Source organism: Halococcus sp. IIIV-5B (assembly GCF_003602035.1).
Classification (GTDB): Archaea; Halobacteriota; Halobacteria; order Halobacteriales; family Halococcaceae; genus Halococcus; species Halococcus salsus.
Genome location: NZ_QZWE01000010.1, coordinates 1 through 56,718 on the forward strand (window position 1 = coordinate 1; position 56,718 = coordinate 56,718).

The following is a 56,718-nucleotide window of genomic DNA, read 5'->3' on the forward strand; positions in this document are numbered from 1 at the left end:
CCCTCCCCCCGTTTTCACTGACTTCGACTTCTAGCTATCACTAGTAGAAGAGTAAGCAAAAATTGCTCATACCAACAAATTTATTACGATACTAATTTCTAAGGATTCGGATTATTCACCCGATTCAGTGTTTTCGATGACATGTAACGCTCAGACTGCGATGAGAGAGCAATAGCATCCTTCACCTCACCATATTTCAGTGAAAACGAGGGGTGGGGGACTCAGGTTGCGATAGACAAAGGGTGTACTTTCTGAGAACCAGTTCATTCGATAATTGTTAATGGATATCGTCGGACCACGACTCAACCTGCTGATTCAACCACTGCACCGTCTCGGTAAGAGGTCGACCATAGTAGCGATACTCATATCCTCCGTTTTCTTGCTTTCGCGACTGTCGGGCAGCGAGATTCGCATCACGAAGATTCGAGAGCCGTTTGTTGATATTGCTCTGGTCCTTCTCGGCTCTTTCAGCGAGCTCAAGTGTTGTTGCATATGGTATATCCAGCAGCGCGAGATAGACCTCCAAATCAGCGCCCTTGACGCCGAAAAACAGGCATAGCATTTCGCGCAGGTCGGGCCCTGAGTCGTCTATCACCTCCTCATACTCTGCGAGACGTAGAGCGGCGTCTCCGGCCTCGTCCTCCTGCTGATCGCGGTCGGGAACGGGACCAAAACACCCACCGGGCAGCTCCATATGTATTGATGGATGCATGAGGCGGCTTAGTTTTAACCTCCTACACCCCCGGCCTCGTCGATGAGACACCCTGCGTTATCGTTTACTCATGCGCATCGGTAGGCCGTCCTGGGTCTTCGTGGTGATCTCCGGTTCGATCGCAATATCGGTATCATCACCGGCCCAATCGAAGCGGTACTGCTGGCCAATTGTCGCGAGCACGAGCACTGCCTCTAAGCTCGCGAACTCCCGCCCGATACACGTTCGTCGCCCACCTCCGAACGGGATGTACGCGAATTCAGCCAGTTCCTCCTCCTCGAAATTGTCGGTCCATCGATCGGGCCGGAAGGATTTCGGGTCGTCGTAGTAGCGCTCGTCGCGATGAGCGGAGATGACCGAGATATGAACCTGCTCGTCGGCGGGTATCTGATACCCGTCAACATCGACGGGTCGGGTCGTCTGCCGGGGAATCGTGTGAACCGGCGGATACAGCCGTAGCGTCTCCTTCACGATTCGGTTGGTGAGCTCTAGATCATCCACGTCCTCGGCCGTAGGTGGGCGACCGTCGAGCACGTCGTCGAGTTCATCCTGAAACTCGCGGCGAATATCGGGGTTGATCGCGAGCTCGAACCATGCGAAACTGAGCGCTGCGGCGGTCGTTTCGTACCCAGCGAAGATCATGGTGAGCATCTGGTCCTCGACCTCGTCTTGGCTCAAATGGGCGTCTCCGGTGGCTTGCTGGGCTTGCTGTAACAACTCGATCAGTCCGGCGGGGCGACCGTCGTCGACCTCATTTCCAGTTTGCTTGCTCCCATATTTCTGCTCGGCGAGCAATCGCCTGACTTCCGTTCTGAGGCGGTCGGATGAGTCGTAGAACTGTTTGCGAGCCCATGTCGGTACCCAATGGGGCAAGAGCCAGGACGTCGGCACGAACCACTTATTGAGCCCGTCTGAGGCTTCTCGAAGTTCCTCACCCTCTCCCGGTAAAAGCTCGCGTCCAAACAAGGTCGCGAACAGGATTTCGAGGGTTAGGTCCTGCATCTCGGCCTCTATATCTCGGGTTTCGCCGTCCTTCCAGGTGTCGAGCCGGCGCTGGGTTGCCTCGACCATGTAGGGAGCGTAGCCCTTGATCCGTTCCCGGTGGAACATCGGCTGCATGACTCCGCGTTGTCGGCTCCACTGGTCACCTTCTGTCGAGAGCAGTCCGTTCCCGAACACTCGCTCAAAATCATCGGTCTTCGCAAACGCATCGATCTCTGTAACGAGAGCGCGTCTGAAATGGTCCGGTCGGGTGAGAGCGTAGACGTCGCGACCGGGTAGCTCCATCACGTAGACGTCACCCACCTCTGCTGTCGAATTCTCTACGAAATCGAACGGGCTGGTAGCGAATTGGGGGGCGTGGCCCACAAGTGGGTAGCCACTAGGAGCTGGTGGTGCGGGGGGTGTATCCGACATATACCACTCACGGGACACCAACCTGATAAAGCCATCTTCCTCCACCCAACCTGACGATATTTCTAACAATTGCCTATAACGTCAAAATTGGCAGACGGCAGTCTAATAATGAGGTATAAAATAGTTATCTAACTATTACAACTCGGCCGTTCCGCTAAAGTAGGTTGAAAACATTGCTACCAAAGTACGGATGCGGACACCCTGAAATCAAGAACAAAGCATCTTCATGAGACAAGTCACGAACCCACTCACCGGGGAACAATTCGACGTTCAGAACGGGATCAATACTCTTGTCGACAGTGACCGGCTCGACGTCCTCGTTGCAGCGAACGAACTGAGGCAACCGACCACGCCTCAGCAGATAGCAAATCATATCGACAAAACTCGCCAGAGCGTTTCAGACCATCTCCAAACCCTGCGGAAGCATGGGCTAATCACTCGCCACGAATCAGGCATCGAACGCACCGCTGGTGGTGTGCTACTTGCCGAATACGCCGATGAGTGTCTTGAAAATCTCTCTCGCGATCAGCTCTCATATCTCACCCGTTCGAATAACGGAGTCAACCACCGAATGAGCACGTTGGCTACAATTTGTGAAGGGGAATATCGAACAAGCGACCTCTCTGACGCTATCTCAACGACCCCCTCTCGGTCGACTGTCGGCCGTATTACGGAGAACTTCATCGAATTCGGTTGGTCGACCGAAGATGCCTCTGTTCATCGCCCCACTCCGAAGGCAAAAGAGGTCTTACTCGCCTATGATGAGCTCGCGAACGCCGTCGAGCAGATCGTGGCGAAAGCTAACTGGCTCCAGCGTCTCCCTCCGAAGGACGCTGCCGGACTACCCGTTCCTGCCCTCAAAAACGCGAGCGTGGTCGCTTCTGACTCGAACCGACCTGATCGAGTTCTCTGGAACGCTCTCAAATTATGCGACGTCAACATATCCCAGTTCCGATGTGTTTCCTCGATCTACAACCCGGTTCTGTTCGAGGTCTACAAACAAGTACTCGAATCCGGGGTTGACTCCGAATCTGTCCTCGATTGGTCTACCTATCAAGAAATCGAGGAAAAAGAGGAGGTTGATTACGCAGCTGACGCATCTCAATATGAGAATTACGAGCCCCGGTATCTCGACTTCGTTCACACTCTCGGTGTCGGGCTATACGATGATCGCAAGGCAGCAGTTGGAGCTTACAACGAACTGGGCGACGGCCAGCATATCGCGATGATCATAACTTCAGATGATGAGCTCGTGACTTGGGCGACGACGCTCTATGAAGAATATTGGGACTTAGCGATCCACGCTCTCGACGATCCGGAAAAACAATCGTCGTCGAGAAACTCCGGCTCTAACTGACTTCTTTGCTCTGTAGCTTCAACCTCGAAACCCCACTGTAGGGTGCGTCTGTAGCCCCTGCTCCGACCCAGCATTGAAAATTTGAAAATTACACTTTCCACACATATTACCACCGTCACCGGAGTTGGGAATAACCCGATTACTGGCAAATAGAGTCACGACAGAGGCCTATGAAGACGCAAACAGCCATCGTATCGTTTCTGGCTGTCCTTGCGGATAGCGGGAACGGAGGGGAGGAACTGGGGAGATCCTTCGAACCCGCTCGCCTCACGGCCTCTGGCATGACCTATCATGAACCAGAGCAAATCAGGGTACGCAGGAAGAGATTGTAAAACCTCGTCGTGTCGGCAGCTCACCCACCAAACCGGTGATTCAGCACACGGTATCCCTCGCGAACGGGGTGGACAATGAGCTCGGCGACAGCGCCTCCCTCAGAACCGCTCGCGAGGTACGACGACCATCAAAATCGCGACCACCTTGAAGCCGTCTTCAAGGAAAAAGGAAATATCGCCCACACCGCTGTCCACTTCGACATTTCCGAAACCACGGCCCGGCGGTGGCTCATCCGCTTCGACCTCTACGACCCCGAAACTCAGGGTGTGGGACAGACGGCACTCATGCTCGAAAGCATGAGCCTCGAAGACGCTGGCCTCTGACTGTTAGAACGGAAGTTTCCTCGCTGTAGTCTGACTGACGAACGTGACCACTATCGTCGCTGGCTTTTCGCCTCTCGAACCTCTGAGCCCTCGCGTAGCAAATCAGGACAATCGGGGCACACCCGAACTGTATCCATCTCAGTCGGGGCGAAAACCCGAACGTACTGCTGAGTAACGAACGCGCCACAATTTTCGCAATTCGGCATAATTTCATCCCTCACGCCTTCTACTTGAGAGTAGTGGCCTCACCCCCTCGACTCAAGTTCTGCTTCCCGGTGCTCTCCATGAGTCTTACCTAACAAAAAGACGACTCTCCGATTAGTCGTTTGGTAAGATAGCACGATCTCGTGGCGCTGTGCGGTGCTCGTTGCCTCCGAAACCAGCAACCCTTTCCGAAACATATCAACTGGCCACCACCTTTATTGATATAGGGATTGAAAGAAATATTGGCGTGTGACCGACTCTTGTGTGATTCCAGGCGACGGACACACCCCTTACTCCCGCGAACCGTTTCGTTGTTTGATAACTGACTGAGAGAATCCGTCTTCCCCACTCCAGCCGCGCTTAGGTCTGGAAAATCTTACCTAACATCTAATCTCGCTTTTGTTCTGATGTTAGGTAAGATTGTGTAGCCTCGCGGCGCTGCACGGGGTGAGGACACTTGGAGTTCAATTGACTATCCCGCTGCGAGACCTACTGTTCGACCGAGACGTGTTGTTTTTCCCACTGGCGACGAGCATCGATCTCCCGATCGCCTCGCTGAGTGAGAGCATAGGAGTTGGTTCGGTCGTCGATCTCACCCTTCGCTAAGAGCCCCTTGTCAACGAGCGTATTCAGATTAGGATAAAGCCGCCCGTGGTTGATCTCACCCGAATAGTCTTCCTCTAGTTCACTCTTGATCGCAAGCCCGTGAGGTGGTACGGAATCATCGTCGAGGCCGGCGGTGACGTACAACAGGTCCCGCTGGAAGCCTGTGAGGTCTTCCATCATAAGCGTCTGATAGGTCGGAATACTGGCTAATAAATAATTCGACCTCCACCCCCTCTAAGGGTTGTTGACCCCGGTTGTTAAGATAGTAACCATGAAACCATTGTCTAATGAAACGTTCCTCGCGAGCCGCGTTCCTCGGCGGAATGCTCGCCCTGATAGCCATCTGCGGAGCACTTGCGATCGCTTCTGGTGGGGTCGGTGCTCAGACCAGTTCTGGAAACAATAGCACTCCGGGTGGGATTCAGCAGGCTCACGAGAAAGCGCAGTTCGCCTTTGAAACGCCTGCCTATATCTCTGATAATCTCCCGTTTGGGACGGCGAACGTGCGGAACGTCGGCGTATCGACTGTCCGACTCTACTGGAATACAAGCAACCGCTCACAACGGCTCTCCATGCAAGCGTATCCGAGCCAGAACGCCACGCTGTTCCGAGGAAACAGCGGCATCTTAGACACCGAGAACGTCACTATCAATGGCCAGCTTGGGGACTATAGCGAACCCCAAACCCCGAATGGAACCGGGACGGTGACATTCGTGAGCGAGAGCAACGTCACGTATCTGGTGACCGGCACCTACGACCGTTCGACGCTGCTCCGGGTTGCTCGCTCGATCGGCCAGGAACGGAATAGTTCGGCGGCCTCAACGAGCGCCAACGTCACGAACACGACAGCACTCGAAAACACCCTCACGATCGAGAGCACGGGCGATGAACGGGTCTACTATAACGCGACAGCAAGCGAGAAGCTGCACCCTGCTGGCGGCGCTGATCTCGCTCAGAGTAATGCCTCCTCGCCAGACGTCGTAACCGACAGCACGGCCTCGGGCTCGACGGCGAAGCGCGGCGTCGACAACTACACTTTCGCGGGGAATCTCACCGCGCTCGATCTCCGAGGTGGACCGGCGAAAGTCCTCGTGAACGGCGAACAGGTCGACCCGGATTCGTTCGCGACCGCAACACCGACTGCTACATCAACACCGACCAGGACCTCGACGAGTGCAACGACCACGGTGACGGCCTCGACCACTCCCGAGAACTCGTCGATAGACCGGACACCGGTTGGGACGATCACCGAAGCTCAAACGGTAGCTGAGTCTGAAAACGGGAGTAGCGGAGGATCGAGTGGGTTCGGTCCCGGCTTCGGTATCCTCCCGGCGATGCTCGCTTTGGTAGCAATCGTTCTCGCGGTGGCTCGCCGGCGTTAGAGGTCGCGCGGCTGCACTGTCTTTCGGTCGTTCCCGTCAGCGCGACGAGCGGCGTCAGCGAGCAGGTCGGCAACCTCCTCGTCGAGTGCGTCGTAGAAATCCGCCGAGACGTTCATCTCCCCGAGTTCCTCCTTCACGGCCGACTGAACGATGTAATCTGACATCGCCAAGAAAACTCCTGCCGGGTACTTATATCCCACCGATAAAAAGCGCTGAAACGCCGATTGGTGGCCGATAGAGGCGAGTTATCTAGTCGGGTTCGACCTCATCTCTCCTACTCCTATTCTTCGATCAGTGGAGAGAGGGACTGAACTTTCACCGACTCGAGAAGCTGGCCACTATCACCCCCCTCCGTTCGAAGGTAAGCCTGATTCTCTGGTAGCTCACGGAGGTCTCTTTGAGTCACGTCCTTACTGTGCCGACCGACCAATCCTGCGGCCGTAGCCTCACTGACAGCGAATGTGAGGTGAGTGAGACACTGGCCAGTGACGACCTCCGGGTGAGCGAAATCAGTGGGAGAGCGGGCGGCGGCGACCGTCGACATATTGCTGTGTCGACTGAGCGATAGGAATTCTGCGATCCACCGATTCGTGGTTTCTAACCGGTCAAAATCAGCTGCTAAGAGATAATATGGGGCCGGATCCGAATCATCCGAAGCAAGCGCACGCTGTGTAACCCGGTATGCGGCGAGCGTGGCGGCGGTCGCGACGGATGCCTGTGAGAGTCCCGTTTCGTCATTATCGCTCGTGATCAGGATAATCTTACCCTGCTCGACTGCGTTCTCGACCGAAAACGTCGGGTCTGTAGCCGAAACTGCACGGCGTCTTCCATCATCTTCGACCCAATGCTGAAAGCGACCAAGTAGTGGCTCAACATCTCTGGTATCGAGATCGGGTGCTCCCTTCGTCGCATATTCCTTGATCCATTGGGCCCGTTCGTCGGAAAGGAAACTTGCCTCCTCTAATTCCCCTGTTGCTTCTACCAATGCTGCATAAATGTCCGCGAGAGTCACGTTGCGGCCGGTTTCCGCCAACCCACGAGCGATGTTTCGTACTGTTCGGCCCATCTTCGGTCCCCAATATTCCTGCCCTCCGGCAGTGAGAAGCGTCTCTACGTCGTCAGCAACTTCTTCAGCGGCGATCGCGAAGCGATGGGACTCCTCCTCTTTCCCTACGCCAAATCGGGAGTCCGTTGCACCCGTCTCTGAGAACGGTTTGATCTGAAGTTCAAGAGCGTTGAAGCTCTCAGAATCAGGGTCACTAAGGTTGACCTCGATTACATCGTCCTCACGATTACAACTGCGAGCAATCTCGCGGTACGAGCTCTCGCCTGTCTGGCTACCATCCTTCGGATCGTAGACGATCGCTCCGTAGCCGCGTGAGACGATCTGTTGAAACTGGCTCTGTAGTGCTGCGTTCCTCTCGCTCCGCTTTTCGCCTGTAATGAGGACATTCCGGCGATAGACGTCTGGATCAATACCGATTGCGGATTGCTTGCCCGACCCAGCAAAACCCACCCAATAGGCCGAACCGGGGGATTGGGTTCTCAACAGAGCACGCTGCTTTTCTTCGAATGGAGCACGCTCGGGGTCGAGGTCGACGCTTGAGAAATTGAATTGCGGGAGGTCCGTGGGAAATTCGCTCTCACGGTCGACGATTCGCTCCAAGACCGCCGCCCGAACCCGTTGATTGGCGTATTCTTTCCCTATCGTAATGCGACCGCGCTCGTCAGCTTCGTATGGTTCAATGCTGGCATCTCCGTCGAGTTCTATCTTCATCGGCATATGAAAATCCACAGACATACCATATAAAAACATCCGCCTCACCCCCATCCTATCCCATTTCTCCGGCGGTTTATATACTTCCGTTCTGCGTCTGACTGGTCGCGTTCATAGTGCTATTCGTTTCGTTGACGTAATCCAGAAGCTCATGGCCTGTCGCGACGATTTGCTGGAGGTTGTGAACCATGACGTCCACGAGTGCTTGTCCTGGTGCGTGACCACCGGGCGGGACGAACGCTATCCCACCGAACGAAAGCAGGAGGATTAGAATAGCACCTGGGACTCCCGCGAGAGCGGTTATGATGAGCGTGAGTGGAGTGATTTCGACGGTGAATCCTATCCAGTTCGCTAGCAAGAGAATGATGATTCCGCCGATTGCGTTCCCAACCAGCATCCGAATCGATCCGAGGATCTGGCTGGCAAACACTACCGCCACAACCGCGAGAACGATGAGCCCGATCGTGAAGACGTCGACCATATTTCCGTATGCTTCAATTGTATGAAAAACGCTATGGACACACCCCAACGAACTTACAATAACCTGTTGGCTCTATCACTGAACAGAAAGCGGACGATTCTCTAAATCTCGACGTCGCTGAGATCGACATCCACGCCTCGCTCATCGAGAATGAGCTTCGTGATCGCCTCGGGGTTGGCTGCGGCGAGTCGAACCATCGCCGTATTTGCCTCATAGGCTTTCAGCTTCCGAATGTTGTGCTCCTGCGTCAGCACGCGCTTCACCTCGAAATCGACCGAATCCTGGAACTCGTTAAGGTACTCCTCGGGAACGTGGATCGGGTGTTGCGGCGGTTGATTGTAGGGAACGTCCGGGGGGCTGTCGTCCTCGCTAGCGCTGCTGTCTGCTGATTGGCTTTCGCTCATGGTGGTGGTGTTGGACTCGGTAGTGGTTGGCGTCTCGTCGGGCGGTTCGGGTTCCGGTTCTTCCTCTGTTTCCGGTTCTTCGTCGTTCTCGTTCGCTCCATCGAATCGGCTCATTAGAACTGGACACCTCCTTGCTCGACGATTCTGGCGAGCTCGTCGAAATGCTCGATCTGGTCGTCCTCCGCGTCGTATTCTGCAAGCGGCACCCCCTCTTTCCATGCTCGCTTGATCGCGACTCGCTCACGCAGCCCTCCGTGTTGAAGTCGTGTTCCTTCGCTTTCGAGCACGTCTTTCCGAATAAACGAGGGAAGCTTGTCGTGGAAGTGTTCGTTTAGCTCCTCTATCACGCGCTTCACCTCGTTGTCGGACCCACAGCGATTCACAACAAGGGCGAGGATCTGCACGTCGCGATGTTGGCTCGCGTCGGCAATCTGACCCTCCATCAACCCCTGGAGGCCCCGTAGGCTCTCCTCTGCGGGTTCAACGGGGATGATCATGTTCTGCGTAGCCCAAATCGCGGCGTCCATGAACAGCGAATCCGACGATGCCTCGGTATCGATCAGAATGTAGTCGTATCGCTCTCCCAGCAGCGGCTCGACGATCTTATCCTCAAGATAGCGGAACGCCTGCCGGTCCTGATCGAGAAGGTTCTGTCTCGATCCGAGGTCGATATTCGACGGCATAACGTCGAACCACTCTGTCTCCACGATCACGTCGTCGAGTCCGACGTCCTCGAATTCCCCTTCGGCGAGCAGCTGGCCGAAGTGCGGGTCTTCATTGTAGGAGTCTTTCAGGCCGATCCCTTCGGTGAGATTCCCCGCTGGGTCGGTATCGAGCACGAGAACACGGTGTCCGCGTGCAGCGAGCCGGTCAGCGACGTTGATCGTGATGACCGTCTTCCCGACACCGCCCTTGTTATTCGCGACGGTCACCGCGCGTGGTTCAACTGCTGTTCCCCCATCCGTGACGAGAGCTCGTGATTGCTCGCGATCGCAGTACGTGGTTTGTGCCATAGGTTTGTAGATCGAACAGCGAGAGACGGCCTGTAGGGCTGTCCTCTCCTGCTCTCTACAATCCACATCCCACGCATCTCATATAAAGTTTAGGTACTCTACACAGTACGACGACTACGAGTCATAGAGCGACTGAAAACAGTCTACAGTGCTAAAACAGTTCAAACTATTCAGTGCCTATGGTGACTCTACTACCTAAACTAACTACCACCATCCGATCCCACAGATAACAGGGCTCAGAAACCACTCGAAGAATACACGATCGCCCGATTCAGAGCGCGACTCGGCTACTCTGCCGACTCCTACTCTGCTCTCAGAACAGAATCACGACCGAGAAATCCCGATCGAGTGGACTGGCCGCGTAAAGAGATAGTAGAAGAACAGGACGATCAGGACCACGCCGAACCCACCCACCCATATCGGAATGTTCGGGGCGATGCTCAGGGCGGCGATGAAGAACCCGAAGAATCCCGTGAGTGCCCGCATGAGTCGCCCTCGGAGCGTGTAGAGCTCCGCACCGCAACCTCGGCAGACACGAGCCTTCGGATCGAGAGGGGCGCGACAGGCTCGACAGACGTAATTCCCATCTCCGGTTTTCGCAAACCGTTCCTTCCGGCTCTTTGTCAAGAACCGGAGGAGTATCAGATCGCCGAGTTTCATTGTCATCCTTGTCTCTCCCGTTGGTACTTTTGTGTTGTTCTGGTTATCTAACCAGTCTCGTTTGTGCTTACTGCTTCTCTATTATCGTCAGCATTCTCAAACCACTGCCTGAGCTCGTCGCGCGACGGGAACACGAATTCCTTGAATTCCGCCGTTTGGGACGGGGTATCTGGAAACTCGTCACGGCGAGCAGTTACGAAAATGTGCGGCTCATCGATCGGGATCTGTTCTTCTGTGGGCGGGCACAGACCTGTCTCCCCCGTCCGACCGGGACAATTCCGACGGCAGGTTGTTCCGAGCTCCCAGCCCGAATCAGGATGGAAACCCGGTAGCTCCGGCCATATCTCACCTTCCGACGCATAGGATTGGATGAGCTCGGTGAGCGATTGTTCCGGTGGTGAATCGCCATTGAGCGAGGCCATTAGGCACCACCTCGACTCCCAAGGTCGGCGAGAATTCGGTCGGCACGACCCGTCGAAACGCCCTCGATCTCGAGCAAGTCCTCGCGAGCGATCCCTTCCAGGTCCTCGGGTGAACTGTAGCCTCGGTCGCGAAGGCGCTGCGCGACCGCCTCGCCGATCCCCTCGACGTCGACGAGCTCGCTACGGCGAGCGTTGCCACCGGGAATCTCGCGAACAGCGGGCGTCTTGAATCCGAGCATCCCCTCGCCTGCGTAGACCGTGATCTGCGGACGCTCGGAGCGCTCCATCTCCTCCAATTCATCGAGCGATATTTCGAGCGCATCAAGGATTTCAGCCGGGAAGCCGACCGAAAACGCCTCTCCTTCCTCGGCGGCGTTGGTTTTCGAGTAGATGGAATACTCGGGGTCGTGAACACCGGCGCTGCGTTCGTAGCCGACGGCCGGGATCAACCCGCCGAGATCGGCGGCTGCCTCGGGATGGTAACTCACCGAACGCGGATCGTCGGGAGACGCGAGCCCGGCCTCTCGAATCGCTCGCGTTGCTGTAAGCGTCACCATCCGACTCTGCCCGTCGTTGGTCACCTTTACCCTGGGGCGCGCGGTCTGCACCGCCTCCAGCTGGATAGACTCGCGACTCTCGTCGACGACGCGATCGGAGTCCTTCGGTAGCGCTGCGACAGGCACCTCGACCGTCTCGGCCGGAGCGATGGCGATCATCCGGTCCCCTGCGAATACGTCGAACAGTGGAAGCTCGTCGACGATCTCCGCGCCCTCCTCGGCGTCGACGTCCAAGCTCTCGGTGAGGTGATCGATCACTGCGTGGGGGATCGGGACCTCCAACCAGGACTCGTCCTCGCTCCCGACGACTGTCCTCGTGTTGCGGTCTTTGGGTGCGTCCTCGCCCGCTGCGGCTCCAAGTGCGGGGATGACGCCCAACTCCTCTAGTTCGTATGGTTTGAACTGTAGGGTAGCGCCCTTCCCGAGTCCGGCCGCTCGGATAGGGAGCGTGACATTGATCCGGTAGTCGTTCCCCCGCTCTCTGTAGCGGATTCTAGTCGTCTGGATATGTCGAATCGGCAGTGGCTCTTGCTGGTCCGTACTCATGGGTTCTTGTGGGTCGCGTTCTGCTTGTGCCATAGGTTGTCTCCGGGCTGCTGCCCGTGTTTCGACTATACAGCCAATAAAACTTAAGCTTTTGGTCTACGACTCGGCAGCTAGAATCGGAGCAGGTTGTAACGTTACTGCGTGGTCATAGAGCCGTCAGTGAGGTCTTCGACGAGGAAATCCTGACCGCACTCCGGGCACGAAAACTCCACCTCGAAGGTGAGGTTGCCGTCCATCCGGCGTATCGTTGCTCCTCCCTCGATCGATTCGGGGAGTGGATCGCGTCGTCGCACTCGACCCGATTCATTCTGTCCGAACATCGCGCCACAGTTGGGGCACGGGTCGTCGAGTTCAACGGGCGTCACGCGGTCGATCGTGGTGTTCGTATCCTCCCTTTCGTCAGTCGTGGAGTCGTCGTTTCGGGTCATAGGTTGTCTCCGGGGCGCTCCCCTGTACCACTACTAAACAGCCACAAGCAAATAAAACCACGGCTTAGAGATAGCTGGGCACCAATCGAACCAGCTCTTTTCGCGAATTTCTCTATACCAAATATATCTTTTCAGCGTCGATTCACTGCTGGATGGCAAACCGACTGAGACTCGACTGGCCGGAGAGCTCACCGGGGAATTGCTCATCACCCGCGACGTGTTTTCGGGCGAACTCCCGAGCGGTGGTGAGCGCGATCTCGAGGCCGCACTCGTCGGGCGTCTCGGCGATCACCTTTTTCTCGCTGCCGTGGGCGTGCTGCCAGGGGGCGACCCGCACATCCGAATTCCCGCTGCCGATCCACGTCCTGACTTCTAGGTAGGGGCACGAATCGACTGTGAGCTCGGGGAATCGGATACCACAGAGACGGTCGACGTCGGGTGCATCCACCTGCTGATACAGGATGATCGTCTCCCGACTGCCGATGCTGTAGCGGATGAGCTCGTATCCAGCGGGCGGCTGGAATCCTGTCTCGTTGATTCGCGGATGGGACCATTCGCTTCCGTGGCCTTCCATCCAGGCGATCGCGTCGTCGAATGCCATCCCAACGGCCTCCTTCCGCCGGTCGCGGTGATCGTCGTCGCTCTCAAAGCGATACTCGGCGATCTTCTCGCGGCCCCCAACTCCCGCCACTCGGTCGTCGGTGACGGTCGCGTACCCGGTCCCTACGCCGCCGAACAATCGGACGGCGAGCGGGCGTCCGTCATCATCCCGCCGCCAACAGTGGCCGTTCGTGGTATCATCCGGGTCATGCGTCCATCCGTTGACCTCGGCCGGTGGCTCTCGATCGTCGGGGAGAGGCGGCTTCGCGGGCATCTACCTCACCTCCTCGACGTGGATCGTGACGTCGCCCGTCTCATAGTCGGCCTCGACGAGTTCGACGTGATAGTTGGGGGAGTGGATCGCCGCCTCATAGGCGCACTGGCGAATATAGCCGTCGTAAGTCCACTGCGGCGGCCCGCGCTTGTGGGCGAGCAACCGCCCACGAACGATCTGGAGGTCCCAATATGGGACGGTTTTGAAGGGTAGGTGCTCCCCAGGGGTGATCGGGCCAGCGCCCCCGGCGGCGACCTCATACGGCTCATTGCTCCCAAACTGCCGTGCGGACGCAACGATCTCGCTGATCTCGTGCTGGCGATCGCCCGGAAGTGCACCCTCGGAATACCGCCGATCGGCGTGCTCCTCCGAGAACAGCACGTCCTCGTATGTCTCCGTACCGACGATCGCCTCGCCGCCTTCACGAGCGGCCTCCCGTTTGTACTCTGCCGCATCGCGCGCTGTTGCTATGACCATGCTCAATCCCTCCGGGCTCACTCCGTTTTTCGCGGCCCGAGGGTGAACCGCGCGACGTCGCCGTTGCGACTCTCGCGGTCCTTGATGACGATCCCCCGTTCTTCCAGCGATCGGGTGCTCACCTCGAACCTGTCGGCGTCCTCCTCGTCAACCTCGACATAGACCCGATGGGTGGTGAGCATCGCTTCGTCGGTTCCGGCCGCGTTCGACGTACAGTAGGAGTCGTGACTGGCCTTGACGTGAGTCGTCATGCTCGACGCGCGCAGCGCGTCAGCGACCTCCTCGACCGCCTCGTATGGACGTCGGTCGGCGGCTTTCGATTCCTGGCTACCGTCAGTCGTGGGGCCGTCGTTTCGTGCCATAGGTTGTCTCCGGGGCGCTTCCCCGTACCTCTACTAAACAGCCACAAGTGGATAAAGGATTCGGATTTTGGTTTCTGTGTTGGTGATCGGCTCCCGCTCTCGACCGGTGCCGCCACCGAGTCTTACCAAACATTAGAACGGGTTGCCGACAGAGTGTTTGGTAAGGTAAGCCGCTTAACCGAACGTGCCGAAGCCCGCGTTTTGAAGAATATCGTCGTCGCAACCGGGTGAGAATTCGAATTCCAGCATCCGGGCGGTCGCCTCGGCGAACCCACCGCGAACCGTCGTCGAGTCGGTGCCGGTCGGCATGGGAACCCGGTGCTGCTGCCAGGATTTATCCGGGATTTTGCCGTTGCCGATCGCGTTCTCGGGCGTCGAAATATCGAGGCTGTCGAGAAGCGGGTTCTCGGGGTCGTCTTCGACGGACTCGCGAATCGCACTGATGAGCTCCGGCGTGGTCCCGACACCGAGGCCATGCACCTCGACGTCGTACCCGGCGAGCTCGCGAAAGTCACGAATGTACTTCACTTGCCGCTCGCCGCTCATTCCGTTCATCCCTCCGAGTGCGAAGTGATCTACTTCGGGAAGGCAATCGAGACACCCCGGCTCGAACGGGGGCGCGATCGGCACGATCACCTCCGAATCGCACTTGTGGCGCTTGTATTTGGTGATGAACCACTCGTAAGCGTCGGTCGCCTGCACACCCTTACCGGCGGGGTCCTGCTCGGGCGGCCAATCCTTTCCGACCACATACTCAGCGTCGAGTTTGTGAGCCGCATCGAGCACGTCGTTGACGGCGTAGTATGAGTCACTGATCACCGAATCAACCATCACGGTGTCGGCGCTCTCGGCGACTCCCGGCCGGGCTTCGTTCGCCGCGACGAGTCGGTGCGGCCACGAATACCGGGGATTGATCCCGGCCACATAGACGTCGACGGGACACGCCTCGTGTAGCTGCTCGCGTGCCTCGATCTCGCGAGCGTAGCGAGCGGGGACCTCGATCGTCTCGCTGCTCTCCTCCTGGTCGGTCGCGATCTCTTGCGAGCTCGCACGCTCGGAGGTGGATTCTGAAAGTGCCATAGGTTTGCTTCGGGGTACCCTTCCGGGGCACCTCCGCATTTCTACTAAACAGCTATAGACAGATAAATGTCTCGGTCCTGACTCCGGTCTATTCGCGGCTCGGATGAGCGAGGAACGCGGTTCCGAGGGTTAGAACCGGGCCATTCCGAAGAACAGCCACACAGACCCGTGTTTGCCTTTCAGGTTGTTCTGCTCTCGGTATTTCTGCGCGGCTTGCGTCCCGCTGAGGCTGATCGCCCCGGCGGACTCTAGTTTGTCATCAACCCGGTCGTCGTGGTCAGCCATGAGCTTTCTCGCGTACTTCTCCTTATCGCGGTTCTTGTGCTCATCGGCGGGAATGACCCTATAGCCGTGCTTTTCGGCGACCGTTCCGGTGTACCCTTCCTGACCATGCAGCCGTTCGGCCTCCGCGACAGCCGCGTTAAACGCCTCGTCGACGTCGCTCCCGAACGCTTTGGTGTAGAACGAAACGGCACCCATCTCACACCACCTCCTCGACGCGGATCGTGACGTTGCCCGTCTCATAGTCGGCCTCGACGAATTCGACGTCGTACTCGTCGGACTTGGTTGCCGCGCGGTAGGTCCATTCGAGGCCGTATCCGTCGTTTTCGTACGAGGGCTCTCCGTAGCTATCCGATTCGATCTTGCCTCGAACCACCTTCGAGTCGTAAAACACGACCGAGAGGTACGGAGCGCTACCCGTCTCGATCGTGGCTTCCGTGCTCTGCGGCACCGCCACTCGTCGGGAGTCGTCGGCAACGAATTCTTTCGCCTTCTCGACCGCCCCCTCGATCACTCGCGTTCGGTTGCCCGTGCGAGCGTCGACGGGGACCACTCGCTCGGCGTGTTCCTCCGAGAACAGCACGTCCTCGTAAGTCTTCGTCCCGAGGATCGCGTCGACTTGGAGCGGCGCGTCTTTCATCGGATTGTCTTCGGCCGTTTCGTCGGTCGTGGGGTCGTCGTTTCGTGCCATAGGTTTTCTCCGGGATTCCCGTACCGGGGCTCCCTGCATTTCTACTAAACAGCTATAGACAGATAAAAACTTTGGAATGGTTAGCCGAGAAGCCGATTCATCGCCAGCGACACAACGATGAGGGCCGCCGTTCCGACGGCCCAGCGCACCGTATAGTCCGGCACATAGCCATCAATCAATCCGATTGACAGACGTGCTAAGAAGGGGATCTACTCCATCTCATCGCGGGGATCGACGTCGGGACCGAGGTCGGCACAATCCCAACAAAGCGGTTGCTCGGCGACCGAGTAGCGGTCTGTCTCGCCACCACACCGGCGACACTCGCTCATTCGTTTTCCCTCCGAGCGAGCCAGAGAGAGGGCCCACATCGGCATTCGGTGTATTCCTCGACGACGAGCCCGCCATCGAGCGGGGAATCATCCCTCAGCTTCGGGAGATACGACCCGACGACTGACGCCGAAAGGTTGCCGTCCTCGTCTGTTAGATCGGAGGCGCGTAAGTACCGATAGGCATTGCCGTGCGGGTCGTCGCTCATGAAGCGCCTGAGCGCGTTCTCGACGCGCTCGCGGTTGCTCTCGGTCTGGTCCGGGCTCATGGTCTGCTCGCCTCCTCGCGCCGCTCTCGGTCGGCTGTACGTAGCTCATCGAGACACGGCCCACAGATACGACCATTCTCGGGAACCACGTTGCCGCACTGCTCGTAACGGATACACGCTCCATCTGGCGCTGCCTCGCTCCCGCCGAACGTTGCGAGGTCCGACTGGTCCGCGCTCATGGGCTACCTCGTCTCCTGGTCGTCGACGTCACCACCCTGATCACGGTCGACGGTCACCGAACGTCTTTCGGCGAGTTCGAACGCGAGCATCCGGTCGCCGGCCCATACGGTCAACTCGGGCGGGTCCTCAGGGTCGATCGCGTCGACGTCGGGGAACTCATGGATGGCCTCAAGCGCTTCGCGGGGGATCACGAGCCGGAGTGTCCCTTGATTCGCACCTTCGCGACGGATGTTCCTCGCGAGCGGTTCGCGACGGCCGTCGATCGACTCCTCGCTCCCAAGCGCGGGGAGCACCCCGAGTTCGTCGACCTCGCTGGGCATGAACCGGAACGACCCGCCACTCTCGAGGCCAGCCGCTCGAATCGCCGGCGTGATCGATACCCGGAACGAGCTCGACGACTGCGACTCGTGTTGTCTGAGTGTTGCTGTCTGTACTTCTCGAATCGCGACGTCGCTCTCGTCTTCGGTCATGGGTTCCTGGGGTGCGTGTGCCATAGGTTTCTCCTGATAGCGGCTTTGAGGCGTCGAAACCACCGAACCTGTAGGCCCGCGCGCTGAGTTGAACAGCGCCGGCGATCGTCCGATTGCCGGCCACCACGGCACGGGTTGAACTGCAACGGTCGTGAACGGCGACCGGGGACTCGCTATTCGCTCTCGAACTCCCGAAGCTCGATCGACGTCCATCCATCGCGCATACACCGATAGGCGTCACCGTCGAGGATCACGACGTCACCGACCGACAGGCTCCGCTCCTGGGCCTCGACGAACGCTCGCGACTCCCGACCAACATCACGATTCCACCGTCTCCAGAGGTCCGACAGGTCGAGCACGTCGCCTTCACCGACGAAACGGAAATGCTCGATCAGGTCGCTCACCGAGAGCGTGGTATCTGTCGCGTCGTCTCGGAGTTCGCGAACACGATCGGGGGCGCCATCACCGAGATAGTAGATCCTGGCGGGTCGCCGGGCCTCCTCGACGTCGCCGAGTGCGTCCCGGTGTATGTCCTGGATCTCCTCCTCGTCGTCGCCGTACTCCGATGGTGGCACCGGGTCGTCGACGCGGTCGACCCGACCGTGACCGGGCACGTCGCTCGTATCGCCGGGTGTCTGTTTCATCGGTCGGCCTCCGTGCCGGCGTTGATGATCGCGACCCACCGGGCTCGCCCGGTCGCCTGCTCGTCCTGAATCGCGAAGCGCTGGGTCGCCAGGACCTCGCGCAGCGCTGCGGGTGCCTTGGGATTCCCCGGTTGGCCGACGATCAGCAGTTGATCGCGACCCGCGTCGTAGTCCGGTGTAAGCTCCGGGTGCTCGGCCTCGACGTACTCGCTGAGGTCGCGAACCGTGGTCGGACGGCGATCGGTGACGCTCATCGGCTCCCACCGTCCGCTGCGGCCGCTTTCTCGGCTTCGGCGCGTTCGTCGAGCACTCGCGAGAGGACGTCGTATTTCGCGGCTGTGTGCGCGACCTCCGCGAGGTAGGCGTCTCCGCGCTCGAATTCGTCCGGGTCTATCTCTCCGAGTGCCTTCTCGCCCTCGACAGTGAGCGCGATGATCGCCGCGTTCCGCTGCGGGCTTTCGACGTCACCGATCTCCTCGTGCTTGCCAACGGCCTCGTCACACTCTTTTTCGAGGTCGTACTCGGCTATCTGCGTCACACTGCCGATCGTCGCGTTCTCGACCGTCTCATGGCACTCATGGAGCATTTCGAGATACACATCGAGGTCGAACCCGTGAGCGATCATCGACTCTCACCGTCCTCTGTGGCCGTGAGACGGCTCTCGGGGAACGTGTAGGTCTGGAGGTCGGCGGCGTCAAGGTCGCCGCTCGCGACCTGCTGGGCGACGTCCTCGGCGTTGTCGACCGACGCGGTGTAGGTCGCTTCGATGACTCGGTCGTCGGCGGGGTGCTCGGGGTTGTGCTCGGCGACCGTCTGCTTGGTCGCGAGCACGCCGTAGTCCTCGGCGGGAATCTCGTGGACGTCGACCACGATAACCTCCTCGTCGCGGTCGCTGTCGATCCGCCGCTCGCCGATCTTGACTGTTTCGCCAGCGTCGTCGTGAAGCGCGACCGAGAGCGCTGCGACGACCGCGCTCGTGGTGGGGTTGTCCGGCACAGCACCCGTCGGATGCTGCTCGTCGTACGCCGTCAAGAACGTCTCAAGCCCCACTCTCGCGGCCTCCTTCTGGTCGTCATCGAGGCCCGCGACAGGGCCACAGTCGACGAGTTCCTGGGGGTCGATACCTCCGTCGTGCCGGCGGTTGCCGCCGGTGTGCTGCCCGGTTGCCATAGGTTTCCTCCGGGGGCACTCCCCCGACATAGCTACTTTGTAGCTATACAAACTTAATGGTTACGAACGAGAGATAACGGAACAGCCAATAGAAGACCGCTTACAGCGGTTTTCGGGCGTTGCTCGACAGTTCTGATGATGCTGAGTACTAATCGCCGTTCATAGACCTTGATTTCGCCGTCTCCGTGGTAATTGTAGATTGTGAAATTCTTCACCCCCTGTCAGCAACCACTAGGATACTGACAGGGGGAGGTAGATTTTTCCTATAGATTGGGCGAAGCCTCGCTCCCCTCTTTCACAGATTTGAGTAATGGCATCCCAGGAAGTCGAAAGTTACCTGCGAATGGGAGGGAATGAATCTGTATCCAGACGTGATGCGAATATCTGCAGTTGTAATTCGAACGGCCAATATCATCGATGATTATCTGTTGTTCTGGGTACTCTTAGCAGTCGGTACTGGACTTGCTGTTCCATCCCTACAGAGATTATCGTTTCTCTCAACACCGATCCTCGCCCTCATGATCGGTGCTGTGTCTCTTACACTCTCGCCGGAGAAAATTCGAGCAGTTCGCGGGCGGGCAGCCGGACTAATTCTCATTGTTCAGTCAGGAATGCCGTTCTTTGCATTCGGGATTGCATCTCTGCTCCACCTCCCTCCAGCCCTGACTATTGGGTTCGTGATCCTCGGGGCAGTGACCCCAGAATTAGTGACGCCTACGATGACCGAACTGAGCGGCGGAGATACCGCCCTCTCGACGGTCGTGCTTCTTCTCGTCGGGTTCGGTACACTGGTTTTCGTTCCCGGTATCGTCACACTGCTCTTCGGCAACTCAGCAGGAGTCGATCCACTTCCCATCGCCAAGCAACTCCTCCTCGCCGTAGTTATTCCGATGAGTCTAGCGCTTGTCGCTCGACACCGCTGGTCTACTCGGATCAAACAATACGATGACCTTTACCCATCAGTTTCGGGACTCATGGTAATTCTCATTATCGGAATCGTGACTGCAGGGAACGCTACAGTCATCCGTTCAGGCGGGTCTGTGCTCGTGATCGTCCTGAGTGGAGCTCTCGTTCTCAATTTTGGTGGGTACACTGTGGGATGGATTTCAAGCCGATCACTCGACCGAAACGAGCGAATCGCAGCAACACTTTCAGTCGGGATGCGTGACTTCGCGGTTGCAGCTGCCTTGCTCGTCGGTGCCGGATTCCCACCGGCCGCAACGCTTCCACCAGTGCTTTTTGGGGTCGTCGAGATGACGACGAGTGCCGCTCTCGCTCGGTGGTTCCGCAGAACCGAGTGAATCTTTCCAGCTCGTCTTGATGAGGACTCAGCTTCGTGGTTACTACGTCGTGAGGGGCGTTTCGCATATAGTGGCTGTTAAGAACCGACGCTGAAGATGAGTTGACACCGACTGAGAGACAAACCGACATCGGAGTCCAGTATGCAAAATCTGGATGGGCTTTAGAACCCGCGACCAATCCACACGCAGCGGCAACAAGTCGATTCGATACGCTAAGTTATCGTCCGAACGCGAAATTCGCACAAACAGCCGTTCAGAACAGGAACATCACTGCTCCTAACGCCACTGTACTCACGGCGAGGAGATGGACGAGCACCACGAGAATCGGGGTCGCACCCGTTGAACGGAGGTCTTCGAGGCGGATGTCAAATCCAATCCCAGCGAACGCCAGCAAGAAGAGGATATCCGAACTCCTCCCGATGAGGTCGACCTGTGCTCCCGAGAGAATGCCGATGTTTGCGATCACGATCACTAGGACGAATCCGATAATAAACTTCGGGAACTGGCTCCAAATGTACCGGAAGTGGTTACTGTCGTGCTGACTCGTCGTCTCGCTGTTGCGAGCGTAGTAGATCGCATAGCCGACAGCGACCAGCCCGATGAACGCGTTTCTCACGAGTTTTGTGATCGTCGCCCACTGTCCTGCTGCCGGAGAATACGAGAAGCCGACCGCTGTGACCGGCCCGGTACTGAACATACTGAGGCCAGCCCAGATGCCGAACTGTTTCGCCGGGAGCTGCAGTATGTGACCGGCGATCGGGAACGTCACCAACGTGAGTGCGTCGAATAACAGGACTGTAGAGGCGGCGTAGGCGATCTGTTCGTCGGTGACTTCGATGCTCTCGGCAGTGGCGACCACCGCTGACACGCCACAGACGCTCGAACCGGCGGCGACGAGCGAAGACGTTCCACTCTCGACACCGAAGACGTGGCGGGCGAGCAGTTCCGTGAACAACACGCCGAGGACGACCGTCGCGAGCGCAAGCGCGAACACCACTGGACCGGCATCGATGACTTGCCCGATCGAGAGGTTCACCCCCAGAAGCACGATACCCGTTTCGAGGAGGAGCGTGCCGAGACCGACCCCGCTCGCCGCCCAGTCCGGCAAGCCATAGACGTTCGCGATCACGACGCTCAGCGCGATCGCGACCAGGAGGACGTTCAGTTGGGGTGCGACGGCTGAAATTCCCTGTGCGACGCCAGCAATTATGACTAGCAGAAGGACTCCAGGGGCGAACTCCCGAGCACTATCGATGAATTCCGACACGGGTCAGAGTCCCCCGACGACGAAAACGCACACGATGACAACTAATCCCAGCAGGGTCGCTCGCCACCCGCCGTCCAAGCGAAGCCACCACGCGACGAACCATGAGTGATTACCCTCCGTGTCGTTGGAAGTGGATGCCGTACTCATCGTCCTCCCTCACGCGATTTCGTCGTACTTTCGTCCCGATTCAGTTGTATAGCGTCCGTGTGTTCCATCGTATTTCAAGCGTGGGATGGGAAGGAGATAGGAGTCCGTTTGGCGCACGACAACTCCTCCTGCGAACGATCCTGAGCAACCGCGATTGGCTAAACAGCAGATTCATTCGTCGTGCGCTGAATCCAGCACTGAGGGATGCGAGAGTTCACCTTCGCTATCGAGTACGATTCGGGCACCGACCCGATCACCGATGTCTTCATCGAGTATCCCGAAACGGTCGCGCGTTCGCTCGACGGGTACGTGACCACCGACCAGTTCTGGCGGATCGAGCGGATTTCAGGGCCTGCAGGAGCACTCGATGCGCTCGAAGCGGTGCGATTCGACGATTCGCGATGTGGTGAGTCGATCACCGAACTCGACTGTGAGGCACGTCGCTATCACGACCGCCTCAAACGAACCGATAACGAGCTCGTTCTCTACACCTATCTCGAAGATATCCGTGCGTGCGAATCAGTCCATACGATCGCCGGAAAGCACCTCGATCCAGGCGTCGTATTTGAAACCCGTCGCCGAGAGGACCGCCACGAGTGGCGCATCCTGATGCGGTCGGATGGAAACATCGGTGTGTTCTACGATGAGGTTGGGGCACGCCTGCGCGATGGACTGAGCTTTCGGATAGGGTCGTTGCGCGACGCCGAGGGCTGGCAACAGGACCTCTTGGCGTCGGTCGCGATACCCGCCGAACAGCGCGCCGCGCTTCGAGCGGCATTCGATCGTGGCTACTACGAAACGCCGCGCGATGCCACACTCGACGAGATCGCCGATGGACTCGATATTCCTCGGTCGACGCTCTCCTATCGTCTTCGTCAGGCCGAGACTCGATTGGTCCGCCAATATTTCACTGAATCATCGATGAGTGAGTGATCACCAGTTGAACTGCCGACCTCGATCCAGTGTGTCCTGCTTTCGCTTGGTGTTCGACAACAAGGCATTGATGGGTTTGCCGGACGAATGGGACATATGATAGCCGACAGCACGTCGGAGGTTCTCGTCTCGGCGGATTGGGTAGAGGACCATCTCGAAGAGATCCAACGCGACGATCCATCCCTTCGGGTGATCGAGGTAGATATCGAGCCGAGCAATTACGACGACGGCCATATCCCCGGTGCGAGTTCGCTCGATTGGAAGCGCGACTTGCAGGATACAGTTACGTTCGACGTTCCAACCATAGCCGATTTCGAGGCACTGCTGGGCGAGGCCGGTGTGACTGCCGACTCGACGATAGTTCTGTACGGGGATATGATGAACTGGTTTGCGGCCCACGCCTACTGGTTGCTTACGTACTACCGTCACGCCGACGTCCGTCTCCTCGATGGCGGACGAGACTACTGGGTGAGTGAGGACTACCCGCTCACCGACGAGGTGCCATCGTTTACCGAACAGTCTTACTCGGTCTCAAGCGACCCCGATGGTTCGATCCGCGCCGACCACGAGGACGTGGTCGTGGCGATGGACGAGGAAATCCCGATGATCGACGTGCGGACGCCCGAAGAATATCGGGGAGAAATCATCGCACCACCTGGCTGGAACGAGGGTGTCCAGCGCGGCGGGCACATTCCAGGGGCGACCAACATCCCGTGGAGCAACGTGGTCGAAGCCGACGGCCGGTTCAAATCGCTTGAGGACCTCCGCGAGCTTTTCGCTGCTGAAGGGATCGAACGGGAAGGAAGCGAGACGGACGTGATCACCTACTGTCGGATCGGCGAGCGGTCGGCGTTGATGTGGACGGTACTCCACGAACTTCTCGGCTACGAACGCGTACGCAACTACTACGGATCGTGGGTCGAGTGGGGAAACACCGTCGGTGCGCCCATCGAGAGTGCACAACGTGCCGACGTCAAACGAAATCACTGAGGTCGGTCCGTAGCAAATATTCGGATACGGATCGGGAACGTTGCTCAGTCACATTACGATTCGTTTTCGAGATGGACCGTCACACCGTACGGTTGGTATGCATTACTCGCATAGCCGCGCTTGTTCCAGGGGAATTCGTCGTCTTCGATCCCACGAAGCCCCGCCTCGGGTGCCGAGATCGTTGCTGGTTGACGACGCCCTCGTTCGCTAGTCGCACGCGAGACGATCAGATGGTCACCTGATTCGGACGATGGGTACCAGAGATATCGGAATCGACGCCACGCATACCGACCGAGTGCAGGTTCGAAGAGGTCTGCATCCGCCCACGTCTCGCCTCCGTCAGTCGACACCTCAACACACTCGACAGGGTCATCACCGGCCCAGGTCATCCCCGTGATTTCGATAGGTTCGGCAGGGTCCCTTACCGCATTCTCCGCTGGAGCGGTAATCAATGACGTGACCAGCTGGTCGTAGAGATACGCGTTGTCGATCGCTTCCGAGGTCAGTTGTTCGTGTGTCTCCGTCGTTTCGAGGGACGTGTGGGCCGTCGGGACGTCGTCCTGCTCTGGAATGATCCGATAGCGGAACTGCTGCCAGCGCGTGTAATCCGGTCCCCCGTTCTCGCCGTTCCACTCTTCCCCGGCGATCATCGAATCCATCGTGTGAATCCTGGATACCCACTTGACGCAGTTGTTGCCGAACCAGCCCGGCACGAGTAATCGAACGGGAAAACCATGGTCGTCGCTCAGTGGTGCACCGTTCATCTCGTAGGCCAGCAAGCAGTCATCAAGCATTTTCGCCATCGGGATCGACCGACAGAAGACATCGCCGTCTTCGGGTGCTTCGCCACCCATTACTGCAACCCATCCAGCGTCGGTATCGACGCCATGGGCTTCGAGCACTTCGCCCACGGGCGTCCCGGTCCAAACCGCCGTCGCGACCGCCCCCGTCGTCCATTGGTGGCCGCCGGCATCCGGCTCGAAAAACGTGCGTCCGTTCCCCGAACACTGCATCGTGTGTGGGATCGATTCGGTTGCGTAGTCCTCCCGCAGTTCGTCTGTCGAAAGCTCGGCCGTCTCAGTTACCATCCCGGTGAGTGAGACGGTCCAGTCGCTTTCATCAAGCCGTGGTGTGGGATGATGGTTTCGAACGTAGTGGTCTTCTTTCGGCGTCAGCAGTCGTTGCAGATCACTCCGAGACGCGATCTCGGCGTTTTCCGGATCCGATGAGAGGACTTGTAGTCCAGGATATCTCTCGACAAACGATTGCGGTTCTGTTCTGGAGAAGTTCTCACTCCCGGTCATGGGATGGTTCCTCTCCATACAATATGGCTGTCGTCTGAACACAGACTGTCGGTGACAACTCGGGGAGGTCTGAGAGCGGTATCTCTGACGGCTTTACTTATCAGACCAGTCTTGACCATATCAGTACTCCGAGCATGTGAGGCATGAGCACTCGCTTAGCGTACGACAAATTAGTATATAGGAAGCGTCCAGTTCGGCTGCACCCCCTGTCAGTAGCCACATGGTTACTGACAGTCTGTCAGTAACCCCTCTCGTTCAATAGAGATGGGCCCCGTCAGCAAGAATATAATCCGATTACACCGAGGCACGACCTCATCAGTAATCTAGTGCGTTGCTACCAGCTGTTAGGGCGCAGCGGCAGCTGTATCATCCGAGCGATGATGGAACGGCATGGTGATAACGAGTTCATCATACGGAAACACAGGGCGTTTCGAGCCGTCCTCTTCGCTGAATTGAATCACACCCATCGCTTCAAGACGAGTCAGCTCCTCGTAGACGTTTTTCACGTCACGCTCAACGAACCGGGCTGTCTCACGGATACTTCCAGGCTCGGCGTCAGTAATAGTGCGTAACAATTCGAGCGTCCGCTCGTTGAACGTTCGAGCTAGCTGGCTCTCGCTGGGGAAGGTAACGCTATCGGGCTGGTTGACTGGCTCGTTACGACCAAGCGATTCGAGAGCATTACGACCCTCCTGATAGCCGCTCTCGCCCTCATCGCGAACCGTGATTAGCAGCACGTTCTCGTCGTTGCTGTGATTGTTAGTGGGAGTCATGCTGATCGACCTCCGTTCTCGGATGGCTCAAACCTCGGTTTCGGTATCTCACTCCAGAACCGCTCGTAAAGCTCGACCATTCCCGGAAACTGGATGGTTCCTGTGGGCTGGTCGGTAGTGTGGAGTTCGTGGCCTTTGGTATCCTCGTGGGAATTGTCGTAGCGTCGAATGGTTCCGTCCTCCAGCGTTTTCGGTGGATTCGGAACCAGTGCGCCGTAGTGGAGCGTGTACCGCCAACTGGATGGATACGCTGCATCCTCTGTCCGACGAACCGACACTCGAACGAGGGTATCATCTTCGTACACGTCCGTTCGCGAGTACCCATCCAGATTGGTCGGGGTGAGTGCCATCCTCTACTGTTGGTTGCATAACCAACGCAATAAGGCTGTTGGCTCTACAACCAACAGCCAACAAAGAATGAAACGTTATTTGCTTTCCACAGCGCTAATGATGCTGCTTGCGGCCTTATTGATACGTTTCAGGTGGTCGCGAATCTCCTCGGCGTCGTCGTTCTCCCACGCGGCGAGGTAGAAGCCCGACCCACTGACGTCGAGGCCAAAGTACCGTCCGACCACGTAAACGACCGCCTCGGCTTCGAGCTCGCGCTCTTGCTGGTCGGTCCCGGCGCGGTCCTGGTGGAGCACCGCATGAGCATACTCGTGGGTGAGCGTTCCGGCAACGGCGGCGTTCTCGCCCTCTTTCACCTCGATCGTCCGATCGGCGTGATTGCACACCCCCTCGGCGCTGCCGTTGGTCCACTCGTCGGCGTCGACGATCGCAACGTCGTTCACGAGGTCGTCGCCGGCGTCGAGCAGGTCCGATAGCAGTTCATCGGCCTCACCCTCCGCCTCACTCGGGAGCGTCGGCAGCGGCTCGCCCTCGGTCTGTGAGACGTCGAACACCGACGCGGTGCGGAAGGTGACGATCCCCTCGCTCCACTCCTCGGGGTCGGTGTCGTCGTACTCACACCCGGCGCTCTCGTGGTAACTCGGCGAGTTGCCACACTCGGGGCACTGCTTCGCGATCACAGGCCGCCAGATGTATATCGCGCTCTCACCCGACTGGACCTGTCGATCGAATTCGTCTTGCCACGTCCGATACCCGGCGACTCGGGTCGCGTTCGGGCACTGCATCTGGATCAGCAGTGTGTTCCGCATTGAGTAGTCGTGAAACGCGCTCTGAGCGTCGAGAAAGCGCTTGAACGTCTCGCTCTCGCTTGCCGATTGAACCTCGTCGATCAGGTCCTCGACGAACTCCTCGGTCGACTCGCGCATTTTGTCTTCTCGACTATCCTTCTCGCCGAAATCTCGACCGTCCGTTTGGGTTTGGGTCGTTGCCATAGGTTTTCTCCGGGGCGCTCCCCGTACTTCTACTAAACAGCTACAGACTGATAAAGCCTCCGTTCGACAGTATTATATGCTACTATACTGTGGCTACTACTACTATATGGTAGCACTATCCTTCGGGGATGACTATGAGCTCCCCGACAGATGTCCATACTGCAACCAGAAATTGGGTATGAATGGGTCTACAGCAACGTTCCGGGTGGGAAATGGCACATCTGAGTTTGGCGAGTACAGCCAAATCGAATGTGTATCCTGCGAAAAAATCGTCAAGCGAAACTACGGTGAAGAGGATGTTGCTCAACAAGATGACCCTTTAATTGATCCGGATCCTTGGGTGTATCGGGCTGAAGTACTCCGCAATGAATCATCTTTGAAGCGGCGGGAAGCGCAGGTGAGGTCGTTGAAAGAAGAAGGGCTATCACACGGAGATATAGCGGAGAAACTGGGAATAAGTGAGAGCACTGTCGGAGAATACTCCCGCCGAATTACTCGCCGTATCAATGAATCTGCAAGAACCATTGAGGAGATCGGACAGGTGATCGACCCAGTTCGACTCATAGAAGGTCAATTCGACGGATGGGTCATCTACCTTGGTTCGGAAGTGAAATGTCCCGTATGTAGAACTGACCTCTCTGTTGGTGATGAAGCTGTAGTCATGGCTGAACGAGTTAGCGATCAATGGGAAACTGTCGAAATATTCTGCAATGGCTGTCCAAGAGAGGAGTATGTAGCTGCACCTTATGGACCAGAGCAACCTGTGACAGAGATCTTCAAGACAGGGCAAGGACAAACAACCTTCTGCTTGGTGGAAGGCGAGTTGGAAGCTCGTGGTCCAAGACTGAAAGAGAACGGATTCGCACTTGAACGAGAGGAGTCACTCACACTCAGTTCTCCACACGTCCTCGAGGTCTGGAACTGAAATATCGCCAATAGTCAGATTCCTCTCTCAGGAATGGTATCCGAAGACCTACCCGACGAGCTCACCCTGTAGCTCCGCCCGTCGCTCCTCGCGGCGCTCTCGCGGCGGCTTGCCACCGCCGACGGGCGGCTCATCGGGCGACGATAGAAGGAACCACCCGCTCGCAACCTCCTCAAGCGCCAGCCATAGCCTATCGTCGAGGTTCTTCCCGCCGATAAGCGTAATGTGGTCGTCGAGGAACACGCCGGGCGAATCCTCGTCGATCGGGCCTGCTCCACACTCACAGCCGGCGGTGAACCCCGCACCGCCACCCTTGTAGATCGTGACCTCCTCGCTCGGCACTTGATGGGTCCGACCATGCCCACAAGTGTAGCTCCCGATCACCGCGCGCGTTCCCGGTAGCGTCGTCTGACCCGACATACTCAGGACCCCTCCGATTCGTCTCCGAACCCTGCGAGGTTCGACTGCTCGGGGCCGCTCTCATCCGACGCTTCCGCCGTACCGCTCTCGGAGTGATCGACCGTCTCGACCCGCGTCTCGGGCTCGCTCTCGCCGACGTCGCGGGTGCTCTCGCGCGACTTTTCGACCTCGATCTGCTCGGTGAGCCACCCGATCTGCTCGCCGATCCCGCTCGTATCGTCGAACGGATACACCACCTCAAAGCCGTACTCCTCAGCGAGCGCGTCGAGTCCGTCGCGGAGAGGCGCGAGATACGCCTGTCCGGCGAGCATGATCACCCGATCGAGCGGGTCCCAGTTCTCCCGCTCGGCGTGGTTCGTGGCGGCCTGCTCAAGCCCGGCGAGCACGTCGTCGGCCCACTTGTCGAGCGTCGCATATCTCGCGTTCTCGACTGCCTCGACGTCGAGCGGATAGTCGTCGATCGTCACGTCGTAGGGCGGGATGATCGACTTCGGCTATAGGGACCCGTAGAGTGCCGAAAGCACGGACCACGAATCGCCGACTAGCTCGGCGTACTCCCGCTTTTTCTGGAAGTAGCTGGACGTGTAGAGGTTGTAGGCGTACGCCTCTGAGTCCTGCTTTTTCGCGCCGTATCCGACGTAGACCCTCGTGCTCCCGGTAACGTCACCCATCGCTCTCGGCCTCCGACCGCCGGGATTTGGCAAACTGAACGGCGTTGCTGGCGTCGGCCAGCGTCTCCGTGTGGCTCACGACCCCGTACCGGGAATCCCGATTGAGGGTGTCGAGTTCGCCGAGCTCGTGGGCGGCGACGTCGAGCGCGATCGTCTCAGCGTTCTCGATCACGTCCTCGGGAACCGGCTCAAGGGTCCCGTTCGTGATATGGGATCGAACGTGGTCAAGACGGTGGTTGGCCGTCTCCCCGTTCATGCTCTCGAATACGACTGCTCGATCGGCCTCCGACCCGCTCTCGGCGGGGGCCTCCACCACCCGAACGAACGCGCCCGCGTTCCGGTTGCGAAACCAGCGCCCCTCATGGGTGAGCGCCGCGAGTTCCGCCTCGCTCATGTTCTGGTAGTTCTCGCGCCATGCGTCCATCGCCTCGCTCGCGGTCACGGTGTCGCTCTGGTTGCGTGCCATAGGTTTGCTCCGGGGCGCATCCCCGAACTTCTACTAAACAGCTACATACAGATAAAACCTTTGATAGCGAACGGTGAGACGGATACCAACCCGGCGCTGACACCGAATCTTACCAAACACTAGAGTCGGGATCGCGTTCTGATGTTTGGTAAGAGAGTTCGGCCGTCGCGACTGTCGCGAATCTCCTCACTACAACCGGCCTGAACGGTCGAACCAGTCGCTCTCGAAGGTGGGAATGGCCCCCGAATTGGGTTAAACCCCGAAGAAAACCTATGGCAAGGATTTCTGTTGGGGGCCACTTTCCTCTAATCCGGGTAGCAGGGAAAAGGGTTCGGGGATCGTTCGGGTTCCTTCCGTCGATCATGCGACAGCGAAACAAGCCGATTAGTGATCTGCTCTCGGTGAGCTCGTGAGCGCTGACTGAGCGATCGCTCACCAAGTGGGTATCTGCCCACCGGATAAGCACTCACCCGAGCGGTGAGCGGCCGCCTATCGGATGGGATTCACTCGCCGAGTGATTCCAGCATCCCAGCGACCGTATCCAGTTCCTCTTTTAGCGACTCGCGGAGGTCGTCAAGGTGGTCGGCGTACTCATCCATCTCCTCGCCCGGCGCGGGGCACCCGTTGTTGCTGATTTCGAGGGCGACACGTCGGCGGTGCTTACAGTTCGGTGCATCGCGGTATTCGGTGTCGGGACAGTTACAGCACCGGGGCTGATCGATGACCACCGTATAGGTCGATCCCGATTCGCTATGCACCTCGTAGATGCCGGTGCAAACCCCTTCAGCGTCGGTTTCAGGGACGACGACCATGTTCTCCGTCCGGGCGCGAACCGCTCGCCGGTGAGCGGCGTCGAGGTCGTCCATGTCCGGGCTGTTCTCCGCCGATTCGTCGCCGAGGGTCGCCGTTTGTGCCATTGCCATAGGTTTCCTCCGGGGGCGCTCCCCGTACATCTACTAAACAGCTACACACGGATAAACCCTTTGAACGAAGATGATCGTAGAATGGGAAGTGAGCGACTCTGTGGGTTGATGAGGAGGTTTTGAGCCGTGAGAAAACACCATCGTCGGCACCGATACCGGCGTTCTGCTGGTCTAGTTGTCGCCAGCGGTTTCGAGGGCTTCGCGGGCGTCAGCGGCGGCGGCGGGGTCGTCGGCCCCCATCGGCCCGCCCATGTCCATCGCCATTTTCAGCGCGTCGGCGGCGTCGGCACACTGCTGTTCGGTGAGCGCGCCCATCCGGGTGTCACCGTCGCCATCGAACGCCCCGACGATCTCCTCGCCCGCGTCGATCACGTCCACCGCGCTCGCCACTTCCTCGAAGCCATCGGCGGTGAGCGTCACGGCCACCCGATCGTCGCCCGCGTCAAGCGGCGTTTTGCCGGTGACAGCCACCACCCGAAACAGGTGCTTGCACATCGCCGAGCGCTCCGCGTCGGGGCACGTACATGAGCCACCTTCGAGCAGGTTCACCGTGTAGGTGCTCCCCGATCCGCTGTGAACGTGGTACGCACCGGGTTCGTCCGCCGATTCGACGTGATAGAAGCTATCCAGCGCGCGGTGGATACGCTTCGCTTCCTTGTCGGGAGCGTCGAGATGCTGGTTTTCGCCCGTTTCGCCGCCGTCGGCGGAGGTTTTCGTTGATGCCATAGGTTTGCTCCGGGGGCGCTCCCCCGTACTTCTACTAAACAGCCACAAACGGATAAGCCTCTCGGTCGAGAAACGGCGGTTCTCGATCGCAGATTTTAACTGTATGTGGCTGTATAGTAGATGTAAGGGGGACCCGGATGGGGACCCTCGGGAGAAACCTATGGCACAAGGTCAATCGACTGCTGACGACTCCGGCGAATGGGACACTGAACTGACGATCCGCGTCTCGGGCGCGACGATCCCCGACGATGAGCAGGAACGCGAGACGATCCTCCAAGACCTCGGACGACAGGTCGGGCGGATACTCGAAGAAAACCACGGGATTCACGCCGACGACGTGAGCGGGAACATCGGCCCGGAATACACCCAGATCGGCGACGACTGCCCGGTGTGCGGACACTCGCACGTCGAACTGCGGGATTACACCTATACCGATAACGGCGCGACCGCCTCGGCGTTCTGCTCCGAATGTCGCTGGTCCGGGACCGCGATCTACCGGCTGATCGACTACGAATCCCACCGGAACGACGACGACTGGCGATCGGCGGTCATGTCGGGCAAATCGAGCGCTCACCGCTTCAGCTACTAAGATGGACGTCTCGACTGTCGAGTTCGACTATGAGCCGGTGAGCGACACCGGGATGGGGATCACCCACTTTCGAGTTGATGAGTCCGAACGCCGTCATGCGGGCGCTCCTCGCCCGTTTCACGGCGGATGGCTATCAGTACGTGGTCGTGAATATGCGCGGCGGTGACGCCGCTCGCCGGTTCCTCACCGATAGCCTCGGGATGACGCTCGTCGAGGGACCGAACCCCGACGGATTTGTGACCGCTGAGACTGAGCTCATCGACCGATAAACCGGATTACGACAGCTTCCCTACTGCCGGTTTTCGGTATATATAGCCACTCTCGCGACGATATACGCTTATCTCCGATCGAGGGGCTTATCCGCTTGTAGCTGTTTAGTAGAAATGCGGGGAGCCCCGGAATGGGAACCCCGAAGCAAACCTATGGCACTTTCGGAAACCGGAACCCACGACGACGCACAGACCACAACCGGCGACGGACGCACCTACGATGGCCGTCGGCGCTCGAACGCGCGAAACCTCGTGACCGGGCCGGACGGGAACCTCGACGCCCGGACGGACCTCGCGAACCACTCGCCGAACGGCCTCGAATGGGGCTACGGCGGGAGCGGCCCCGCGCAGCTAGCGCTCGCCCTGCTTGCCGACTGCTACGCCGACGCCGTGGCGCTCGACCACTATCAGCAGTTCAAGAGCGACGTGATCGCGGGCCTCGACGGTGACGAGTGGGCGCTCGACGCCGCGACCGTCGAGAACTACCTCGACGCCGAACAGGTCGAAGCCTCGACGCCCTCGACGGAGATCACCGGCCCGCATGATGAGGTGATCGACGGTGAGGCGACCGGCGCGACCTTCTATCGTTGCGAAGGGTGCGGCCTAGAGTCGCTGGGCGAGGACCTGCAATACAATGGCTGTTCCCGGTGTGAGTAGGGAAGGCAACAGACCGGGATCATAGCCTTTATCCGTTTGTAGCTGTTTAGTAGAAATACGGGGTGCCCCGGAACGGAACCCCGGAGAAAACCTATGGCACGGACTTTCGACGGTACGACCGCGACGGAACGCTCACAGACCGACACCGACACCGACCCGGCACCGGACACCCGGTGTAAGGAGTGCTCCCACAAATGGAACCAAACCGCTGAGGGCTACAAGTGCCCTGAGTGCGGTTCTAAAGGACGTATCATTCGGAGTGAACGGGCTGATTTCGGCGGCGGCGAATCAACCGGGATCGACGAACTCTGATCAGCTGGTTTCAGACGGCTCTTTCTGGCGTTCATCTGCTTACTGAGTCCTCTATCCTGCGTTCTTAGCAACATGGATCAAAGAGTTTATCCGTCTATAGATGTTTAGTAGGAGTACGGGGGAGCGCCCCGGAGATAACCTATGGCACGGAATACTGACGGAACGGGCGCGACGGATCGAATCAACATTGACGCCGACCTGCTCGACGCCGATCGCCCGGTGTGGGCGGTCGCCGACGAGAACGGCGAGGTTCGGCTCTATCAGGAGGACCCGGAGGGGTCGATCGAACCCGGTGGCGACCTCCTGCTCCACTACGACAACGCCGAGGACCGCCCGATCGGGATCGGGATGCAAGAGGAGCGGACCACGTACGACGACGATCTCGGACGTGTGGTGACGTATGAGACGTACCCGGTGGTCGACCTCGCGACTGGCGAAGAATTTGAGCTGTGGAACGAACTACCCGACGACGATCACAACTCGTTCACCCCGCTCACCCTGATCAACTGAGCGGCGAACGCCCGACGTCGAGATTTTACTCTCCGTCGGTTGCCTGAGCGCGCCGTTCGGCCCCGACCTCCAGAACGGTGAGAAGACTCTCAACCATCGGATCGTCCGGGTTCGCCCGGTAGAGTGGCGAATTACCCGCCTTATCGACCTGCTCGACCACACCGAACGCGAGTAGGTCATCAACGTGTTCGTACCATGAGGACCGCCCGACACCCGCGTGCTTGCAGATTTGGGCGGGATTCGCTTTCTCGCCGTCCATCGTGATCACTGTCTGAATGAGCTGGGCTTTCGAGACAGGCGTCAAGAGCGATACGAGCGCGCCGCGCTTCACGCCTGCTCCGTGATTGCCCGCCTCGACCTCCTCCTCGGTCGGGAGCTGATCCACGACGTACTGCGGGAGGTCGTCGGTCTGCTGGCGTTCCTGCTCCGCCAATTCGTCGTCCGATAGTTCGCCGCTGGGTTCTGCCTCCATACCCGTCTTTGGAGAGCCATCGACATAACCGTTCCGGCTATTCGTACAGTACCGTCCGAAGTTTCGGACAGACTTAAGTGGATCAAGCCTGTATGTAGGAGTAGGAGGTGAGAATCATGGTATCCGATGCAACGTACAAGGCGCGCACCGCCGCTGTGCTGTACCGCGAAAGCGCGTACCTGCCACAGTGGATGAGCGTGGCTGACGTGGTTGACAAAATCGCTGACCCCGCCGAAATCGGGAGCGCTGAAAGCGCTATCCGGCGGACGGCGGCCGACCGCGTGAGTCCGGTCATCTTCACGCCCGGCACTGGGCGCTCGGCGGTGTCGCTTGAACGCGGGGCCGTAGATGCCCGCGTCAAAGACTGGATCGAGCGCCACGACCCGTCGGAACTGCCGTTCGGCTTGCGGTAGGGGCCTCGCGCCCCGCGCCGACGGGGTATGGCTGAACGACCACGGCGCTCGGGGGCTATCTCCCCCGACAGTCGCCGGTAGGACGTACTGCACCCAACACGGTGAGCGTTTCGCCGGTCATGATCGACGCGGTCGCCCCGAACACACCCGTCGCTCCCGGCGCACTGATGTTGCGAACCACATCGGATACCACCCCTTTCACCCGTTTTCCCCGATCGAGAGCGCCCTCGACGTCGCGGCGCTGGTCAAATCTTACCTAACGTCTGAGCGGGATTCCGTCTGAGTGTTTGGTAAGAGAGTCCGGCCTCACGGCGCTGCGCGGCGGTCGGGGTTCCATATCGAGAACACACCGCCGTTTTCGTAGGTTCTGTAGCTCCGCGATCGAACCCACCGATCGGGGGTGTGCTTTTCCTCTCCGAGAGTCAATTCCGGCCCGTTCGATGGTCGACCTCCTCGACGTCCCGGACGGATACGACTACCATGCCCCAGCGATCGAGGTTCCGGCGCGCGTCGTCTGGCTCAACCGCCTGTTTCGGCTGGTGCTGGCTCTCGTCGTGTTGACTGTTGCGTGGCTCATCCACGGTCGGCCTCCTCTTACTGTGGTCGCACTCGGTATCGCGACGATTCACGAGCACAATCAGGCGCTCTACATCCTGATCGTCATCTCCTCGCTCGGCATCTTCCCGATTCACGAGCTCGTTCACGCGGTCGCTGGGTATCTCCGAAAGCTCAAGGTCCGTATCGGGTGGGACTGGACCTATCTCGCGCCGTTCGTCACAACCTACGGGCGGCCTCAAACGAGGTCTGAGACGGCTCTCGTCGCCGGGCTTCCCTTCGCGACTCTGACGCCGCTGTTGGTCCTGATCGTAGTCTTCGCCTCGACCCCGTGGGCGGCCGTGTTCATCCCTCCAGCGTTGATCAATATTCTCGGGTCGGGCCCGGATCTGAATACTCTCTGGCAGATGCACTCGCTCCCGGACGGCGCACTGCTTCAGAACGACCGTGACGAGAATACTGCCTACTACGTTCCCTCTCACTCACGTTGAGAATCCATTTCCAGTGCTTCAGCGCGAGTATGTATCCTCCCTACAGAGTTCACCGATTTCTTTGCTGTTCACCCGAACTACGAAGACCCTCCTCCCAAATCATCAACCATGGAAACGACTCGCCACTTCACGACGAAAGTTTACATCGTCAACGAGGGCGCGACCGCGCTCCATGAACATCCGGGATTGGGACTCCATCTCCCACCCGGTGGACACGTTGACCGTGACGAACTCCCTGCCGAAGCTGCACTGCGGGAAGTGAGAGAAGAAACCGGCCTCAATGCGGAATTACTCTGCGAAACAGCTGACATTGAGGTTCCTGGTGGTCGTCCGCTTGCTGAACCTGCCTACTATCTACTCTATGACGTAGATGTTGACTCGAATGGCGAAGTTGCCCACCAGCATATCGATCATATTTACTTTGGTAGAGTATCATCACGAGAAATTGTTCCGACAGGTCACGAGGCACCAGCTAAAGCCTGGAATTGGTATATGCCCAATGAACTCCGCCGAAGCGATTTTGATCCGGACACAGTACAAATCGGTCTTGAGGCTATCGAAGCTGTTGAGTAGGTCCTCCGGACCCAGAGGTATTGCCTTCTGTTGTCCGAGTCGATAGACCACCCTGAGCGTACGCTCGGATTCACGCCTGCGTCTAGCAGAAATCTCACACTCCCACTAAATGCTTTCTCCGCCAGCTGTCAGAAGTACTGTGCAAGATTCAGAGGCTAGATTGATGATGAAACCGTGTTTGGTGAGTTCCCATCTGGATTGATGAGATGGGCTGACTGGAGCAATGCCGCTATTCGAGTATCTGCTCCGTCTCAGCCTGGATATCGAAGTCGTTCGGCTTGGCCACCCTGACGGCAGGGAGCTGTCGGAGCCGCGGGCGCAGGAGGATGTAGCCAGCTATGAAGCCGAAACCACTGGCGGCCAGTGCCATCGTTATCGTCGTTCCCAGTGTCTCGCCGACCGCACCACCGATAAGCGACCCCAAGGGAAGCGTCGCTCCAGATGCGGTGCCTTTCGTCGCGGAGATCCGACCCAGGAGGCCGGCTGGGAACACCCGCTGGTCCAGCGTCGAACTGAGTACGCCCGATATACCGCTGGGTACCCACGCGAGACCGAACAGGACAACCGTGAGTGCCGGGGATGACACGAGAACTGCAGCGAGCCAGCAGCAAGCAGCTGCTCCTTGAACAAGGAGCATTCTACCGTAGGGGACGCCCTCGAACCACGGCCCGGCGAATGAGCCGATGAGTCGGCCGATCCCGAGCGCATCCAATAGGAGGCCATAGATGGCAGGGCCGCCGAGGCTGTCACCGAACGCCGGCAGTATCGCCAGCGTGAGACCGGTCGTGAAGTTCGCCACCGCAGTTGTGAGCACCAGTTCGACGAATACCGTCCCGCGAAGCACCGCAATGCCGTCCCGGAGATCCAAGACGTACGAGCGCAGCACCGAACGAACGGTCGGTCCGGCCGTTTCATCATCTGATTCCGTGCGCCCGTCAGCTTCCGTAGCGGTTCTGATCCGGATACCGGCGAACAGTAGCGCAGCGGCGGCGAAGGTGACAGAGTCAGCGAGGAATAGAGCCGTCGCACCGAACACGGCGATGAAGACGCCGCCGAGTGCGTCGAACACCATGTCCAACCCAAGCGTCACGGTCGAAAGTGCGGAGTTCGCGCTAGAAAGACGCTCGTCGTCGACGATACGGGGCAACAATGCTGTCTCCATCGGTGCCATCAGCAGCGACGCGAGCATCAACAGCGGTGCAACGGCGAACAGGACGCCTACTTCTAGGTATCCTGTCGCCGCCGCCAGCGGCAGAGCTAGCACGACGGTACCCTGAACCACCTGTGAACCAACGAGTACGTATCCGAGTGGTAGGCGATCGACCAGCGGTCCGGCGAACACCTGTAAGAGCCACGGCAACAACAGTATCGCGTTCAACGCGCCGGTGACCAGCGTTGAGCCACTCAGCTCAAAGGCGATCCAGAGCATCGCTACCGTGTAAAGACTGTCACCGGCATTCGTGACGAACTGTCCGGCAAAGAAGCGCCGGAAATCAGCGTTGCGCCACAATATACGGTTGAGTACGGTCATTGACGATCACCCCTGAGCGACACCGGTACAGCTCTGAGTGGAATGTGCGAGCGGTCTCCTCGCCAAGGATTCGAGTATCGGCGTGGGCGGTTCGGTCGTGATTCGTGTGACGGTACGTGGTCGTACGAGCGCCGGCTCTGGGCCGGCAACTCGGCGAGTTTCAGCATATGCGTGTATGGTCAGGAGGAAGTGCTGCTACCGGGGAGGCAGCGAAACGAACCCGAGTGCTGCGGCTATCGGGCCCGTCCGGAAGCGGGAGGCGAGAGAGGGTCGAACACCGGACGAATTGCGGGCCGGTGAATCATAGAACGAATCTATTCGACTGTTCACGTGGTTGATCAAAAGTGTATTGCTTCAGTATGGACCGGGGTGGTTCCACTTTCTCAGCTTGTTTTGTAGGCCCTGCATGAGTGTTCAAATAGGAGGCGTGCAAGATGCGCGTCCCGTATCTCGCCCACCGATTCCAACAAGTCGGAAATCTGGAATCGAAGATTCGGAGGACTAAGGCTAATCCTTCTATCTCCGGGCGCTCGACACTGTTCACGAGGTCGATCATGCACGCTGTCTATGCGGGCCCGGAGCGCGCTCTTGTACGGCGCTGGCGATGGTGGGGCCTCTCTGCTCGGCAGGCGTCACCTCTCGCTTTGCAAGCCGATAGGCCGCTCTAAGCGTCCGCTCGGATGCACGTCTCTGGTGTCCCTGCTGGCCGACTGTCTCACGGAACCCATACTGTTCTCAGGTCCCCCACTGGCTCCGTGGTTCGCACTGACTTCGCGACTCTCGCTACTCCCACGTTGCCGACCACTTCTACCACTCCTACCTCTCTCACAACTTACACACCCCAAACTACTCTTAGGTAGTAAACTACTTAGACACAGTACAACCCTCAAAAGCACTGTACCAATTCAAGGAACTAAGACGCTTAGACACTGTAAGATACTCTAAAACCCTACACTGGCCGGGGTAGCCATGAGCCTCCTACTGGGTGCGGCCCTCTGAATCCCTCGAAGAATCATGAGTCCTCTAATCCGCATGACCGGCAGGCTACTCCGACAGGCCACACTACGCTGGACCCGACAGGCCGCCCCCGCGCTACGCCGAGCGCGGGACACGCTCGATCCCGACATCGCGGTGCGGGCACGCCGGCGCGACAGACCGCAGCGGCGCGGGGTGCGATAGACCGCTGCCGCCTCCGCTGACTGCTGTCCGCTGACCACCCAGCTACCGCAGGTTGACAGGCCCTTTGCTGTCGCTGTCTCACTCACACTGCACACCCTGTTCGGTGTAGCAGGTTTGCTCCCTGGAATACCAGGGAAGCGCTGGCTGTCGGCATCGCTCTGATGCCTGTTTCTCCTCGTGGAATACCAGGACTGCTGTCGCTGGTTTGAGCTCGCACGCAGCCGCTCACTGCTTTGGTGGATACCCACCTTTGCTGTAGCTCGCTGGCCCCCTGGAGTACCATTATTACTCTTGCTGTTTGCAGTACTGGATCTCAACTGATCCGCTGTGCTCTCGAGGTGGCACTCACCTCCTCATGACCAGTCTCTAGACTGGGCTTCTCCTGGTGGATACCCACCCACTGCTCTCGCTGTTTCAGTAGTGGATCTACTGGACCTCTCCTGGTGGACACCCAGCCCTGCTGTCGCTGTTTCAGCACTGGCTCTCCTGGTGAGCTCGCACTGGATAGCCGCCGCTATCTATCTGATTTCTGATACTGGATTACCGCTGTATCGCTCACCTGCCTGCCCTCTCTCGTGGCACCTGTTTCTGCTGGCCTGCCTGTCCCTGGTGCTGTGCTGTTCTTCGGTGACCGCTGTCCACACACTCATCCATCCACTCGCTCTGACGCTCAGTCAGCTGGGGCAGCTATCGCTCTCTGCTATCGCTGCCTCAGTGGTGGACCTCCCTCTCTCATCACACTCTATTCCCATCTCATATTTCTGGTAGTTCTGGCACTTTAGCCCTCCTGATTTCTGCACTCGCTATGCTATTCGGAGTCGCTATACTCACTCACACCCACCCTGGGTAGTTTACTCACCAGAGGTGGCTCACTCGCTCTATGCTCTCAGCATCGCCTGGTATTTCTGTCTCGCAGAGGTCGCTGGCTGTCCATACTTCTCAGCTTTCTTAGTATGCTTTCCGCTGGGTCGCCCCTGGGTATTCCCATCCGGTATCGGCTGATCTCTACTCGGGTGTATTCCGAGTTGTTGTGTCGCGCCGCTGTTTGGGCTGTATAATCCCTTTCATTGAATAGACAAATTGAACGGGACACAATTATCCTGTCGTGATTATCCAGACTTATTCGATGGGACAATTTTTATGGTACTCTTATTCGATATGTGCTCTATGTCCAAGACTGGTAGCTCAGTCACAGAATTTGACTGGCTGACAGAATCCATATTGAAGGAACTTCGCTCCGGGGAGGGGGAAGCCACCACTTCTGATTTGAGGGAACTGACTGGTGTCGGGAAGGGCACCAAAATAAACTACCGGATAGACAATAAGTTAGAACCTCAAGGCTTCGTGGAGACAGAACAACCCGATGCCAAACCGGGGAAGATACCGCCCAAGAAGGTAGTGCTTACAAGCCGAGGAGAGGGGCTGGCCGACCAGCTTCTCGACGCCGGGGATTCGGATGACCTCTCGATCTCGGCGGAGCTTGATCAGCTTCGGGCGTCGGTCAACAAATTGGAGTCAACTGTCGAGTCTCAATCAGAAACTATCACTAACCAGACAGAGACAATCGAGGCTCAAGAGGACGAGATTCAGGACCTCAAACAGCGCTACAATGAGCTCGCACAATGGGTCAACGAGCAGAGTAGTGGCGACGTCGCGACGGGGGATTAGTCGCCGGTTCCGCTCTCGGTATCCGCGTCTTCATCCGACGGGTAGAGGTCGAAGGTTTTCCCTCCCTCGTCGGTGCTCTCCTCGTCTGTATCACGGGCGTCATTGGCGTCCTCATTACCCGTGGTATCTTCACCCTGCGTAGTATCCTCACTCACCTCATCTTGAGTGCTATCTTCGCTACTCTCGTCGGTCGTGGCTGGCTCACTAATCGTGGCCCCTTCGCTACCTGAATCGGCCTGAGTATCTTCGCTCTCCTCGGTGGGCGTGGTGTCTTCGCTGGCCTCGGTTGCCTCGGGATCGTCGCGACCCTGCTCGTCGACGTCGCCGCCACTCCCATCGGTGGCCGTGGCTTCGGTTCCCGTCTCGTCTGCCGATGGCTCGTTACTACCTAAACTATCTTCGCTACTTTCACTACCCATATTGTCTGTGGTTGGTTGACTGCTTTCAGTTGCTTCAGCGTCTTCGCTACCCGTGCTGTTTTCGGTGCTTTCAGCACTCACGCTGTCCGGGCTACTCTCACTGTCTGTGTCACCTGTGCTATCCGTAGCCTCCTCGGGACTCTCGCTCGCCTCGGTGCTCTCACTGGCCGGAGTCCCTTCGCTTGGCTCACTGGCTTCGCTGGCTTCGTCGGCCTCACTGGCCTCCACCTCGTCGGGGTCGCGCGACACCACCGACGACGGCATTCTCATGTCCTCGGGCAGCAGCGGCCCGACGACCTCGCCGTGCTTGTAGACCATCGGCTCGTCGTACTGCTCGTTGTTCCCATCGGGGAAAATGACGAACTCGAAGTCCTCCGCCGTGGGCGTGTTCGGCTCGCCGTTCTCATCGGTGAACTCTATATCAGGGATGAACGGCTCGACGACGGGCGTCCACTCCGCTTTCATCTCGTCCTTCGTGCGGAATACCTGCTGTTCACCGCCCGCCTGGACGTGGTACTGACCCTCGCCGTCGGTGTCGTACTCATAGTAGGCGGGGAACGCCTCGACCGGCGGATCGGCGAGATCCTTCGCCCCGCCGAAGCGGGCGTAAATCTCTCCCGAGTCGTCGGCGAGCACGATCTCGTCGCCGTCGTCGCGCCACACGGTTTCCGAACCCTTCCGGGCGGGACGAAGCGCGACGAACTCGCGGCGCTCGTCGATCATGAAGTCGTTCGACTGGTTGTAGTACCAGAGCTCGCCGTCGTCGTTGCGCTCGCGAGCGAATATCAGGTCCTCCAGGTCGTCGTCGTACATGATCCGCTCGCCGCGGCGAGCCCAATACTCGAACACGCTCGAATGGTCGGGCACGTTCTCGGGGTCCTCGATCTCGGCTTCGTTGTAAGACCCGTCCTTCGTCGTGAACACGCATTTCATCCCGACGTCCATCGCTTTCCGAAGGTTGGTCATCGTCTGCATCGGCTTCGTGATCGTCGACGTCTCCGCCTCGATCGAAATATCCCGCCCGCCGCTATACTCATAGACCTCGTTGAAATCGGTTTTCAGCTTGCTTTCGAGGTCGTGCATCTCCGAGAGGTTGTCAGCAGAGGTCGGATCGACCGGCATCAACCCTACACCGTCGGGAAGCTCGCCGTCGCCCTCGCCCTGCGTGGGGAGCGTCACGGTGTAGCCCATGCGCTCGTAGGCGAGCTTCGACTGTGAGAGCACCCAGCGGTGGTCTAGGCCGCCGCCAGAGCCCGACGAACCCGTATCCTGCACCAGTCCGGCAACTTCGCGGCCTGCGGGCGTGAGACGGGCGTGAACCTCGCCATTCCGCCGTTGCTTTTCGAGGTAAGCGTCGTCGGACTCCTCTATCAGATTCGCCGTCTGACTGAGGTAGCCGAGGTCTTCGCTGGCGATCGTCTCCCACGCCTCGCGAACGCGCTCGTGGTGGACAAACTCGCCGACCTTCTCGCTGCGGATCTGTGCGCGATCGACCGCTGCAAACATTTCATCCCGGCGTTGCGTATCTTCGTCCTTGCCGGCGTCCGCAGCTTCAGCCATCTCCTCGGGACTGCCACCCGCGCGGAACTCCGAGCTCTCACGAATCTGCTCGGAGGTCATACGCTGAGTCGCGTAGCGTTCGAGCGAGTTCTCGATCATGGCGTCGACCTCCTCCTCGGTCGCGGCTTCCTCCTCGACGATCTCCTCGATCGGTGGGAAGGAATTGACCTTGTAGGAGTACGTGAGCTCTTTGCGCTCATTCTCGGTGCGGAAGTAGAACTGGAAGTTGGGGAGGTTCGTGAGGTCGGCAGCGCTCACCTCCTCGCTGTGGCGGGTCACCATCTCCTTCGCCTCACCCTGCCGCTGTGGATTGAAATTCACGAACGTCTGGCACTGGCCGAGGATCGCGTTCTTGATCTCCTCCTCGCCCGCCAACTGGTTCGAAAGGTCCTGGCACGCCGGGACGATCGATAGGTTGGCCGACCGGGCAAGCGATAGAATCTCGGCGAGCGATGACTGGCCGCTTACGACCTTATCGAACTCGTCGAGGATCGCGTAGAACATCGGCGGGTCGTCGAGGTTCTGCACTGCCGACCAGATTCGCCGGATGAGTGCCGTCGCGATGAGCTGGCCGGCCGTCCCACCCGTAGAGGTCATATCTCGCACGATGATAATTTTCCCCTCGGCGACGGCCTGCTCGACGCTGAATGTCGACTCGGGATGAGAGACGATCGAGCGCATGAGGTCGGACTCGACCCACTGCTGCAACCGACCAATCAATGGCTCAATATCGCTGTCGTCCATGTCGGCGAGCTGGCGAGCGGCGTAATCGACGATCCACTCGATCCGTTCGTCGCTGAGGTGCTGGGCGTACTCCTGGCGACCCTGCTCGTCGATCAGGGCGTAGTACATATCCAGCAGCGTGAGATTGCGACCGGATTTCGCCATCCCTCGGGCCATATTTCTAACCACTCGGCTCATTCGTGGTCCCCAATACTCGTCGCTGCCACCGGCCTGAGCGACCAGTGCCTCAATGTCGTCGGCCATCGACTCGACTGCTTCCGCCATTCGTGCTGACTCGGGATCGGGATCGCCGGGGATCTCGAGGAAATTGAACCCGACCGTCTGCTCTCGATCGCCACCGACCTCAATGTAGATCAGGTCGTCGCGACGGTCCTCGGGAACCATCGACACAAAGTCACGAGCATCGTCCGCTTTGGGGTCGTAGAACAGTGCTCCGGTGCCTCGGCGAATCGCCTGGGTAAAGAAGTTCTTTAGCAGGGTGGTCTTCCCGAACCCGGTCGCGCCGCCCACGAACATATGCCGTTTCAGTACGTCAGGGAGCACTCCCGCCTCGGTGTTCTTCCGAGCACCCTGACCCAACCAGTAGGGATCACCGGGCCCGCTTTTGAGCATGAGCGCTTCCTGCTCCTGGTGGGGTGTGAGCTCCATCCGATCGAGGTCGTGACCCGACCAGTCGAATCGCGGCGTCCCCATCGGCACGGGATCGCCGGCTTTCGTCGAGGTCCAATCGACGTGCTGATTTTGGACGTCATCGCTGGGGAGGTGAGCAAGGCCAGCTAACTCCTCCGGGGTGCATTCAATATTGGTCCGCTTTTCGGCCTCTCGACCGAGCACTGTCGACCCGAACTGTTTCGCCGTCCGCCCGTTCATGCCCGGAACATAACTCGACGCGGGCTCGGCGTAGAGCCGCTGGTTTTGGTTCGTTCGGTAGCGGTTTCCGATCTGGTTCGTGAGGTCGCTGAGACGGTCGTTCGCCATCTGTTTGGTCGGTGCGGAGACGAGCACTCGCATCTCGACCGCGAATATATCCCGGCTTTTCTGCTCCTCAATGGTGTTCGCTGCCTCCTTCTCGTCTTTCGTCGCATCCCGCGTATCCAGCAGGAAAGCGTGCTGACCGCGAAGGTTCTTGGCGGTGTGAGTCGCCCGTATCTGTCTGAAACGGCCGCGTTGCTTGGGGTAGAATACGAGTTGGTAGATGCACCGACAGTCCTCCTCGCGGGTGAACGGGCCGATCAGGTCCTTGTATGGGTCGCGAGTCGGGCCTCGGCTCCGTGTCCCAAACCCGCCGTTGTCCAGGTTCTTGATCGGGAAAATTGGGTTCTTCATCAAATCGAAGCGAGCGCCGGCGATCGCCCGACCCGGCTCGAACATATCTGGTTTCTCCTCGCCGTTGTTGGTCGGGTATTTCTCGGTCGATTGCCGGACGTTGGAGTTCGGATAGTCCTCGCTCATCTGCTCGCGGAAGCTCTCACCCGTCGTGATGTTCTCGGGAATATAGCAGAACTTCGTGCGTTCGCCGTCAAACCACATCTCGAAAACGTGGCTTTCGCTGTTGTTGATGAGGCCCAGCTTAGTCTGATAGTGATAGAGCCCACCGAGTAGGTCCACAGCCTCCTCGACGCCGTTCTCGCCGTGGTACGGCTGTAGGGTGTAGATGGGCGAGTCGAACGCTTCGGCCGTCTCATGAAGCGCCTGAGCGTCCTTCTCGGACAGCGTTGCAGCTCGCGCGAAACTCATCTTGTTCGACCACCACGCCTTACGAATGATTCCCATTGTTAGTCCTCCGTTGTATCGTTAGTTTCCTCACCACCGCTGTCCGATTCGTCGACCATCCCCCCGCTACCATCCGGGATCGGCGGCTCCTCTGTTTGGTCATCCTCGTCGCTCTCGACGTCGGCCTCGTGAGCGTTCTCTCTAAGCCGTTCGGCAGAAGCCTGACCGACCCCTTCCGCTTCTTCAAGGTCGTCGAGGTCGGCCTCACGAACGTCGCTGACTGTCTCGAAACCGGCCTCTCGGAGCGCATCGGCTTTCGACTCACCCACACCGTCGACCTCGGTCACATCCACGCCAGCGCCGTCCTCGTCGCTCTCACCGACCTTTGTGATGGCGGGCTCAAGGTCGCTCTCTGATGGGCTCTCGTCCGTCTCGCTGCCAGCGTCGGTATCGGTGTCGTCGTCCGCTGCGATACCCGACCCGAGGACATTGGGATAATCTATACTCCCATCCGACTCGTCTTCCTCCTCAGCCGGCTCGGGTTCTGTAACCTCCTCTCTTGCTTCGGCGGCCGCTTCCAACCGTTCTTCCCGTGCTTTCTCCGCTTCTTGCTCCTCTAGCGATTTGCCTTCCAGGTAGGCCTCCCAGTCACCGTGCTGTGTCTCACGGTAGTCGGCGATCGTCGCCGCGTAATCGCTCACACGGCGCTCGATCAGGTAACGGTCGCCCTCAATATCGACGAGTGCCTCGGAGTATTCCATCCCCTCATTGTCACCCGTCGCGAGCTCGCCCGAAACCAGCGCTGCCTGTTCCTGGGTAAGCCCGAATTCAAGAGGCGTATCGACGTCGATCTCGCCGAGGTCACGCCATATTGCCGTCGAACACTGCTTCGCAATCACCTTCGCAGCGCCGGCGTCAAAGTCCTCGCCTGCCTGCGAAATGAAATCGAACATGAGTCCGATGTTCCGGCCCGCCCGGACCATGCTCTCGATCTGGTCGGCCTGAGCAGCATCCCGAAAGAGGTCGTGCGCCTCGTCGACGACGAGATTCACGTGACCCCGCGTCTGCTTCGCCAACTCGTAGGCGTGAGAGGTGATGAGCGCCATGATCATCCCCTTCGCCGCTGTCTGATCGTTATCGAAATCAGACATATCAAAGTAGACTACATCATCATACATATCCTCGTCAGATTCGCCGTTGAAGTAGCTGTACGTGCCGTTCGGCTGGAATTCTTTCAGCCGATTCAGCAGCACGCCAATATCATCTTCGAGCGCGTTGATCTCGCTCTGTGTGTTCTTGTAGGTGTATTCACTCGGATTCTCAGACATTTCCGCCAGCGTGTCGAAATAGTTCTCCATCGTCGGGGACTTCTTGCTGTGCGTTTCGGGGTCGTTCGTGATCCCAACGTCATCATCCTCTGGGCCAGCGTTCTTGTAGGTCTGCCTGACGGTCGTCGAAATCGTCGAACGAATGGCCTGAGCCTGCTCCTCGGGAGCGTTGTGGCTCATGTAGATCTGGAACATATCGGTGACGAGACGCACCTTATCGTCGAGCGATTCCTGAGTCCCCTGCGAGCGCTCCGGTGGGCGAATTTCGAAGGGGTTGATGGTGGTGTCACCGACCTTGATTTTCGACCCATTGAACGCCTCGACCGGGCCATCGAAGCCACGCGCAATATCCACGATAACGGTGTTCTCCGTCGGGTTGCGAACCATCTCCTCAATGATGTGATTCTTCACGTCGAACGATTTGCCCGACCCGCTGCGACCCACCCAAAAGCGATGAGGTGCGGTCCGGTGGAGTCGGTCGGCTTGAAGAATCCCCAGCGGGTCGCCCGTCTCTCGAACGCCGGTCTTTGCGAGCCCGTAGATGGTCCCGGTCGGTTCGACCGGGTAGTAGCCGCTGTAGGGGAACAGACACGCAACCCCATCGGAGGTCATGTCAAAGGTGGTATCGACGCGCGTCTCCTCCCGAAGCGCGTTGCTGGGGGTCGGGCTCGTGGTCTGGAGCCCGGCGAGCTGCCGATTGCTCGCGACCGTCGTCGAGATATTCATCGCCGAGCATCGGCTGGTGATCCGCCGCCGTGCGTCGTTGAGCGCCCCCTCTGAGTCCGCCCGCACGGTGATGGTCATACCGACTTCCCAGCACTCGGCGTCGTACTCCTGCATCTGCTCACGGAGGACCTGAATATCAGCAGCGAGCGCCGTCGCGTCCTCGACGTCACCCTTCCCGCTCTCCTCTTTCTTGATCGCGGAGTTGGTGATTCGTTCCCGAGTGCTCGCGAGCGAGTCGAGTTTGCTATGATAGTCGGTCGCGCCGAGTGAAAGCGATATATCGTATCGAATCCCCGGAATCGAGAGTATGTCCTCCAAAAGCCCAGGGTCGGGATGCTTGGGCCATCCAGTGACCCACACGGTCGTCGTGTATTGGTCGTCGACCTCAGCGTGTTTAATGTGCTCCTCGATCGTGGCTGGCGAGTAAACGAGCTCGTCGCGACTTGCCTCCGAAACGTGTCCTCGAAGGGAGGTCGCAACAGTCGAAACCCACTTTCTGATGCCCTCCTCGTCGTCTTCGTCGTCGTTCTCGGGGGGCTTCTCTGCCTCGCTGGGGCCGGTAGATGGGTTGGGCCCATCTTCGTTCGACCCGATGAGCGGAAGCTGCTCGCGAACATCCTCAACAGCGCTCGTCTCTGTCTCGGCTTCCGGTTCCTGTTCGGGGTCCGGCTCGCTTCGCTCGTCGTGGGGTTCGGCGTCGATCTCGACGTCCGGGTTCCCGATCGGCCCGTCGCTGCTCATTTCCTCGAAATTGAATCCGTCGTCAGCGTCGAGCCAATACTTCCGTTGAAGCTGGACGAGCTGAGAGGCGTCGAGCCGCTGCGGATTCGAGAACCCCTGAACGGAGTTCTCGACCGTGGTCATTCGGTTATCCAGCAGCGCCGCCTGAGCGTCGTACGTCTCGCCGCTCGGCCGGAGCATCGACGTTCGTGCCGAGAGCCGATCGAGCAGCGTGTCGGACCCATTTGCCTCACTCGGCTTGACCGAAGTGATGATATGAACTTCGCGCTCCATCACCTCGTTTTCATCTAAGAGGTCGATCGTCTGTTCTGCCTGCGCTTCCGCGTATTTCCGGGCGTCGGACGGAAGCCCACCCTTCTCGACCGGCACGCCGTTCCGAGCCGCTTCTCGCAGACCTTCGACCTGTTGACCGGCTTCGGGGATAGTCTGAGAGATATGGATTTTGACGCTGAATCCGGTCCCGGCGTCCCGACCGATGGTGGAGTTGATCGCGGTCGCGTACTGCTGGATGAGCGAGAGATAGCCGTCGTGGTCCAACTGCGATGTGTTTACGAGTGGGATTCGAATCGCTGCGGCGAGCTCGCCCGTGTCGAGTTCGATCGCCTGATAGTCCGGGTAGACGTCGACGATACCGGGCACCTCTGCGGCTTCATCCTCGACGAGCGGCATTCTGGTCCGCGATCGGATGTACGACACCCACCGCGACATGAGCTCGATCGGCGTATTGTACCAGGGCGTGATGTAGATCACACCATAGAGAGCACCACCGATCGCGACCGTTCCGCCGCCGGTCCACTTGGTTAGTCCCATTCCCATCAACGTGCTGGTGACGTAGAGGAACAGGAACGACGGCAAGAGGATGAGTAGCACCTCGCTAGTAGACAACCCGAGGAACAGCCGATTGATGCCGCCGGTCTTGTCCTGGGGGATGATCGTTTCGAGTACCGTGTTCTCCGCTTGGTCTGAGCTCATTGGGTGTCTCCGTTGGAGTCGCTGGCCGCACTGTCGCCGGTCAACTGCTCGATCCCGCGAACGACGTCGAAATGCTGTGTGCTCTGGATCATGTTATCGCTCCAATTTCCGCCGACGGCGAGAGCCCTCGACGTAGACATTCTTTTGCGACGTGGCGCTTCCACCGCCGCTGCCACCGCCGCCGGTCCTGGTCCCACCGTCGGCACGCGCTCCGCCCCGATTGAGGAGACCAACTTTGTTCGCCTTGATCGCGACATTCTGCACCCGCGAGGGGACGTTTGAGGAGGTCTGTCGACCATCCTGACGGGTCTGTTTCACCCGGTCCTCTTGAGCGCTGAAATGGTCCTGAACCTTGTCGAGAGCCGCTGTCCCACTCAGGCCAACAGCCAACGCACTCGTCGACGAACGCTGATAGAGGATATACGGGAGGATGAGTGCAGCCAGGAGCGTCCCGGTCTGGATGATCACCCCGAACAGTCCCGCACCGACTGTCCCCACGACGTCCGCGTTCGTCAGCATATCGTGGATGTTCGTGCCGAACCCGACCGCGAGGACGCCACCGACCGGGATGGGGAGGATGGCGAGGTAAAGCCAGAGTCGCCAGAGACTATCCGCTATATCTGACACCCCCTGTATCGGGATGGCTCTCGCCGCGAAGATCGCGGGCATCATGGGTGTCAGCGCGATGATCGCCACCATTCTGAACCCATACAGGAGGATAGATCCGAGTGCGATCCAGAATCCGACTAAGAATATCATAATCATCGCCACTAAGGCGATCGAGATTGCTCCGACTGTCCCCGATTCAAGCTGAATACCGCTCAAGAGCCCTTGGCGTATGAGATTCGCCATATCCAAGATTAATCCCATCATCACCCAGGATACATCTGAGGCAGCAGCCCAGGCGATAGCAACGCTATACAGCCCTTGATTCGCAACGTTGCTCGGGAGCTTGTCGAGCGCGTGCGGGCCGAGGATGAGGTACATGAACGTGAGAAACGCAGCGGCTAGGAGAGCGAATGGCTGCCAGAGTTGGCGGTACTGGTTGTGTAGGCCGCCCCAGAGCGAGTCCGACCCCTGATTTGCAGCGGCCATATACATATCCCCGCGCGGCGGGTGAGGCGTCCACGTCAGCACGCCGACCATGTGCTGAATGAGAAAGTCCATCGCGGTCGTGATCGAATTCGCGATGAATTTCAGGAACCGAGCAACGACGTCGAGAGCGGCGTTGATCGCGATTCCTTTCACCCCGTCAGCGTCACTATTGAGGCCGCTCGCGCTCGAATTGTTCGTGCCGTTGCCGGCGCTGCTGTTGTTGCCTCCGAACGAGATCGACCCGTTCTGACCGGATGAGGTGTTGTTATTGAGCGTATCTGAGAGGTAGCCAGACCCATAGGAACTCTCGCCTGACGAGCCCGATCCACCTGCCCCGGCAGCACCCCCGGTTCCAGCTCCCATTCCAGTGCCGACAGAGCCATTCATGGCGTTTCCGGTGGTATTCCCACCTGTCACGTTGGATGAAGTAGCGTTCCCAGTGACGCCACCGACTCCACTGGTGGTACCGTTGGTTGTAACTCCCGAACTATTCCCGGTCACAGAGCTATTATTGCTCTGCGCAAAGACCGGTCCCACCGACGCGACCAATACTATTGAAATGATGAGTATGGCGGTAAGACGGCGCATTCTGAGTAAAAGGGCACCAGGAACCTTTGTAAAGTTAACCGCCTCACCCCCCCAATTTACCCGGTTTCAGGGTCGGCTACTGCCGGTGGATCTCACGAACTACTCGTCCCGCTATTACTCCTTAGGTGATTCTGAGTCTTCGTCTTTAGCATTAGAGAGACGCTTTTCCAACACATTAAAAACAAACTCAAAAGCTCTTTCTAACCCGTAGGATTGCTTGATCCTGCCAAGAAACGCCACAGCTATTGCTAGGAGTATGTGGATGACGCTCCCCTGATATACCCCAAAGACAGCTGAGACAAGCGCCATGATATATGCTGCTAGGGAGTATCGGAGGTTCTTGCCAACCATTTGCTCTAATTGAACCAGCAGAATTATGGAAATAATAGCAAGTAAAACCAACATGAACATAGCAAGGAGTGTTGTCAGCGAGTTCGAACCCAATTGTGACCGAATTACACAAAATGCCGCGTAATAGAAACCCCACAGCATGAATGCGCTGACTAACATTACGGTCCCATAAACTCAGTACCTCACAAAGCGGGTTAGGTGAACGGGCTGCTTGGTCGGTTGATGCGACCGGACCAAGCAGCCAACGAACTCACCGAAGAGCAGGTGCTTAACTTTCTCGTCAACACTCTCGACGAGGAGATCGATATCGATCTCGGCGAGAACGCCGATATCGACTCCGAGGACATCTGGGACGTCCTCGTCGGCGCGACAGCCGACGAGGACTCGGTCAGTCACCTCTGCAAGATTTCAGAGGACTCACCCCACGGTAATACGATTCTCCACCACCTCCGGACGAAGTTCGAGCTCGAAGAGCTCGAACGAGTCGGCAAGACACTCATCCAGCAAGATATCCTCGAACTGCTTCCGGATCGGCCGGTGGAGGTCGTCGCCGACCTCCACCTCCGTCCGTACTACGGCGAGGAATACGACTCTGAGAAAGAACTCTACGGATCACTCGCCAAAGCTGGAACGACGACGTTCCACGGCTATGCCACGCTCTACGCCCGCGTCCGCAACAAACGCTACACGCTGGCGGTGCGCTGTCTCACCGACGGCGACACCGCCAGCTCGATCCTCGCGGAACTGCTCGGCGTGCTCGACGGCCTTGACCTCGAAGTCAAGGCCGTCTACCTCGATCGCGAGTTCTACGATACGTACTGTTTGACGCTACTCGCTGCCCACAACTACGCTTTCGTCATGCCGATCGTGAAGTGGGGCGAGGCGATTCAGGACGAACTGAGCACAGGCTGGAGCCGCGTGATCGACCACGACCTCCGAGGGGAAATCGACGGTCACTCGTGGACCGTCGATTTCCCGGTCTACATCGACTGTACGTACCAACACGGGAAGTACGACGAGGAAGGGGTGGCGCGTCACGGCTACGCCGTCGACGCGCCGTTCATCGAAACGCCACGTCAGGCCCGGAAGCACTACAGCCGTCGGTTCGGTATCGAATCGACTTACCGGCTATCCGAACGAAGCATTGCGAATACCACGACACAGAATCCGGCGGTGCGGTTTCTGTACGTGTTGATCAGCTTCCTTCTCCAGAATGCGTGGCGGTATCTCCACTGGGAGTACGTGGCGTCGCCGCGCCGAGGCGCGCGACGCCTCTGGTCGTGGCGATTCGACGAGTTCCTCGGAATGATACGGAGAGCGGCAGAGACGGCGCTCGCCGTGCGTCGCGCCGTCCCCGCTAACAAGCCGCCGGACGACCGCTTCGAGCGATAATCCACCGACCGGGACCGCCTACTCGGCGAGTGGCCACACCGTCGCGTCGGCGGCGTTCCGCCGCCGACTGCGACAGGTCCGATGCTCTCGGTGTTGAACCGTCCTTCTCAGCAGTTGCTCGGCACCGATTTCTCCACAGAACTCACATCTCAGAAGCAGCTAACCGACGAGCTTTGTGAGGTACTGAAACTAGAGTTCGCAGACTGATTTGCTCTTCTGGACTTGGGTATTCATGATCGTTGACGAACTGGAATAATGCGAGAAGCAGCGGCAAACCAAGAACGCTCATTTGGAGGAGGCTAGTCGCGACATTCAAATTTACCCCTGGTGCAATTGGGCAGGTTTGGGCTTGCAGAAGTGGGTACATTCGGTGTGCTCTGCAATAGAAAGGGCCTCTAAAAATCAACCCTGATTATTGGTAGAGGTAGATGAACCCGAACTGTTCTGGAAGCTGAGTTTCGAGCACGTTGCCTGTCCCGGTGCACTCGCCTCTTTGACTTTTCCACTGAATACGACCTTTCGCTTCTCGCGAGTGGGCTCGTCCGACATCATCTTGTATTCGACATAGACCGGGCGTGCCTCCCCGGTGCAATATTCATTCGAGACGGCGGTCACATTCTGGTCCTGATCGAGCGAATACTGGTCGCTAAATCCCTGGAGGCCAGTGTTTACAGTCACGGTTTCGCCGGGTGCTGCTATTGGTTCCTCCGGGTACGCCCAAGTGTTCGAGCCGGGCTGGTAGCTGCGTGCGTAGAGGCGTGCCGCGTCGATAGCTCCTGGTGCGGTGCCGACGTTCTTGAAGGTCAACTGCTGGTCCCGTCCCGCTGGTCCGTCTGCACCCACTTTACCGAATGAAATCGCTTTGAACGACGGTTGGAGATTGAGGTTCCTCCATGCGTATTCGCTGTAGCTCCCGTTCGTCTTCGTATCGGCGTAGGCTTTCCACGTTCCCGGTTGGTAGCCCATGACGCCGGTGTTGTTCGACGAAACCAGCGTCAGCTTCGCGGAAGTTTCGCCGCTTCCCACCTTCGATGAAGCGAGTTTCTGGCCGTTGGGGTTGATGAGCCGCACCCGACGAATGGTATCACCGACCTCGACGAACATCTTTCCGCCCTCGAATGACACCGATTTGATTGCCTCCTTCGCGCTCATGGTGGTCGCCTGATTGCTACTGTTTCCTGAGCTAGAGTTAGCGCTGCTAGAGTTGTTGGAGTCCGAGCCCCCGGTACATCCGCTGAACGCGCCGATCGCGCTGGTTGCTGCCACGCTCGCGATGAATTTCCGTCGGTTCATGTTCTTTCTCCGAACGACATAGGAAATAAAGCTAATCACCTCACCCCTCCCTCGGGACGCAGGGCTCGCTCCGCCCCTTGGAAAATCTTACCTAACATCTAATCCCGAAGGCCGTTCTGGTGTTTGGTAAGATAGTGCGACCTCACAGCACTACGCAGAGGTCAACCGAGTGGGATAGAGCGCAGAAACAGAAAGGGAGGGAACCGCTCAGTTCGACGTCGAGTTGGCCGCCGTGGTGGGGCCGCTTTCACTCGTCGAGCTCGCGGTGCTCGTCAGCGTTCGAAGCCCGCTACTACTTGTGCTGCTGGTGGCGCTGGTCGTCGACTGACTCGATCCAGCATTGAGATTAAGGGTGTAATCGCTGCACACCGCACTCGATCCATTCGGCGCGTCCTGGGGATTGCCACCGAACGATAGCGACCCCGTTGAAGAGCGAATCTGGCCGAACTCCCGGTAACTGACGGTAACAGGGTAGACTCGGCCGGTACAGTATTTCTTATCGTAATCAGAGGCCGATTTGTTCCCCTTGATAGGGAACTGGTTGGCGAACCCCATGAGCCGCGTCTCGACGCGGATGCTATCTCCGGGCGTTACGATCGAATCCTGGTCGACGTAGCCGCCACCCCACTGATTAGGACCGGGTGTAATGTTCGAATTGTAGATCCGAGCGGCCGTGATCGCGGCGGGACCCGTCCCGCTGTTCTGAAGGGTGATGCTCACCCGTGAGGACGAGCTCTCGATCTCCGACACCGTGAATCGTGGTTCAAGTCGATAGGTCTGTCTGTCGATCGGCTGGTTGCCCTTTAGCGCGACCGCATGGTAGGTGCCGTAGGGATATTTCTCGTACCCGAATTGCTTGCTCGACTCCCTGATGAGGGTGAACGTGGCCGTGCTTTCGTAGTTGCTCGGCTGGTAGCTCCCGAACTGCCCTTTCGGACTTACAAGCCGAATTTGGTCGGGCGTTCTCTCGCCCTCAAGGTCGATCGTGAGCTCTCCGTCGGAACTGAATTCGGCTTCACTCCCGAGGATTTGTGAGTCTACAGCAGTGGTACCGACTGTCCCAACTGTCCCCGGTGTCGTCGACGAACCGGATGACTGTGGCGCTGACCCACCACTCTCGGTGCTATTGTTACTGCTGTTGTCGCTCGAATCACCCCCGGAACAGCCTGCGAGCGCGGTTCCGGCGAGTAGCCCGATTCCTGCACGAAGCACTGAGCGTCTACTACGTTTCATAGTCATGTTACAGCCTGAATCAGCCGCGAAGCCCTCGTCTGAGGGCGATGGTGGTATCAAAAGGTGATGCGCTGGTCCGCTTCGTTCGGTTGTGAGTTACCCGCCGCCCCACATACAACCGAGGCCAGCGTCGGCGAGACTCGTACCGGCCTGCTCGGCGATCCACTGGATGATCTGGGGGAAGAGGAGCCCAGCCATCACGACGAGGACCCCGACCAGGAGGTTCGTTCGGCCCCCACCGCCACGGCCTGCACCCGTGACGCCCCCGATGCCCTTCGCGAGCACATAGACGCCAACGACGACGATGACGCCCTGTATGATAGTGCCCGCCATCGGGAGCATACTGTCTCCACCGGGGAGAGCACAGAGCCCTTCCTGTGCTGCAACCGGGGAGACGTATAGCAAGGTCATCAGGACGAACGTGATCCCGATTTGGGACCCATTAACCTTTCTCGCGCACTTCGGTAGCGGATTTCGCATACTGCTATCCATTTCCAGTGTCACAATAAAACTAACCAACACACGTCAAGGAGTTATCAGAACAGAACGCGGGAGAATAGCGCGGAGACGGATTTATTCACCGTTTTTTGCTAAACATCTTGATAGCTCCGCCAGCAAACGCGAGCGCTGCGATGAGCGAACTCGAGAATACCAGCGCGATGATTCCGACGATGATCAGGACCACGAAGGGAACAGTGGCGATCGCGGCGGCTCCGTTGAAGAATTGCTGCACCTGCTGTTGGACGAATCCAGCGGCCGCTGAGTACGCTCCTTGGGCAGCGCTCGCCGCACTTCCGACTGGGCCGGAGGTCCCGGTGTTCTTACAATTGGGTCCGTAGGTGACGTTCTTCGTCGAGACGGTTCCCTGGATGACCGACTCGCTCGCCCCTTCCATCTTGAAACAGGTGTTCGCGATGACCGACGACGGACGTCCCTGAATTTCGACCGCTGGGTTGCTGTTCCGAATCCCGGTAAATGTAGAATTGCTGACGCTAACTGCGTAGGGTGGCTTGGTCTTCACTCCGTACCCCGTGCCGGGAGCGTTAGCGATCAAGCTGGTCATCCCATCAACGCCGTTCACTACTCGACAGTTCTTCACCGTGAGCGCACCGGAGAAACCCCGCACGAAGATGAGAGAGCCCATATTCTCGACATTGCGCGCGATGAGCTCGCAGTTTTCGAGCGACCCACCACCCTGCTTGTGAATGAAATCCGGCATCTCCGTTTTGACGCCATTGGTCGCGTACTCGTTGAACAGCTTCGACGGTTCAGGGCCCGTGTATTGCTCCTTGTCGACCGCGAGCGTGCATCCCTTCGCCCATGATCCTTTCCCCGCGAACCGTATCTGAGAGACAGTGTTGTTGATATACGACCCGTCGATCACGTGGAGGTCACCCTTCGTTCGACTCCCGTAGATTCCGTTGTCGGACCCACCGTTGGCTACGCATTGGACGAGCTCGACGAGGCCACTGGTTTCCTTCCCCACCCAAAATCCAGGAACACCACCGCTGTTCTTGTCGCCAGGATAGCCCGTTCCAACCATCACCATCCGCTGAACGCGAACGGCGGAGTTCGATCCGTGGGCGATCGGAGCGCACACCGGGTGATTGTCGCTTTCGTGGTTGCCCTGCCCGGTTGCGGTTGTATCGTCCTGAGCGCCGATCACGCGGACGTCACGAACGTAGCAAAAGCCGTTATCCGACTCGGCAAGC

60 protein-coding genes (1 of these 60 only partly in view) are annotated in these 56,718 nt (G+C 58.5%); 16 read left to right on the forward strand and 44 right to left on the reverse strand.

The window, feature by feature from the left end; genetic code table 11:
* Positions 1-277 precede the first annotated feature (277 nt).
* Together D3261_RS08690 and D3261_RS08695 are read right to left on the reverse strand one after the other, a co-directional pair.
* Positions 278-694, reverse strand: a complete 417-nt coding sequence (locus tag D3261_RS08690; RefSeq protein WP_158589366.1) for a helix-turn-helix domain-containing protein — start codon at positions 692-694, stop codon at positions 278-280.
* Between the two features lie 75 nt (positions 695-769).
* Complete coding sequence (locus tag D3261_RS08695) at positions 770-2,128, reverse strand: cytochrome P450 (RefSeq protein WP_120071642.1); 1,359 nt, start codon at positions 2,126-2,128, stop codon at positions 770-772.
* Positions 2,129-2,354: 226 nt separating this feature from the next.
* Between D3261_RS08695 and D3261_RS08700 the strand changes: the two genes are divergently transcribed.
* A complete protein-coding gene (locus D3261_RS08700) occupies positions 2,355-3,485 on the forward strand; it encodes an ArsR family transcriptional regulator (RefSeq protein WP_120071479.1) in 1,131 nt (376 codons plus the stop codon).
* 407 nt (positions 3,486-3,892) lie between these two features.
* Entirely contained in the window at positions 3,893-4,141 is a 249-nt protein-coding gene (locus D3261_RS08705; protein ID WP_120071481.1) for a hypothetical protein, read from the forward strand.
* 693 nt (positions 4,142-4,834) lie between these two features.
* On the opposite strand, the gene D3261_RS08710 is transcribed toward D3261_RS08705, so the two are convergent.
* Positions 4,835-5,128: a PadR family transcriptional regulator gene (locus D3261_RS08710; protein ID WP_120071644.1), complete on the reverse strand. Its 294-nt coding sequence runs from the start codon at positions 5,126-5,128 to the stop codon at positions 4,835-4,837.
* A gap of 110 nt (positions 5,129-5,238) precedes the next feature.
* Between D3261_RS08710 and D3261_RS20690 the strand changes: the two genes are divergently transcribed.
* Positions 5,239-6,333, forward strand: coding sequence for a hypothetical protein (locus D3261_RS20690; protein WP_233553943.1), 1,095 nt, complete (start codon positions 5,239-5,241; stop codon positions 6,331-6,333).
* On the opposite strand, the gene D3261_RS08720 is transcribed toward D3261_RS20690, so the two are convergent.
* From D3261_RS08720 to D3261_RS08815, 20 genes are all read right to left on the reverse strand, one after another.
* Positions 6,330-6,497 (reverse strand): DUF1931 domain-containing protein, encoded by a 168-nt coding sequence (locus D3261_RS08720; RefSeq protein ID WP_120071485.1) that lies wholly within the window; start codon positions 6,495-6,497, stop codon positions 6,330-6,332. The two genes, D3261_RS20690 and D3261_RS08720, sit on opposite strands and share 4 nt — an antisense overlap.
* 116 nt (positions 6,498-6,613) lie before the next feature.
* Positions 6,614-8,164, reverse strand: a complete 1,551-nt coding sequence (locus D3261_RS08725) for a hypothetical protein (RefSeq protein ID WP_120071487.1) — start codon at positions 8,162-8,164, stop codon at positions 6,614-6,616.
* Between the two features lie 22 nt (positions 8,165-8,186).
* Positions 8,187-8,591 (reverse strand): pro-sigmaK processing inhibitor BofA family protein, encoded by a 405-nt coding sequence (locus tag D3261_RS08730; RefSeq protein WP_120071489.1) that lies wholly within the window; start codon positions 8,589-8,591, stop codon positions 8,187-8,189.
* A 101-nt stretch (positions 8,592-8,692) separates the two neighbouring features.
* On the reverse strand, positions 8,693-9,109 hold the full coding sequence (locus D3261_RS08735; protein WP_120071491.1) for a hypothetical protein: 417 nt from the start codon (positions 9,107-9,109) through the stop codon (positions 8,693-8,695).
* Positions 9,109-10,008 (reverse strand): ParA family protein, encoded by a 900-nt coding sequence (locus D3261_RS08740; protein WP_120071493.1) that lies wholly within the window; start codon positions 10,006-10,008, stop codon positions 9,109-9,111. Before D3261_RS08740 ends, D3261_RS08735 begins: the two co-directional genes overlap by 1 nt.
* A gap of 324 nt (positions 10,009-10,332) precedes the next feature.
* Entirely contained in the window at positions 10,333-10,668 is a 336-nt protein-coding gene (locus D3261_RS19710; RefSeq protein ID WP_147464941.1) for a hypothetical protein, read from the reverse strand.
* A gap of 421 nt (positions 10,669-11,089) precedes the next feature.
* Positions 11,090-12,193, reverse strand: coding sequence for a helix-hairpin-helix domain-containing protein (locus D3261_RS08750; RefSeq protein WP_158589367.1), 1,104 nt, complete (start codon positions 12,191-12,193; stop codon positions 11,090-11,092).
* A 134-nt stretch (positions 12,194-12,327) separates the two neighbouring features.
* Positions 12,328-12,621 carry a hypothetical protein gene (locus D3261_RS08755; protein ID WP_120071498.1) on the reverse strand — a complete coding sequence of 98 codons (294 nt, stop codon included), beginning with the start codon at positions 12,619-12,621 and terminating at the stop codon, positions 12,328-12,330.
* A 142-nt stretch (positions 12,622-12,763) separates the two neighbouring features.
* Positions 12,764-13,495 carry a hypothetical protein gene (locus D3261_RS08760; protein WP_120071500.1) on the reverse strand — a complete coding sequence of 244 codons (732 nt, stop codon included), beginning with the start codon at positions 13,493-13,495 and terminating at the stop codon, positions 12,764-12,766.
* Positions 13,496-13,972: a hypothetical protein gene (locus D3261_RS08765; RefSeq protein ID WP_120071502.1), complete on the reverse strand. Its 477-nt coding sequence runs from the start codon at positions 13,970-13,972 to the stop codon at positions 13,496-13,498.
* 17 nt (positions 13,973-13,989) lie between these two features.
* Complete coding sequence (locus D3261_RS08770; RefSeq protein ID WP_120071504.1) at positions 13,990-14,334, reverse strand: hypothetical protein; 345 nt, start codon at positions 14,332-14,334, stop codon at positions 13,990-13,992.
* 174 nt (positions 14,335-14,508) lie between these two features.
* Positions 14,509-15,414 (reverse strand): hypothetical protein, encoded by a 906-nt coding sequence (locus D3261_RS08775; RefSeq protein ID WP_120071506.1) that lies wholly within the window; start codon positions 15,412-15,414, stop codon positions 14,509-14,511.
* 129 nt (positions 15,415-15,543) lie between these two features.
* Positions 15,544-15,894 carry a hypothetical protein gene (locus D3261_RS08780; protein WP_120071508.1) on the reverse strand — a complete coding sequence of 117 codons (351 nt, stop codon included), beginning with the start codon at positions 15,892-15,894 and terminating at the stop codon, positions 15,544-15,546.
* Position 15,895: 1 nt separating this feature from the next.
* Positions 15,896-16,387, reverse strand: a complete 492-nt coding sequence (locus tag D3261_RS08785) for a hypothetical protein (RefSeq protein WP_233553944.1) — start codon at positions 16,385-16,387, stop codon at positions 15,896-15,898.
* 325 nt (positions 16,388-16,712) lie between these two features.
* On the reverse strand, positions 16,713-16,982 hold the full coding sequence (locus D3261_RS08790) for a hypothetical protein (protein WP_120071510.1): 270 nt from the start codon (positions 16,980-16,982) through the stop codon (positions 16,713-16,715).
* A 182-nt stretch (positions 16,983-17,164) separates the two neighbouring features.
* Positions 17,165-17,656, reverse strand: a complete 492-nt coding sequence (locus D3261_RS08795; protein WP_233553945.1) for a hypothetical protein — start codon at positions 17,654-17,656, stop codon at positions 17,165-17,167.
* A gap of 149 nt (positions 17,657-17,805) precedes the next feature.
* Complete coding sequence (locus D3261_RS08800; RefSeq protein WP_120071512.1) at positions 17,806-18,276, reverse strand: hypothetical protein; 471 nt, start codon at positions 18,274-18,276, stop codon at positions 17,806-17,808.
* A complete protein-coding gene (locus tag D3261_RS08805; protein ID WP_120071513.1) occupies positions 18,273-18,530 on the reverse strand; it encodes a hypothetical protein in 258 nt (85 codons plus the stop codon). The genes D3261_RS08800 and D3261_RS08805 overlap by 4 nt, the downstream gene beginning before the upstream one ends.
* Positions 18,527-18,901, reverse strand: coding sequence for a hypothetical protein (locus D3261_RS08810; RefSeq protein ID WP_120071515.1), 375 nt, complete (start codon positions 18,899-18,901; stop codon positions 18,527-18,529). Before D3261_RS08810 ends, D3261_RS08805 begins: the two co-directional genes overlap by 4 nt.
* Positions 18,898-19,446: a hypothetical protein gene (locus tag D3261_RS08815; protein ID WP_120071517.1), complete on the reverse strand. Its 549-nt coding sequence runs from the start codon at positions 19,444-19,446 to the stop codon at positions 18,898-18,900. The genes D3261_RS08810 and D3261_RS08815 overlap by 4 nt, the downstream gene beginning before the upstream one ends.
* A 353-nt stretch (positions 19,447-19,799) precedes the next feature.
* On the opposite strand from D3261_RS08815, the gene D3261_RS08820 reads away from it, so the two are divergent.
* Positions 19,800-20,747 carry a bile acid:sodium symporter family protein gene (locus tag D3261_RS08820; protein WP_233553946.1) on the forward strand — a complete coding sequence of 316 codons (948 nt, stop codon included), beginning with the start codon at positions 19,800-19,802 and terminating at the stop codon, positions 20,745-20,747.
* 253 nt (positions 20,748-21,000) lie between these two features.
* Here the strand turns inward: D3261_RS08820 and D3261_RS08825 are convergent, their stop codons facing one another.
* Positions 21,001-22,014, reverse strand: a complete 1,014-nt coding sequence (locus D3261_RS08825) for a YeiH family protein (RefSeq protein ID WP_233553947.1) — start codon at positions 22,012-22,014, stop codon at positions 21,001-21,003.
* Between the two features lie 351 nt (positions 22,015-22,365).
* Between D3261_RS08825 and D3261_RS08830 the strand changes: the two genes are divergently transcribed.
* Entirely contained in the window at positions 22,366-23,094 is a 729-nt protein-coding gene (locus D3261_RS08830; protein ID WP_120071519.1) for a helix-turn-helix domain-containing protein, read from the forward strand.
* 96 nt (positions 23,095-23,190) lie between these two features.
* Positions 23,191-24,084, forward strand: a complete 894-nt coding sequence (locus tag D3261_RS08835; RefSeq protein ID WP_394337576.1) for a sulfurtransferase — start codon at positions 23,191-23,193, stop codon at positions 24,082-24,084.
* A gap of 53 nt (positions 24,085-24,137) precedes the next feature.
* On the opposite strand, the gene D3261_RS08840 is transcribed toward D3261_RS08835, so the two are convergent.
* From D3261_RS08840 to D3261_RS08855, 4 genes are all read right to left on the reverse strand, one after another.
* Positions 24,138-25,406, reverse strand: coding sequence for a sulfite oxidase (locus tag D3261_RS08840; RefSeq protein WP_233553948.1), 1,269 nt, complete (start codon positions 25,404-25,406; stop codon positions 24,138-24,140).
* 326 nt (positions 25,407-25,732) lie between these two features.
* Positions 25,733-26,161: a hypothetical protein gene (locus D3261_RS08845; RefSeq protein WP_120071521.1), complete on the reverse strand. Its 429-nt coding sequence runs from the start codon at positions 26,159-26,161 to the stop codon at positions 25,733-25,735.
* Entirely contained in the window at positions 26,158-26,511 is a 354-nt protein-coding gene (locus D3261_RS08850; protein ID WP_120071522.1) for a DUF6516 family protein, read from the reverse strand. The genes D3261_RS08845 and D3261_RS08850 overlap by 4 nt, the downstream gene beginning before the upstream one ends.
* Positions 26,512-26,586: 75 nt before the next feature.
* Positions 26,587-27,501 carry an ArdC family protein gene (locus D3261_RS08855; protein ID WP_120071524.1) on the reverse strand — a complete coding sequence of 305 codons (915 nt, stop codon included), beginning with the start codon at positions 27,499-27,501 and terminating at the stop codon, positions 26,587-26,589.
* Between the two features lie 106 nt (positions 27,502-27,607).
* On the opposite strand from D3261_RS08855, the gene D3261_RS08860 reads away from it, so the two are divergent.
* On the forward strand, positions 27,608-28,426 hold the full coding sequence (locus D3261_RS08860) for a LuxR C-terminal-related transcriptional regulator (RefSeq protein WP_158589368.1): 819 nt from the start codon (positions 27,608-27,610) through the stop codon (positions 28,424-28,426).
* A 48-nt stretch (positions 28,427-28,474) separates the two neighbouring features.
* Here the strand turns inward: D3261_RS08860 and D3261_RS08865 are convergent, their stop codons facing one another.
* From D3261_RS08865 to D3261_RS08885, 6 genes are all read right to left on the reverse strand, one after another.
* Positions 28,475-28,768, reverse strand: a complete 294-nt coding sequence (locus D3261_RS08865) for a hypothetical protein (RefSeq protein ID WP_147464942.1) — start codon at positions 28,766-28,768, stop codon at positions 28,475-28,477.
* An 80-nt stretch (positions 28,769-28,848) separates the two neighbouring features.
* Positions 28,849-29,313 (reverse strand): hypothetical protein, encoded by a 465-nt coding sequence (locus D3261_RS08870; RefSeq protein ID WP_120071530.1) that lies wholly within the window; start codon positions 29,311-29,313, stop codon positions 28,849-28,851.
* Positions 29,314-29,340: 27 nt separating this feature from the next.
* Positions 29,341-29,517, reverse strand: coding sequence for a DUF6884 domain-containing protein (locus D3261_RS19990; RefSeq protein ID WP_158589369.1), 177 nt, complete (start codon positions 29,515-29,517; stop codon positions 29,341-29,343).
* On the reverse strand, positions 29,510-29,983 hold the full coding sequence (locus D3261_RS08875) for a hypothetical protein (protein WP_120071532.1): 474 nt from the start codon (positions 29,981-29,983) through the stop codon (positions 29,510-29,512). The genes D3261_RS19990 and D3261_RS08875 overlap by 8 nt, the downstream gene beginning before the upstream one ends.
* A gap of 503 nt (positions 29,984-30,486) precedes the next feature.
* On the reverse strand, positions 30,487-30,906 hold the full coding sequence (locus D3261_RS08880; protein WP_120071534.1) for a hypothetical protein: 420 nt from the start codon (positions 30,904-30,906) through the stop codon (positions 30,487-30,489).
* 171 nt (positions 30,907-31,077) lie between these two features.
* Positions 31,078-31,632: an SWIM zinc finger family protein gene (locus D3261_RS08885; protein WP_120071536.1), complete on the reverse strand. Its 555-nt coding sequence runs from the start codon at positions 31,630-31,632 to the stop codon at positions 31,078-31,080.
* A gap of 160 nt (positions 31,633-31,792) precedes the next feature.
* Here D3261_RS08885 and D3261_RS08890 point away from each other — a divergent pair, with 160 nt between their 5' ends.
* The 4 genes from D3261_RS08890 (at position 31,793) to D3261_RS08905 (ending at position 33,969) form a co-directional block, all read left to right on the forward strand.
* Positions 31,793-32,221 (forward strand): hypothetical protein, encoded by a 429-nt coding sequence (locus D3261_RS08890; RefSeq protein ID WP_120071538.1) that lies wholly within the window; start codon positions 31,793-31,795, stop codon positions 32,219-32,221.
* A gap of 77 nt (positions 32,222-32,298) precedes the next feature.
* Positions 32,299-32,490: a hypothetical protein gene (locus D3261_RS08895; RefSeq protein ID WP_120071540.1), complete on the forward strand. Its 192-nt coding sequence runs from the start codon at positions 32,299-32,301 to the stop codon at positions 32,488-32,490.
* Between the two features lie 153 nt (positions 32,491-32,643).
* Positions 32,644-33,147 carry a DUF6166 domain-containing protein gene (locus tag D3261_RS08900; RefSeq protein WP_120071542.1) on the forward strand — a complete coding sequence of 168 codons (504 nt, stop codon included), beginning with the start codon at positions 32,644-32,646 and terminating at the stop codon, positions 33,145-33,147.
* Between the two features lie 453 nt (positions 33,148-33,600).
* On the forward strand, positions 33,601-33,969 hold the full coding sequence (locus tag D3261_RS08905; RefSeq protein ID WP_120071543.1) for a hypothetical protein: 369 nt from the start codon (positions 33,601-33,603) through the stop codon (positions 33,967-33,969).
* 25 nt (positions 33,970-33,994) lie between these two features.
* Here D3261_RS08905 and D3261_RS08910 read toward each other — a convergent pair whose 3' ends face one another.
* The gene (locus D3261_RS08910; RefSeq protein WP_120071545.1) at positions 33,995-34,441 is read right to left on the reverse strand and encodes a hypothetical protein; all 447 of its coding nucleotides are present in this window, start codon (positions 34,439-34,441) and stop codon (positions 33,995-33,997) included.
* Positions 34,442-34,557: 116 nt separating this feature from the next.
* On the opposite strand from D3261_RS08910, the gene D3261_RS08915 reads away from it, so the two are divergent.
* From D3261_RS08915 to D3261_RS08925, 3 genes are all read left to right on the forward strand, one after another.
* A complete protein-coding gene (locus D3261_RS08915; protein WP_147464943.1) occupies positions 34,558-34,854 on the forward strand; it encodes a hypothetical protein in 297 nt (98 codons plus the stop codon).
* A gap of 440 nt (positions 34,855-35,294) precedes the next feature.
* Positions 35,295-35,900: a DUF3267 domain-containing protein gene (locus D3261_RS08920; protein ID WP_120071549.1), complete on the forward strand. Its 606-nt coding sequence runs from the start codon at positions 35,295-35,297 to the stop codon at positions 35,898-35,900.
* Between the two features lie 108 nt (positions 35,901-36,008).
* Positions 36,009-36,473, forward strand: a complete 465-nt coding sequence (locus D3261_RS08925; protein ID WP_120071551.1) for an NUDIX hydrolase — start codon at positions 36,009-36,011, stop codon at positions 36,471-36,473.
* A 229-nt stretch (positions 36,474-36,702) separates the two neighbouring features.
* Here D3261_RS08925 and D3261_RS08930 read toward each other — a convergent pair whose 3' ends face one another.
* Positions 36,703-38,004, reverse strand: a complete 1,302-nt coding sequence (locus D3261_RS08930; RefSeq protein WP_120071553.1) for an MFS transporter — start codon at positions 38,002-38,004, stop codon at positions 36,703-36,705.
* 2,346 nt (positions 38,005-40,350) lie between these two features.
* On the opposite strand from D3261_RS08930, the gene D3261_RS08935 reads away from it, so the two are divergent.
* Positions 40,351-40,851 carry a hypothetical protein gene (locus D3261_RS08935; protein ID WP_147464944.1) on the forward strand — a complete coding sequence of 167 codons (501 nt, stop codon included), beginning with the start codon at positions 40,351-40,353 and terminating at the stop codon, positions 40,849-40,851.
* On the opposite strand, the gene D3261_RS08940 is transcribed toward D3261_RS08935, so the two are convergent.
* The 4 genes from D3261_RS08940 to D3261_RS20700 form a co-directional block, all read right to left on the reverse strand.
* Entirely contained in the window at positions 40,848-45,347 is a 4,500-nt protein-coding gene (locus D3261_RS08940; RefSeq protein ID WP_120071557.1) for a type IV secretion system DNA-binding domain-containing protein, read from the reverse strand. The genes D3261_RS08935 and D3261_RS08940 overlap by 4 nt on opposite strands.
* 2 nt (positions 45,348-45,349) lie before the next feature.
* Positions 45,350-48,952, reverse strand: a complete 3,603-nt coding sequence (locus D3261_RS20695) for a helix-hairpin-helix domain-containing protein (protein WP_158589370.1) — start codon at positions 48,950-48,952, stop codon at positions 45,350-45,352.
* A 195-nt stretch (positions 48,953-49,147) separates the two neighbouring features.
* Entirely contained in the window at positions 49,148-50,737 is a 1,590-nt protein-coding gene (locus tag D3261_RS08950) for a hypothetical protein (protein ID WP_147464945.1), read from the reverse strand.
* Between the two features lie 114 nt (positions 50,738-50,851).
* Positions 50,852-51,088, reverse strand: a complete 237-nt coding sequence (locus tag D3261_RS20700) for a hypothetical protein (RefSeq protein ID WP_147464946.1) — start codon at positions 51,086-51,088, stop codon at positions 50,852-50,854.
* Between the two features lie 222 nt (positions 51,089-51,310).
* Here D3261_RS20700 and D3261_RS08960 point away from each other — a divergent pair, with 222 nt between their 5' ends.
* Positions 51,311-52,480, forward strand: a complete 1,170-nt coding sequence (locus D3261_RS08960) for an ISH3 family transposase (protein ID WP_120071565.1) — start codon at positions 51,311-51,313, stop codon at positions 52,478-52,480.
* Positions 52,481-52,882: 402 nt separating this feature from the next.
* On the opposite strand, the gene D3261_RS08965 is transcribed toward D3261_RS08960, so the two are convergent.
* The 4 genes from D3261_RS08965 to D3261_RS08980 form a co-directional block, all read right to left on the reverse strand.
* On the reverse strand, positions 52,883-53,773 hold the full coding sequence (locus D3261_RS08965; RefSeq protein ID WP_120071567.1) for a hypothetical protein: 891 nt from the start codon (positions 53,771-53,773) through the stop codon (positions 52,883-52,885).
* Positions 53,774-53,980: 207 nt separating this feature from the next.
* Complete coding sequence (locus tag D3261_RS08970) at positions 53,981-54,985, reverse strand: hypothetical protein (protein WP_120071569.1); 1,005 nt, start codon at positions 54,983-54,985, stop codon at positions 53,981-53,983.
* Between the two features lie 117 nt (positions 54,986-55,102).
* Complete coding sequence (locus D3261_RS08975; RefSeq protein WP_147464947.1) at positions 55,103-55,339, reverse strand: hypothetical protein; 237 nt, start codon at positions 55,337-55,339, stop codon at positions 55,103-55,105.
* A 244-nt stretch (positions 55,340-55,583) separates the two neighbouring features.
* Positions 55,584-56,718: the 3' portion of a hypothetical protein gene (locus D3261_RS08980; protein WP_147464948.1), read on the reverse strand. It continues 734 nt past the right edge of the window; the window shows 1,135 of its 1,869 coding nt (coding positions 735-1,869); its start codon lies beyond the right edge, outside the window — the gene reads right to left on this strand; it ends in the stop codon at positions 55,584-55,586.

Coding starts and splice junctions, on each gene's coding strand:
- D3261_RS08725 (WP_120071487.1), bottom strand. CDS start 8,164: ATGGGGGTGAGGCGGATGTTTTTATATGGTATGTCTGTGGATTTTCAT.
- D3261_RS08730 (WP_120071489.1), bottom strand. CDS start 8,591: ATGGTCGACGTCTTCACGATCGGGCTCATCGTTCTCGCGGTTGTGGCG.
- D3261_RS08925 (WP_120071551.1), top strand. CDS start 36,009: ATGGAAACGACTCGCCACTTCACGACGAAAGTTTACATCGTCAACGAG.
- D3261_RS08920 (WP_120071549.1), top strand. CDS start 35,295: ATGGTCGACCTCCTCGACGTCCCGGACGGATACGACTACCATGCCCCA.
- D3261_RS08735 (WP_120071491.1), bottom strand. CDS start 9,109: ATGAGCCGATTCGATGGAGCGAACGAGAACGACGAAGAACCGGAAACA.
- D3261_RS08875 (WP_120071532.1), bottom strand. CDS start 29,983: ATGGCACGCAACCAGAGCGACACCGTGACCGCGAGCGAGGCGATGGAC.
- D3261_RS08845 (WP_120071521.1), bottom strand. CDS start 26,161: ATGACTCCCACTAACAATCACAGCAACGACGAGAACGTGCTGCTAATC.
- D3261_RS08900 (WP_120071542.1), top strand. CDS start 32,644: ATGGCACTTTCGGAAACCGGAACCCACGACGACGCACAGACCACAACC.
- D3261_RS08710 (WP_120071644.1), bottom strand. CDS start 5,128: ATGGAAGACCTCACAGGCTTCCAGCGGGACCTGTTGTACGTCACCGCC.
- D3261_RS08930 (WP_120071553.1), bottom strand. CDS start 38,004: ATGACCGTACTCAACCGTATATTGTGGCGCAACGCTGATTTCCGGCGC.
- D3261_RS08840 (WP_233553948.1), bottom strand. CDS start 25,406: ATGGAGAGGAACCATCCCATGACCGGGAGTGAGAACTTCTCCAGAACA.
- D3261_RS08785 (WP_233553944.1), bottom strand. CDS start 16,387: ATGGCACGAAACGACGACCCCACGACCGACGAAACGGCCGAAGACAAT.
- D3261_RS08975 (WP_147464947.1), bottom strand. CDS start 55,339: ATGGCGGGCACTATCATACAGGGCGTCATCGTCGTCGTTGGCGTCTAT.
- D3261_RS08775 (WP_120071506.1), bottom strand. CDS start 15,414: ATGGCACTTTCAGAATCCACCTCCGAGCGTGCGAGCTCGCAAGAGATC.
- D3261_RS08760 (WP_120071500.1), bottom strand. CDS start 13,495: ATGCCCGCGAAGCCGCCTCTCCCCGACGATCGAGAGCCACCGGCCGAG.
- D3261_RS08815 (WP_120071517.1), bottom strand. CDS start 19,446: ATGGCAACCGGGCAGCACACCGGCGGCAACCGCCGGCACGACGGAGGT.
- D3261_RS08805 (WP_120071513.1), bottom strand. CDS start 18,530: ATGAGCGTCACCGATCGCCGTCCGACCACGGTTCGCGACCTCAGCGAG.
- D3261_RS08855 (WP_120071524.1), bottom strand. CDS start 27,501: ATGGCAACGACCCAAACCCAAACGGACGGTCGAGATTTCGGCGAGAAG.
- D3261_RS08695 (WP_120071642.1), bottom strand. CDS start 2,128: ATGTCGGATACACCCCCCGCACCACCAGCTCCTAGTGGCTACCCACTT.
- D3261_RS08795 (WP_233553945.1), bottom strand. CDS start 17,656: ATGGCACACGCACCCCAGGAACCCATGACCGAAGACGAGAGCGACGTC.
- D3261_RS08700 (WP_120071479.1), top strand. CDS start 2,355: ATGAGACAAGTCACGAACCCACTCACCGGGGAACAATTCGACGTTCAG.
- D3261_RS19990 (WP_158589369.1), bottom strand. CDS start 29,517: ATGGGTGACGTTACCGGGAGCACGAGGGTCTACGTCGGATACGGCGCG.
- D3261_RS08790 (WP_120071510.1), bottom strand. CDS start 16,982: ATGAGCCCGGACCAGACCGAGAGCAACCGCGAGCGCGTCGAGAACGCG.
- D3261_RS08890 (WP_120071538.1), top strand. CDS start 31,793: ATGGCACAAGGTCAATCGACTGCTGACGACTCCGGCGAATGGGACACT.
- D3261_RS08770 (WP_120071504.1), bottom strand. CDS start 14,334: ATGGCACGAAACGACGGCCCCACGACTGACGGTAGCCAGGAATCGAAA.
- D3261_RS08950 (WP_147464945.1), bottom strand. CDS start 50,737: ATGCGCCGTCTTACCGCCATACTCATCATTTCAATAGTATTGGTCGCG.
- D3261_RS08965 (WP_120071567.1), bottom strand. CDS start 53,773: ATGAACCGACGGAAATTCATCGCGAGCGTGGCAGCAACCAGCGCGATC.
- D3261_RS08800 (WP_120071512.1), bottom strand. CDS start 18,276: ATGAAACAGACACCCGGCGATACGAGCGACGTGCCCGGTCACGGTCGG.
- D3261_RS08765 (WP_120071502.1), bottom strand. CDS start 13,972: ATGGTCATAGCAACAGCGCGCGATGCGGCAGAGTACAAACGGGAGGCC.
- D3261_RS08755 (WP_120071498.1), bottom strand. CDS start 12,621: ATGACCCGAAACGACGACTCCACGACTGACGAAAGGGAGGATACGAAC.
- D3261_RS08935 (WP_147464944.1), top strand. CDS start 40,351: ATGTCCAAGACTGGTAGCTCAGTCACAGAATTTGACTGGCTGACAGAA.
- D3261_RS20700 (WP_147464946.1), bottom strand. CDS start 51,088: ATGGTTGGCAAGAACCTCCGATACTCCCTAGCAGCATATATCATGGCG.
- D3261_RS08690 (WP_158589366.1), bottom strand. CDS start 694: ATGGAGCTGCCCGGTGGGTGTTTTGGTCCCGTTCCCGACCGCGATCAG.
- D3261_RS08910 (WP_120071545.1), bottom strand. CDS start 34,441: ATGGAGGCAGAACCCAGCGGCGAACTATCGGACGACGAATTGGCGGAG.
- D3261_RS08850 (WP_120071522.1), bottom strand. CDS start 26,511: ATGGCACTCACCCCGACCAATCTGGATGGGTACTCGCGAACGGACGTG.
- D3261_RS20690 (WP_233553943.1), top strand. CDS start 5,239: ATGAAACGTTCCTCGCGAGCCGCGTTCCTCGGCGGAATGCTCGCCCTG.
- D3261_RS08705 (WP_120071481.1), top strand. CDS start 3,893: ATGAGCTCGGCGACAGCGCCTCCCTCAGAACCGCTCGCGAGGTACGAC.
- D3261_RS08905 (WP_120071543.1), top strand. CDS start 33,601: ATGGCACGGAATACTGACGGAACGGGCGCGACGGATCGAATCAACATT.
- D3261_RS08915 (WP_147464943.1), top strand. CDS start 34,558: ATGGTATCCGATGCAACGTACAAGGCGCGCACCGCCGCTGTGCTGTAC.
- D3261_RS08885 (WP_120071536.1), bottom strand. CDS start 31,632: ATGGCATCAACGAAAACCTCCGCCGACGGCGGCGAAACGGGCGAAAAC.
- D3261_RS08830 (WP_120071519.1), top strand. CDS start 22,366: ATGCGAGAGTTCACCTTCGCTATCGAGTACGATTCGGGCACCGACCCG.
- D3261_RS08880 (WP_120071534.1), bottom strand. CDS start 30,906: ATGGCAATGGCACAAACGGCGACCCTCGGCGACGAATCGGCGGAGAAC.
- D3261_RS08750 (WP_158589367.1), bottom strand. CDS start 12,193: ATGAGTACGGACCAGCAAGAGCCACTGCCGATTCGACATATCCAGACG.
- D3261_RS08720 (WP_120071485.1), bottom strand. CDS start 6,497: ATGTCAGATTACATCGTTCAGTCGGCCGTGAAGGAGGAACTCGGGGAG.
- D3261_RS08740 (WP_120071493.1), bottom strand. CDS start 10,008: ATGGCACAAACCACGTACTGCGATCGCGAGCAATCACGAGCTCTCGTC.
- D3261_RS08940 (WP_120071557.1), bottom strand. CDS start 45,347: ATGGGAATCATTCGTAAGGCGTGGTGGTCGAACAAGATGAGTTTCGCG.
- D3261_RS08960 (WP_120071565.1), top strand. CDS start 51,311: ATGCGACCGGACCAAGCAGCCAACGAACTCACCGAAGAGCAGGTGCTT.
- D3261_RS19710 (WP_147464941.1), bottom strand. CDS start 10,668: ATGAAACTCGGCGATCTGATACTCCTCCGGTTCTTGACAAAGAGCCGG.
- D3261_RS08895 (WP_120071540.1), top strand. CDS start 32,299: ATGAGTCCGAACGCCGTCATGCGGGCGCTCCTCGCCCGTTTCACGGCG.
- D3261_RS08835 (WP_394337576.1), top strand. CDS start 23,191: ATGATAGCCGACAGCACGTCGGAGGTTCTCGTCTCGGCGGATTGGGTA.
- D3261_RS08860 (WP_158589368.1), top strand. CDS start 27,608: ATGGTAGCACTATCCTTCGGGGATGACTATGAGCTCCCCGACAGATGT.
- D3261_RS08820 (WP_233553946.1), top strand. CDS start 19,800: ATGAATCTGTATCCAGACGTGATGCGAATATCTGCAGTTGTAATTCGA.
- D3261_RS08810 (WP_120071515.1), bottom strand. CDS start 18,901: ATGATCGCTCACGGGTTCGACCTCGATGTGTATCTCGAAATGCTCCAT.
- D3261_RS08780 (WP_120071508.1), bottom strand. CDS start 15,894: ATGGGTGCCGTTTCGTTCTACACCAAAGCGTTCGGGAGCGACGTCGAC.